At 37.2% G+C, this 57,671-nt stretch carries 51 protein-coding genes, 1 tRNA gene and 1 CRISPR repeat array (2 of these 53 running past the window's edge); of the genes, 16 read left to right on the top strand and 36 right to left on the bottom strand.

What is annotated here, in order from left to right; translation table 11 throughout:
* A protein-coding gene (locus FJR04_RS08870; RefSeq protein ID WP_371418126.1) for a type II toxin-antitoxin system PemK/MazF family toxin crosses the window boundary here: on the top strand, nt 1–92 show its 3' portion. The gene continues 277 nt to the left of window position 1, outside the view; the window shows 92 of its 369 coding nt (coding positions 278–369); its start codon lies off the left edge, out of view; its stop codon occupies nt 90–92.
* Here FJR04_RS08870 and cas6 read toward each other — a convergent pair.
* From cas6 to csx18, 21 genes are all read right to left on the bottom strand, one after another.
* The gene (gene cas6, locus FJR04_RS08865) at nt 87–1,214 is read right to left on the bottom strand and encodes a CRISPR-associated endoribonuclease Cas6 (RefSeq protein WP_168493734.1); all 1,128 of its coding nucleotides are present in this window, start codon (nt 1,212–1,214) and stop codon (nt 87–89) included. The two genes, FJR04_RS08870 and cas6, sit on opposite strands and share 6 nt — an antisense overlap.
* A 94-nt stretch (nt 1,215–1,308) precedes the next feature.
* Nucleotides 1,309–1,911 carry a Uma2 family endonuclease gene (locus FJR04_RS08860; RefSeq protein WP_168493732.1) on the bottom strand — a complete coding sequence of 201 codons (603 nt, stop codon included), beginning with the start codon at nt 1,909–1,911 and terminating at the stop codon, nt 1,309–1,311.
* A gap of 22 nt (nt 1,912–1,933) precedes the next feature.
* Complete coding sequence (locus FJR04_RS08855) at nt 1,934–2,251, bottom strand: transcriptional regulator (protein ID WP_168493730.1); 318 nt, start codon at nt 2,249–2,251, stop codon at nt 1,934–1,936.
* Between the two features lie 226 nt (nt 2,252–2,477).
* Nucleotides 2,478–2,882 (bottom strand): hypothetical protein, encoded by a 405-nt coding sequence (locus tag FJR04_RS08850; protein WP_168493728.1) that lies wholly within the window; start codon nt 2,880–2,882, stop codon nt 2,478–2,480.
* A gap of 15 nt (nt 2,883–2,897) precedes the next feature.
* Nucleotides 2,898–3,398: a hypothetical protein gene (locus tag FJR04_RS08845; RefSeq protein ID WP_168493726.1), complete on the bottom strand. Its 501-nt coding sequence runs from the start codon at nt 3,396–3,398 to the stop codon at nt 2,898–2,900.
* Nucleotides 3,395–3,616, bottom strand: coding sequence for a hypothetical protein (locus FJR04_RS08840; protein WP_168493724.1), 222 nt, complete (start codon nt 3,614–3,616; stop codon nt 3,395–3,397). Before FJR04_RS08840 ends, FJR04_RS08845 begins: the two co-directional genes overlap by 4 nt.
* A gap of 134 nt (nt 3,617–3,750) precedes the next feature.
* A complete protein-coding gene (locus FJR04_RS08835) occupies nt 3,751–3,930 on the bottom strand; it encodes a hypothetical protein (protein WP_168493722.1) in 180 nt (59 codons plus the stop codon).
* An 86-nt stretch (nt 3,931–4,016) separates the two neighbouring features.
* Nucleotides 4,017–4,634: a hypothetical protein gene (locus tag FJR04_RS08830; protein ID WP_168493720.1), complete on the bottom strand. Its 618-nt coding sequence runs from the start codon at nt 4,632–4,634 to the stop codon at nt 4,017–4,019.
* Between the two features lie 3 nt (nt 4,635–4,637).
* Nucleotides 4,638–5,672, bottom strand: coding sequence for an RAMP superfamily CRISPR-associated protein (locus FJR04_RS08825; RefSeq protein ID WP_168493718.1), 1,035 nt, complete (start codon nt 5,670–5,672; stop codon nt 4,638–4,640).
* A 2-nt stretch (nt 5,673–5,674) separates the two neighbouring features.
* On the bottom strand, nt 5,675–6,121 hold the full coding sequence (locus FJR04_RS08820) for a hypothetical protein (RefSeq protein WP_168493716.1): 447 nt from the start codon (nt 6,119–6,121) through the stop codon (nt 5,675–5,677).
* Nucleotides 6,118–7,071: an RAMP superfamily CRISPR-associated protein gene (locus tag FJR04_RS08815; RefSeq protein ID WP_168493714.1), complete on the bottom strand. Its 954-nt coding sequence runs from the start codon at nt 7,069–7,071 to the stop codon at nt 6,118–6,120. The genes FJR04_RS08820 and FJR04_RS08815 overlap by 4 nt, the downstream gene beginning before the upstream one ends.
* Nucleotides 7,072–7,094: 23 nt before the next feature.
* Entirely contained in the window at nt 7,095–7,721 is a 627-nt protein-coding gene (locus FJR04_RS08810) for a hypothetical protein (RefSeq protein ID WP_168493711.1), read from the bottom strand.
* Between the two features lies 1 nt (nt 7,722).
* Nucleotides 7,723–8,646, bottom strand: coding sequence for a CRISPR-associated RAMP protein Csx7 (csx7, locus tag FJR04_RS08805; protein ID WP_168493710.1), 924 nt, complete (start codon nt 8,644–8,646; stop codon nt 7,723–7,725).
* Nucleotides 8,647–8,670: 24 nt separating this feature from the next.
* Nucleotides 8,671–9,237 carry a Uma2 family endonuclease gene (locus FJR04_RS08800; protein WP_168493708.1) on the bottom strand — a complete coding sequence of 189 codons (567 nt, stop codon included), beginning with the start codon at nt 9,235–9,237 and terminating at the stop codon, nt 8,671–8,673.
* A 48-nt stretch (nt 9,238–9,285) separates the two neighbouring features.
* Nucleotides 9,286–10,443, bottom strand: a complete 1,158-nt coding sequence (locus FJR04_RS26120) for a CRISPR-associated protein (RefSeq protein WP_168493706.1) — start codon at nt 10,441–10,443, stop codon at nt 9,286–9,288.
* Between the two features lie 28 nt (nt 10,444–10,471).
* Nucleotides 10,472–10,993: a hypothetical protein gene (locus FJR04_RS08790; protein ID WP_168493705.1), complete on the bottom strand. Its 522-nt coding sequence runs from the start codon at nt 10,991–10,993 to the stop codon at nt 10,472–10,474.
* 1 nt (nt 10,994) lies between these two features.
* Nucleotides 10,995–12,260, bottom strand: a complete 1,266-nt coding sequence (csx10, locus tag FJR04_RS08785) for a CRISPR-associated RAMP protein Csx10 (protein WP_168493703.1) — start codon at nt 12,258–12,260, stop codon at nt 10,995–10,997.
* A complete protein-coding gene (locus tag FJR04_RS08780; protein ID WP_168493701.1) occupies nt 12,257–13,012 on the bottom strand; it encodes an RAMP superfamily CRISPR-associated protein in 756 nt (251 codons plus the stop codon). The genes csx10 and FJR04_RS08780 overlap by 4 nt, the downstream gene beginning before the upstream one ends.
* On the bottom strand, nt 13,009–15,327 hold the full coding sequence (gene cas10, locus FJR04_RS08775; protein WP_168493699.1) for a type III-B CRISPR-associated protein Cas10/Cmr2: 2,319 nt from the start codon (nt 15,325–15,327) through the stop codon (nt 13,009–13,011). Before cas10 ends, FJR04_RS08780 begins: the two co-directional genes overlap by 4 nt.
* A 43-nt stretch (nt 15,328–15,370) precedes the next feature.
* On the bottom strand, nt 15,371–16,315 hold the full coding sequence (gene crn3 / locus FJR04_RS08770) for a CRISPR-associated ring nuclease Crn3/Csx3 (protein WP_168493698.1): 945 nt from the start codon (nt 16,313–16,315) through the stop codon (nt 15,371–15,373).
* Nucleotides 16,312–16,611 carry a CRISPR-associated protein Csx18 gene (gene csx18, locus FJR04_RS08765; protein WP_168493695.1) on the bottom strand — a complete coding sequence of 100 codons (300 nt, stop codon included), beginning with the start codon at nt 16,609–16,611 and terminating at the stop codon, nt 16,312–16,314. The genes crn3 and csx18 overlap by 4 nt, the downstream gene beginning before the upstream one ends.
* 127 nt (nt 16,612–16,738) lie before the next feature.
* Between csx18 and cas1 the strand changes: the two genes are divergently transcribed.
* Nucleotides 16,739–17,749, top strand: a complete 1,011-nt coding sequence (gene cas1, locus FJR04_RS08760; RefSeq protein WP_168493693.1) for a CRISPR-associated endonuclease Cas1 — start codon at nt 16,739–16,741, stop codon at nt 17,747–17,749.
* A 158-nt stretch (nt 17,750–17,907) separates the two neighbouring features.
* Here the strand turns inward: cas1 and FJR04_RS08755 are convergent, their stop codons facing one another.
* Nucleotides 17,908–18,258, bottom strand: a complete 351-nt coding sequence (locus FJR04_RS08755; protein ID WP_168493691.1) for a four helix bundle protein — start codon at nt 18,256–18,258, stop codon at nt 17,908–17,910.
* Between the two features lie 132 nt (nt 18,259–18,390).
* On the opposite strand from FJR04_RS08755, the gene cas2 reads away from it, so the two are divergent.
* Nucleotides 18,391–18,675: a CRISPR-associated endonuclease Cas2 gene (cas2, locus tag FJR04_RS08750; protein WP_168493689.1), complete on the top strand. Its 285-nt coding sequence runs from the start codon at nt 18,391–18,393 to the stop codon at nt 18,673–18,675.
* Between the two features lie 333 nt (nt 18,676–19,008).
* Nucleotides 19,009–20,526: direct repeats of the CRISPR family, unit length 37 nt; unit sequence GTTTTTCATGACCTTTTCCCCGCAAGGGGACGGAAAC.
* A gap of 334 nt (nt 20,527–20,860) precedes the next feature.
* On the opposite strand, the gene FJR04_RS08745 is transcribed toward cas2, so the two are convergent.
* Nucleotides 20,861–21,118: a hypothetical protein gene (locus tag FJR04_RS08745; protein ID WP_168493680.1), complete on the bottom strand. Its 258-nt coding sequence runs from the start codon at nt 21,116–21,118 to the stop codon at nt 20,861–20,863.
* A gap of 406 nt (nt 21,119–21,524) precedes the next feature.
* Between FJR04_RS08745 and FJR04_RS26625 the strand changes: the two genes are divergently transcribed.
* Both FJR04_RS26625 and FJR04_RS08730 read left to right on the top strand, forming a co-directional pair.
* Entirely contained in the window at nt 21,525–22,964 is a 1,440-nt protein-coding gene (locus FJR04_RS26625) for a TIGR03985 family CRISPR-associated protein (protein ID WP_168493676.1), read from the top strand.
* Nucleotides 22,965–23,260: 296 nt separating this feature from the next.
* Nucleotides 23,261–25,798 (top strand): substrate-binding domain-containing protein, encoded by a 2,538-nt coding sequence (locus FJR04_RS08730; protein ID WP_168493674.1) that lies wholly within the window; start codon nt 23,261–23,263, stop codon nt 25,796–25,798.
* Nucleotides 25,799–25,938: 140 nt separating this feature from the next.
* On the opposite strand, the gene FJR04_RS08725 is transcribed toward FJR04_RS08730, so the two are convergent.
* Nucleotides 25,939–27,594 (bottom strand): sodium:solute symporter family protein, encoded by a 1,656-nt coding sequence (locus FJR04_RS08725; RefSeq protein WP_168493672.1) that lies wholly within the window; start codon nt 27,592–27,594, stop codon nt 25,939–25,941.
* A gap of 9 nt (nt 27,595–27,603) precedes the next feature.
* Nucleotides 27,604–27,858, bottom strand: coding sequence for a DUF4212 domain-containing protein (locus tag FJR04_RS08720; RefSeq protein ID WP_016949821.1), 255 nt, complete (start codon nt 27,856–27,858; stop codon nt 27,604–27,606).
* 268 nt (nt 27,859–28,126) lie between these two features.
* Between FJR04_RS08720 and FJR04_RS08715 the strand changes: the two genes are divergently transcribed.
* From FJR04_RS08715 to FJR04_RS08705, 3 genes are all read left to right on the top strand, one after another.
* Nucleotides 28,127–28,804 carry a C40 family peptidase gene (locus FJR04_RS08715; protein ID WP_168493670.1) on the top strand — a complete coding sequence of 226 codons (678 nt, stop codon included), beginning with the start codon at nt 28,127–28,129 and terminating at the stop codon, nt 28,802–28,804.
* A 183-nt stretch (nt 28,805–28,987) separates the two neighbouring features.
* Nucleotides 28,988–30,022 (top strand): glycosyltransferase family 2 protein, encoded by a 1,035-nt coding sequence (locus tag FJR04_RS08710; RefSeq protein ID WP_217359268.1) that lies wholly within the window; start codon nt 28,988–28,990, stop codon nt 30,020–30,022.
* 44 nt (nt 30,023–30,066) lie between these two features.
* Nucleotides 30,067–31,290: an MFS transporter gene (locus FJR04_RS08705; protein ID WP_168493667.1), complete on the top strand. Its 1,224-nt coding sequence runs from the start codon at nt 30,067–30,069 to the stop codon at nt 31,288–31,290.
* Between the two features lie 87 nt (nt 31,291–31,377).
* Here FJR04_RS08705 and FJR04_RS08700 read toward each other — a convergent pair whose 3' ends face one another.
* Nucleotides 31,378–32,925, bottom strand: a complete 1,548-nt coding sequence (locus FJR04_RS08700) for a hypothetical protein (RefSeq protein WP_168493666.1) — start codon at nt 32,923–32,925, stop codon at nt 31,378–31,380.
* 217 nt (nt 32,926–33,142) lie between these two features.
* Nucleotides 33,143–33,216: transfer RNA gene (locus tag FJR04_RS08695), tRNA-Arg, on the bottom strand.
* 37 nt (nt 33,217–33,253) lie between these two features.
* Here FJR04_RS08695 and moaC point away from each other — a divergent pair.
* The 3 genes from moaC (at nt 33,254) to FJR04_RS26620 (ending at nt 34,672) form a co-directional block, all read left to right on the top strand.
* The gene (moaC, locus tag FJR04_RS08690; RefSeq protein WP_168493664.1) at nt 33,254–33,748 is read left to right on the top strand and encodes a cyclic pyranopterin monophosphate synthase MoaC; all 495 of its coding nucleotides are present in this window, start codon (nt 33,254–33,256) and stop codon (nt 33,746–33,748) included.
* A gap of 72 nt (nt 33,749–33,820) precedes the next feature.
* On the top strand, nt 33,821–34,132 hold the full coding sequence (locus FJR04_RS08685; protein ID WP_168493662.1) for a DUF1778 domain-containing protein: 312 nt from the start codon (nt 33,821–33,823) through the stop codon (nt 34,130–34,132).
* The gene (locus FJR04_RS26620; RefSeq protein WP_168493660.1) at nt 34,133–34,672 is read left to right on the top strand and encodes a GNAT family N-acetyltransferase; all 540 of its coding nucleotides are present in this window, start codon (nt 34,133–34,135) and stop codon (nt 34,670–34,672) included.
* 6 nt (nt 34,673–34,678) lie between these two features.
* On the opposite strand, the gene purU is transcribed toward FJR04_RS26620, so the two are convergent.
* From purU to FJR04_RS08650, 6 genes are all read right to left on the bottom strand, one after another.
* Nucleotides 34,679–35,533, bottom strand: a complete 855-nt coding sequence (gene purU, locus FJR04_RS08675) for a formyltetrahydrofolate deformylase (RefSeq protein ID WP_168493658.1) — start codon at nt 35,531–35,533, stop codon at nt 34,679–34,681.
* Between the two features lie 51 nt (nt 35,534–35,584).
* A complete protein-coding gene (locus tag FJR04_RS08670; RefSeq protein WP_168493655.1) occupies nt 35,585–36,193 on the bottom strand; it encodes a DUF4340 domain-containing protein in 609 nt (202 codons plus the stop codon).
* A gap of 29 nt (nt 36,194–36,222) precedes the next feature.
* Entirely contained in the window at nt 36,223–37,959 is a 1,737-nt protein-coding gene (gene pabB, locus FJR04_RS08665) for an aminodeoxychorismate synthase component I (protein WP_168493653.1), read from the bottom strand.
* Nucleotides 37,956–39,635 carry a Gldg family protein gene (locus FJR04_RS08660; RefSeq protein ID WP_168493651.1) on the bottom strand — a complete coding sequence of 560 codons (1,680 nt, stop codon included), beginning with the start codon at nt 39,633–39,635 and terminating at the stop codon, nt 37,956–37,958. Before FJR04_RS08660 ends, pabB begins: the two co-directional genes overlap by 4 nt.
* An 88-nt stretch (nt 39,636–39,723) precedes the next feature.
* Nucleotides 39,724–40,536 carry an ABC transporter permease gene (locus FJR04_RS08655; protein ID WP_168493649.1) on the bottom strand — a complete coding sequence of 271 codons (813 nt, stop codon included), beginning with the start codon at nt 40,534–40,536 and terminating at the stop codon, nt 39,724–39,726.
* On the bottom strand, nt 40,537–41,571 hold the full coding sequence (locus FJR04_RS08650; protein WP_168493818.1) for an ABC transporter ATP-binding protein: 1,035 nt from the start codon (nt 41,569–41,571) through the stop codon (nt 40,537–40,539).
* 443 nt (nt 41,572–42,014) lie between these two features.
* Here FJR04_RS08650 and FJR04_RS08645 point away from each other — a divergent pair, with 443 nt between their 5' ends.
* From FJR04_RS08645 to FJR04_RS08630, 4 genes are all read left to right on the top strand, one after another.
* Nucleotides 42,015–44,648 (top strand): EAL domain-containing protein, encoded by a 2,634-nt coding sequence (locus FJR04_RS08645; protein WP_168493647.1) that lies wholly within the window; start codon nt 42,015–42,017, stop codon nt 44,646–44,648.
* Between the two features lie 18 nt (nt 44,649–44,666).
* Nucleotides 44,667–45,743, top strand: coding sequence for a RuBisCO accumulation factor 1 (locus FJR04_RS08640; RefSeq protein ID WP_168493645.1), 1,077 nt, complete (start codon nt 44,667–44,669; stop codon nt 45,741–45,743).
* Between the two features lie 389 nt (nt 45,744–46,132).
* Entirely contained in the window at nt 46,133–52,354 is a 6,222-nt protein-coding gene (locus FJR04_RS08635; RefSeq protein ID WP_168493643.1) for a PAS domain S-box protein, read from the top strand.
* 104 nt (nt 52,355–52,458) lie between these two features.
* Nucleotides 52,459–54,783, top strand: coding sequence for an ATP-dependent helicase (locus FJR04_RS08630; protein WP_168493641.1), 2,325 nt, complete (start codon nt 52,459–52,461; stop codon nt 54,781–54,783).
* A 235-nt stretch (nt 54,784–55,018) separates the two neighbouring features.
* Here FJR04_RS08630 and FJR04_RS08625 read toward each other — a convergent pair whose 3' ends face one another.
* The 3 genes from FJR04_RS08625 to FJR04_RS08615 all read right to left on the bottom strand — a co-directional run bounded on the left by FJR04_RS08625 (nt 55,019) and on the right by FJR04_RS08615 (nt 57,086).
* The gene (locus FJR04_RS08625) at nt 55,019–56,458 is read right to left on the bottom strand and encodes an LCP family protein (RefSeq protein WP_168493639.1); all 1,440 of its coding nucleotides are present in this window, start codon (nt 56,456–56,458) and stop codon (nt 55,019–55,021) included.
* A gap of 69 nt (nt 56,459–56,527) precedes the next feature.
* Nucleotides 56,528–56,707 (bottom strand): hypothetical protein, encoded by a 180-nt coding sequence (locus tag FJR04_RS08620; RefSeq protein ID WP_168493637.1) that lies wholly within the window; start codon nt 56,705–56,707, stop codon nt 56,528–56,530.
* Nucleotides 56,708–56,723: 16 nt separating this feature from the next.
* Nucleotides 56,724–57,086: a hypothetical protein gene (locus FJR04_RS08615; protein WP_174763520.1), complete on the bottom strand. Its 363-nt coding sequence runs from the start codon at nt 57,084–57,086 to the stop codon at nt 56,724–56,726.
* A 109-nt stretch (nt 57,087–57,195) separates the two neighbouring features.
* Here FJR04_RS08615 and FJR04_RS08610 point away from each other — a divergent pair, with 109 nt between their 5' ends.
* A protein-coding gene (locus tag FJR04_RS08610; RefSeq protein ID WP_168493633.1) for an AI-2E family transporter crosses the window boundary here: on the top strand, nt 57,196–57,671 show its beginning. Its footprint extends 685 nt past the window's final position; 476 of the gene's 1,161 nt are visible here — the first part of the coding sequence; it begins with the start codon at nt 57,196–57,198; its stop codon lies off the right edge, out of view.

Raw genomic sequence — 57,671 nt, 5'->3', positions numbered from 1 at the left:
GGTTAATTAAACGCCTGGGAATATTAACATCAATAATTATGGAAGATGTAGATAAAGCAATGCAAATTAGTCTTGGTTTAATAAAATTATAAACCACTATTTTCATCTTGTTTCCAGGCTCGTCTAGCTAATTTGACGTAGGTTTTTACTGTATCATAGGGCATTTCTATATCTGTGGCGATCGCTTGCAAAGATTCTCCCATTTCTCGACGTGCTAAAATTGTCGCCCATGTTGAAGCGGTTTTCTCTGCTCGTTCTCCTCCGGTGCGTTGACGTTGTGCTTTAAATAATCTAGTTAATTCTTCAATACGCTCTGCTAACAAATTCGTTAAAACTTGTGAAGATATATTTTGTTCAGGTACTACCTGGTTTAAACAAGTTTGTCCTAATCCAAAGGTGGTTTTATGTCCAGTTCCACAGTAGCAAGCCAGTCTGATTAAGGCATAAAATAATTTGCTAAACTCAATATTAGTTAAAGCTTGTTTATCTAAACCGCAGGACATTGCACCTATAAACCCTGTCACCGAACCCCGTTTACCTGCGGCTACTTTCACAGATTCCAAGCGGTGTTGGTGAATAATCACATTTTCATCTATCCATGCTAAAAAAGCATCTTGTTCGACAGTCATTCCTGAAAAGTCATTCCAGCGACGCAGATAACTATGGAAAAGGTTGACAGGAACGGGTAAGGGGAAATGATGACCTTTGCGACGAAAGCTAGTTGGGGAAATAAAGCTGAGATTAACATCTCGGTATTTATCTGGTAATGGTTGCAATAGTTGGGCGTAAGTAGTTGGGGTATGGGCAATACTTACCTTTTTTATCTGCAAAGGTGCATCTTTTAAGTTTAAAATGGGTGGGAGTTTGGTTATCCATTGACTGAGAAATGCTGCTACTGGTTGGGAAAGGGCGTTGACGTGCCAAGTTAAATTTTGGTTCGCCTGTAGTTGCAGTTGTTTACCGCTGGGAACAAATTGACCAGCTAACGCAGATATGTTAAATGGTTTTTCTGATTCTCCATCATGCAGATATGCCGAAAGTTCGGGATTATATTGACGCACTTGGTCGAGAAACCACGCATGAAGTCCTATCGTATATTGAGAATATAGGGATGTAGTGCTAGTGGCTTCTAGGTCAAAGACTAACCCTACCAGTTGGGTTTCATCTGGCCATGTGTCGGTTTCGCGCTTTCTGGTTCTAGCGAATCTGGGCATTTTTGGGTGTTACATTATGTGATGGTGAGTATTTTACTCTATTTCCGTCCCCTTGGGGGGATTAATTATTATGTTCAGTCATGTCTGATTGTATTTATGCTACAAAAACTTGATCAACTGTCAGGGTTAATTCTGGGAAAGTTGGAGATATAATTCTCTCTGTATTCCGGTAAGCATTTGCTTGATAAATACCTTGTTCATTGAGAATATATACAAAAATTGTTGGTTCTTTAGGATTACCTAAATAATTACGACTACCAATAGCTAAATAATCAACTATCCAGTATTCAGAAATACCCAAACGTTGATATTCTTCTAATTTATCAATATAATCATCTTCCCAATTTGTGGAAACTATTTCTACTGCTAATTGTAATGGTTCAATAAAAGCAGTATAAGCAGATAAATTAGCATCCCACAGATTTTTATCTACTACGCTCACATCAGGAACACGACCTTGTTCTTTACCATTTGCTGTTAAGGTTCTAATGGAAATTCTTCCAGATACTCTGTAATTGAGATTAAGACGTTCAACTTCCCGATCTAATTTTTTAGTGAGAAAATCTGCTAAGTTATCATGTTTTCTGGTTGCTTGTATCCGCATAATTTCTCCATTTACAAGTTCATAACGACCTTCTTCGGAAAAGTCGTAGTTGAGGAATTGATCAAAGGTGAGTCGGTTTTTAGTTAGAGTCATGGTTAGTAAAAGGGGATAGTTATTAATCAAATTGAGCAAGAGTAATTTCCTTATTTGGGAAATGAGCTACTATTTTGAGATTTCCTCCTAATGCTTTGATATAACGAGAAAGAGTGGAAATTTGAATGTCTTCTTGGTTTTCTAATTGGTTTTCTAACTCACAAGCAATTGATGAAAAATCCTTAAATTGTGCTTCTATTTCAGCTTCCGTTAAATCCAAAGACTGCTGTAGTTCTAGAAGATTAATATGAAGCAACATAATTTGAGCAATAGTTTTACTTTTTGCTATGCGCTCTGGTGTCATCTTCTTGCGTAATTCGCTGAATGGTTTTGTTTTCATAGTAAATTAATACTCCATTTTCTTTGACACTAATTTAACCAATTATTTTTTAATTTTAATCCCCTTGCGGGGAAGAGAGATGGGATAGAAATTAATCTAATTGATTATCCAGCATCTCACGGACTTTCGTCTTTACATGGAATCAATCTATTAAATAGATTGGACTCCAATTCAGCATAGGACGATGGTTTGTTTCCGTCCCCTTGCGAGGAATTATAAATACAGATTATTTGATATTCTCTAAGATATCTTTTATCTGCTGTAACTTATCAAAAGACTTACTTACTTCTGATTTGTGTCCTTGAAAATAATCTATTGCACTACTATATTTTACACTTTCTAAGTATCTAGCTTTTCGACTTGCGCTTTCTAAATCTTGATAAAGTTTCTCCAATCTTCTGTTATCCAGTTTCTTCGCAACTTGACGAACATATCCCCGACGAGAATCATGAGGAGATGGTGCTGGACATTGACTTGATATATCATCTCCTCTTTTACAAGCATAATATTCTACCCAGTGCAATGCTGCATAAAAACACATAGTTACTGTCCAATCAGGATAAACAGTTTCAATATCACGTGCTGCATTTTCGTTGCTTTTAGCTTGCAGAAGGTAGCGTTCACAAGTCATGATTTATTGCCAAAGCTAAACTACAGTGAAGCTACGAGGATTACATAACCACATTTTTGATTTACTTGCCTCATTAGGTTGTTTTTTATCAGAATCGGCTATTACCTCATCTCTAAGTAAATAAAATCTATCTACTATTTGAGGACGAAAATACCATTCTTCAGTAGAATCATCTATTAATTTCCATTCACAGTCAATAACCATATCCTGAATTTTCTCCCAGGTTTCATCTGATAATTCGCTGTTGTCTTTCAGCTTGATCTTAAAATCAATCCAATGAATATCAGGGAAACTTGTAGCTATTCCGATAACTTTTTCTACCTCTTCTATTTTTTCAACCAGTTCTTCAACTAATTTTTGTATTTCAGCAGGAATTAAACCCGAACTTTTCACTTTATCGGAAGTAATTAAGCGTAAAGGAGACGAATCACGTTTAATCCAGGTAGTTTTAGGCTCACCTTTTCTGTCAAACGTTGGTAATAAATTTTCTGGTGCTGAACTTTTACTATAATTCATACTTCTCCGTTTAAAAATTCATCTAGTCTATCTCTTAAAAATGCTGCGTGTTGTCGAGTAAATGCGAAATTTATCGGATGTATGGTTGATGATTCTTGGCTATCTTCCACAAATGGACTGTTTGAAAGCATTCCTGCTATCAATATCCTATGTTCTTCATCAATTGCTACTTGCACACCAGTAACAAATAAAACTTTGTTTTGTTCCTGTTTACTCATAATTTACTTTTAACCTCTACTTTATCTAAAAACTAGAGAGCTAAATACTGTCGTTAAAACTAGATTTGCTCTCCCTCACATTTTATGATAGCTCTACAAGAAGTAGAGCTAAACATAATCAAGCAGGCTTGTTCTTAGGCTACTTTAATGATGAAAGTAGGATTTAAAGCCAGGAAAACAGGAGAGTCAGTAACAATTTGGAGTGTTACTTGAGACTGAGTAACAGTTTTGTACTGTTGTTGAAAAGATTCACAATGCGTCCATGCAGAATACGAGTCAAATCCTATTTTGAAGCTTGACCTTGATTTAGTCATAATCTAACCTCTAAAAACTACATTTTGATTATAAGCAATTTTCCGTCAATATCATCAAATTGTACAATATTTTGGAAAAACTCTCGCTAAATACACTTAACACTTTTAATACTTCCATCATCCTTAAGAGATACGATTTTCACCTTTACTGTCTGTCCTTCCTGAAGAACATTTGCCTTTTTCGGTTCTTTTTGAGTCAGTTTAATGACTTCCAATATTTCATAAGTGACCTTGTTTCCATTGATTTTAGTAACTTTTGCATCTATAATATCTCCTTCTTTAAACTCTTGAGATTCCGTAACTTTCGCAATTTCTGCTTGACGAGCTGATTCTATAACTGTTGCTGTGGGTGTGGTAATTTCCCCAATAGGAATACCAGAATTTTTATAATATTTCATCAAACGTGATACCCAACCTAAGATTTGCAAAATAGTTACAGCATCACTGTTACTTTTAAAATATTGACTACAGGTAGCCTCTATATTGCGATAATATCTAGGAGTATCTTTACTATGGCTAATTTGTCTTCCATCTTTAACTAATATTTTAAGATAAGTTAAAAATCTGGATGTAGCATCATTTTTATCAATGACTGTGCGTAAATATGCAACAGCTTTACTTACTTCGTTGACATCTGTATGTTCTTGGACTAAAGTTTGGGCGATCGCATGAGCAATTTCCCACTGTTTATCTGTTAAACTCATAATTTAATACATTCCTGTTGGTGCTGGTCTGTCATTGGGATAACGTAAAATCGCTGCTAGTTCTTTTAGCTGGTCTTCTTGAATTAAATTCGTTGAATGTGCAGCTTGAATTTGCTTTTGGATAAATTGCTGTAATTTATCTCCTGTTAAATCATCATTTTCACTCACTTGATAGGATGAATAACGCTGTTTTAAGTTTTGTGGTTGATTGATTTTATCAACATTTACCGTCATTGTTCCCATTCCAATTGGTTTACCACCACCTACTTTTAAAGCTATGGGATATTGTTTATCTTGTCCCAAAACAATTAATAATGTTCCTAATTCTTCGGGAAGTAAGTTTTTAAAAGTAATTTGTGTTTTAAAAGTATATTCCTTTCCTGCTTGTTGGACAGAAATCCCGTCTTTTTGTCCTTTTTCAATGGCTTTGGACATATTATAATAAAACTTACGTCCAGCTAATTTACCTCGCTGATAATATGCGTCACAATTAGGACGAGGAGCATATAAAGAAGGCATAAATCCTGTAGAAAAGCCGATTCTTTCGCAGTTAGCATCATTAAAATCTAACAAACCTTGCCAATCTAATGCACCAAATACTTGACTAGCTGGACAAAGTTTTTCTTTATTTTTACAAGGTAAACGTTCAGCAGGAATTTTTTCTTTGTATTTAGAAGTAACTGCCCCTAATGTACTATTAGTAATTGCTTCATAAACGGAACGAATACAGCCTTTTAAAGAACTTCCTTGAATTGATAATTTAGCATCAACTCCCTGAATCATGGTTTTCAGTAGGGAAATTTTACTACCTATATCGCTTCCTAAAACTACTGCACCTGTAGAAATATGCAATGATGTTTGTACTTTTAGTGTGAGGTGAATTGTCCCATGTAAACGATTTTGATCATATTTATGATGTCCAAAAGGACGTTGTAAATTAGGTTTTTCTCTAGGAAATGAAACAAAATCATAAGGTTTGGGATTTTCTGACTGAGATGTACTTTTAGGGGTAGGTTTATTTGGTTGCGAATAAGTCATATTTATTTCTCAACTGTGAGTGCTACAAAATGTACAGTTGCGGTTGTTTTATCCTGAAAATAGCGTTGTTTAATATTTAAATCTTTAGGATAATCAAAACCTTTAGGAAAGCGAGTTTCTGTTTTTTGATAAAAATGTGCCTTACGTTCTTCTATTTGCCAATTTTCACCTAATGGTTGAAATTCTGAATTTTGATCATTAATACTTAAAAACAAGACTTCATACGTATTTTGTCTTTTATGCTTCCATCTTAATTCAAATTCATGATTAAATATTTGCCCTTCTAACATAGGAAATTGATCATCTGTAAGTTTTTCCTTGATAATTCCACTTATTCTATGAGTCCAACGAAGAAAATAATAGGTATTTTCTGTTTTTAATTCATTGATTATTTTCAATAAATCAGACACGGATACAGGCTTTTCTTGATAACCAACGAAAGGCTTCATTTAGCAACTCCTAATAATTGACTCCAAGACTTAACAGTTTGATTAAATAAATCAATTACACTGTTTTTATCATCATTTATCCAAGTTAATTTAACACCAAAGTTTAAATCCATAGATTCAGTAATAGCAGATTCAGAATATTGTTTATCTGAATTAGGAAAATTGTATTTTTCTGCTTCTTTAGGTTCTAAGAATTCTCCTACACCTAATATAGAATTAACAGCCCAAGGATCTTTTTTTCTACCAAAAATGTGAATACTACCATTTTTCAATTCACAACCAGGATATTGGACAACTGCTTGATTTAACTTGACTTCTACAGTTCCCAAACCGCGAGATTTAGCAAAACCTAAACCAAACCAACCATCATTTAAGTCGCGTAGCACTAAACCTATTAAACCTAACTGTGCAAGGGTGAAGTTTTTTAAATGTAATTTAGTCTTAAATTCTCCCGCAGTGCAAACTTGATAATTAAATGGTCCAACAGCAACAGAACCAAATACTCTATCTATAGCTACACCATTTCTTTCTTCGGTTTTTACTGGTTTAGAATTATCAGGATAAGCATCTTCTATTCTGATTCTACTAGCAATAGAAGTATTACCAAACATTTGATCTGTAAAAGAAGAAAGTTTGTAAATATCGCTAGATGATTGATTTTTCAAATATTCATATTTATCATTTAATGGATCATTAGCCCAAGGTAAGTTTTTAGTATTAGCTTTTTCTTCTCCTACTGTTCTGACAATCCGTTCAGCATGAGCGCGAATTGCACCTTTTAAACTGCTTCCGGGTAAGTATATTGTCCTTCCACCAGCGTGATAGGTTTCGACAAATTCCATATCTGGTTTTGTTGGATCTGCTCCTTCTTTTCCAGATTTGATGAGAATTGGTCCATCAGGAATGATGCTTAAATCTATGGTGCAGTGATTTACAAATTTTTTGTGCATAATCTTAGTTTAATTAGGTAAATTTAAGCAGCAGCTAAAACTAAATTATTTAACTGTAATTCAGATTGTTGAAATACGAAATTAACAGCAGCAAATAATTTATCTAGTTCTTGAATTGTGTAATAAGTGCTATTTCTGGTAAAAACCTCATTTTCTAATTTACCAATTTGCCACGTTATTCCATTAGAAACAATACCAAAAATAATTATTTGATATTCTCCATTTAATCTTTGCGCTGCGATCATTTCGGCTAAACACTGCGCCCAACCTGTTTCAAAGTTGTCTTGTTTTGCTTCCACTAAAATAAAGTATGGTTTATCAAAAACAAATTTACCTAATGGCGAACGTTTAGCTAAAATATATTCAGGAAATCCTGATAATTTTTCATCATAATTTAATGATTGATGACTCCATAAAACAAAGTGTTGGCGGTATGTTTTCCAAATTTCTTTGATAACTGGGTAAATGAGATTTTCACAAATAGCAAATTCTGAGTTATCAACAACAGCATCCCGCATCATTAGTTCTAAATCTTCCCGGAAATAGTCGGGGATATTAAAAGCAAGTTCGCTGATGAAATTGGCTTCCGTATAGGTAACTTGAAATGCTTTGAGGACTTCACCGATGGTTTTGAAATTACTGAAAGCCATATTATTCTCCTGCAAGAATTGACCTGGTGGAATGACTATTAATTTTCTGCTCTAAATGGTTAATTAGAGCTTGTGTCCATTTTGTTTTTAAAGGCTTTGCATCAGTATATCCTGACTCATTATTTACCAGCTTTTTAAGATATTCTAGTAATTTATTTGGGTCAGTTTTTGTGGGGTCTTCTTCGTTAGTTGCGTCTACCCAGTGCATATCCTTGATATCTAGTTTAACAACTCCTAACCCGCGAGAACGTCCACCACCAAGGGGAATTTGTTCTGTTTCAAATTGGTGTAACCCAATCATTAATAATCCTAGTTCCCATTCTGCTGCGTTTTCTACTACTGCGCGAAATTCAAATTCTGTATTAGCTGGTACTACTTGGAAATCATAAAGTTTCCCGTCGGCTGCTGTTTCAGTGTCTCTATCAATTGCTACTCCGTCTCTTTCTTGATATTGTCCAAACCATGTATCAGTTACTACGGTTAAGTCGTGGACTTGGAATTTACTTGCTATCCAGGGAGAACCGAAAAGTTGAGATATTAAATCTGTTTCATTGATAATTTTATCTGTGAGTAAGTGATCTTTTATTGCAGCACGTTCTTTTTCTGGATATTGTTCAAGTTCTTTTTCAATCTCTTTCTTAATACCATTTTTTCCATTCATGCGGTCGTTGGTAATTGACCATTCTGCTTCTATTGCTGGGTTAGCTGCAAAACTAGAATCAATTCCTCTGAGGAAACTTTCTAATCTTGATCTTAATGCACCTTTAAAGCTAGAACCTGGTATTAATGGTTGTCCTAATGCGTCTTTGATGACGGGTAAATCTGTTCCGATAGGTTCGGTGGATCGTCCTTGACTAATGCGTAATGCGGTAATTGTTGTGAGTTTACCTGTGATTTCTAGGCGGTTTTTGAATGTGTCGAACATATAAATTTACCACTTAATTATTAATTAATTTAGCCGGAGACAACTAAATATATCCTCAACAGATATTTCCCAGTTTGCTAAAGCATTTAACACAGGTAAAATATCTTGATTCTGCTTAATTTCTGGTAGTTGATTAGGTAAAAAAGTCATGATTAAGCGTTCTTGAGGGTCAATAAGCCAGCCTAACTCTGTACCATGTTTTAAGCAAAATAAAATATTGTTAATTACACGGGTTGAACTTTGTTCCGGTGATAAAATTTCAATTGTCCAGTTTGGAGGATTTGTAAATTCATTCTGAATTTCACCATTATCATCAAGAGGAATTAATTCCCACTTAAAAATACTGATATCTGGAACAATAGAACGACCTCCAAAGGTGCAACGCAGTTCTGTAAATGCACGAGCTATTTTTTTAGGTGTACTGACTTGATTAATAGCAGGTGCTAAAAATGTTTGTACTGCGCTGTGTTTACCTTTAGGCATGGGTTTTTGGTAGATGTTACCATCAATATATTCACTAGCTGGTTTTGTTTCGGGTAGTTTCAGGAAGCCTGTTAAGGAGATTAAGGTTGAGACGGGAGTGGAGGTCATATTTTTATGGGCTGGTGGTAGTTTTTGAATGTGTCAAACATAGTTTAATTATCTACCTTTAATTTTTTCACTTCTTTCAACATGATCATGAGTTCCGTAGAAGTGAAGTTGTAAAGTATCTCCCGATGCTTGGCAAGTTACCCTGAGACTATCATTAACTCGAAAATGATCTATAGTAGTGTTTTTATATCTATTAAAATCTAATCCTCCACCAAAAAGAATTTCTGTGCTACCTTTTGATAAAGTGAGTTTTTGAGATACTTTAGCTATAGTTTCCTGTAATTTTATCTTTTCTTGGTTGCTCTTGATTTTTTTATAGTCCTCAGTAAAGCTATCTGCATAATTAATTCTTGGGAAAGTCAATAAATTCTGAGATAATAGCTTATCTTTACATCTATCCCAAATTAGCTGACCCCATGTAGAGAGAATCATTTCTGCCTCAACAATTACACGCCATTCTTGTGGAACTTTCTTAGCCTCTTCCCAAAATGAAGGTATTGCACCAAACTCCATCATAGCTAATTGCACTTTGTATTCTTCTACCTTTTCTATATCAATAGTGATAGGTAGTTTGGGAATTTTTACTACTTCATGAGAACCCTCAAATACATAAATAATTTCATCTGCATAAAACATACCTATAGTATTAAAGTATCCCTGTAAAGCTTTAAATCCACCAACCAAATTAAAACAAATTTCATATTTGTCATCTTTGTATTTCTTGAGAGTTTCTAGCATATTAGGTATTAATTTGGCCATAGTTTCTGTAAAAACAGCAGTGCTAGAAATTGATAGTTCCGGCTGAATTAAGGGGAATGTAGCTTCAATACCTTTGCTTTTTAAAAACGCTCCTAGTATTTGAGATGTAGCTTTACCTTGAGCCGTATCTGTTGTAATTAGTATATGAGTGTCATATCTACCATCTTCTATTTTCTCATCATATAAACCATAAATACCATTTAACTCCGCACTCATTTCTCTTATTTCTAAGATATTACTATCATCTAACTTTTCCTCTATTCTCATTTGTAAAGGTACAATTATTTTAGAAAATACATGATAATAATCTGAACTGGTTTCAATTTTTTCTTGAGTCCAGTTAGCTGTTTTAGTCAAATCGAAAATCCATTTTTTAGGATCTTTATCTTCATTAACTGCATTAGTTAGTAAACTTGTCCCTACAGTAGAAATTACAAGACGATGCATATTGACTCCTTCGTTTTATTTAAGTTAATTAATTTCGAGAATGGGAATTTAACTTTGCTTCTCCAACTAAAGCTGTATGTTTTCTGGCAAGATACCCTAAGTATAGTTGTATGAGTTTAAGATGAATTTGCTTTGTAAGTTCTGTCTGATTGCTTGGATCGTCAACATATTGATTTAAGGGGTTATTTTTAGGGATAGATTTCCTAATACAGCGAACAATATCATGAGCATATTCTATCAATGTATCAAGATCATTAACCAGTTCTATAGCAAAAATATCTTTGCCAATTTTCTTACTCCAAATAGGACTTGCTCCGCTTTTACCAATGTAACATTTGATAAAATTTTTAATAACTGCAATGGAAGCACTAGGACTAACTGCATTAGCTACAACGTTTCTAAAAGGCGATTTCTTATCTTCAATACCAATAGAAAATCTATCAGCTATTGTATTTATTTTATCAATCACATCATCCATTTTATCTGCTATTGCTTTTTGAATTCTAAACTCTAATTGCTGCTGCAAAAAGCCATCTAAATTATCTAGCATATTAAACTGCATCCTTTCTCATTACTAAATGAAATTCATTGCAAACTTCCACTTGTCCAAAACCTTCATAAGTTTTGTCCCCAACTCCTGTTAACTCTAAATTGGCTAAAGCTGTATACCATTTTTCCGGGTGTGCTGTACTAAATAAGTAAACAGCACCTTTATTAGTTACTAATTCTACATCTTTCATTAATCCCCAAGCAGCATTCCAACCAGAACGATAGTCATAACTACTGTAAGCAGCATGAATTTCTAAAGATGAATCATCCACCCCTACAAAGTGTTGTAACATTGCTGGAGAAATTACCGTTGTCCGTTGCCATTTTTCAGTTAAAATTGCATCTGCTTGCAAATTTAATGTGAAATATGTTTGTTTGGGTAAGTATTCAATTGAATTACCAAAGACTGACCATTTTTTCCAGCGTTCCCATAACTTAGCATTAAATAATTCTATTTTCGATTGAATATTATTGGTGATTTTTGCTAAATTAGCATGAATTTCTATTTTACCTAAACCGCGTGAAGTTGAACCTCCTAAACGAAAATTCAATGAATTTTTATCAATAAATTGCCAGAGTGTATCTGATAAGTTATCTGGAACAATAATAGAGGATATATAACTGACAGGTTTAGGCTTTTTCCCTTTTGATTCTGACTCATTCAAAACTTCAATGCTATACAAAATTTCTTCTTCTGACGTTGCACGTCTTCTATTTATTCCTACCTTAGTTAATAAACGTTTTTGTGATGAAAGCTTATAGTATTTATCGTTAAACACACTATAAAAAGTGATTCCTGATGAATCTACTCTTCCACCATCAACAGGACAATTTGGTTCGTATGCGTAACCATAGCAATCTGCACACAAACGGTCAAAAAGAGTGTCAAAAACACCATTACAGTTATAACCATTACAGTTCTTACCTGTTTTGAAACCTGGGTTTGTCTTTGAACTTAAAGCAGTAGTTGGTAATATTTTTACTTCTTCTTCTTGTTTAAAATCATCTTTTTCAATTTTGCGAATATTAGGATAAGCATTTTTAAAAATAGCAGGTTCATCACCTAAAAACAAAGCCTGAAAATCACCACCATTTTCACTTAAATCACTAAACTGTTGACCAGATTGTTTTAAGATTTCACCGGCAATTGCCCCACGAATGACACTACCAGGAATATAATCTTCACATTCACTAATAGAACCACCAGGTTTTTGTCGAGAAATTGCTAAAGGAGATAAAGCTTTAATTTGTAATTCTATCTTCTTCATTGTATCTCACCTTTTCCTAAAAATTCCCAAATCTCTGTTAAATTTATATTTCTGACTTCATTTTCTAATTCATCTAATTGCCAATGCAACCAACCTAAACCAGCAGATTTACTACCACCTAAAGCATAAATTTGTTTTAAACCTATCAAAATTAAGACTTTTGCATAATCTGGTCTTTCTGGTGTTAAACTTGGTTGAATATGTATCTTGCCTTGAAATTTAAGTTTTGCATTTGCTGGTGATGTTTCTAAAAAATAAAGTTTATTTTCTTCCCCAGTCCGACGACGACGGTTTATAGTTACACCAGGACGGATAATTTCTGGTAAATTTTCTGGATCTTCTGTATAAATCAAATCATCAAAAATTACCCGCGAAGGTAAAACCGGATCACCAAAAATCTGACTAATTAAACAGTGATATGTGTTCTCATATCCTGGTATTTCATATTGCGAACGTTTAAATTTATCTGGTGCGTTATCTCTCCTAATTAACATTCTTGCCGCATTGGGAGATTCAGAAATTGCCCAGTTTAAACCTCTTAGTATTTTTTCGCATTCATGACGCACTCTTCCCTTAATTTGTGAACCAGGAATTAATAAATTACCTTCTGGGTTGCGGACGATTGGTTTATCTGCTAAAGAACCTGATGAACCTCCCGCACCTACACATAAAGCTGAATCAATTATGGCGGTAATTGTGTAAGGTTTAACTTGCCTATTCTTATTTTCTATTAATGATTGAAGTTGTATCATGGTGTAGTTTCCTGTTCTACTTTCTCTGAATATTTAGTATCTGCAAATTCTATTAAACCAAATAAATCTACCATTTCTCTCCAGATAGTTTCATATTTAGTTTCTTCCTTGGAATTTTCTTTGATATCGCACATCCAAGGTGCAATGTTACCTTTGTTAGTTTTTGCTGGACACCATATATGTTCAAAGTTTTCTTTCAGTCTATGTCCTTTATTCAAGCGATAACGAAAATAATAATAATTTAAACTTGCAGTTCTTCTACCTTTTTCTAAAAAACTACGAATTTGATATAGTTGGGATTTGGGAAATTCGGCTTTTTGCAATGCTTGAATAGATTTAAAAAATTTCTCCAACTCAGGTAATGTATAAGGTGCAGCATACAATTTAAGTTTATCAAAAGTTAAAGCTTTATTGCGAAATTCTTCTATGCTTGCAGAAATCATAGTTACTGATTTCATGGTAAAGAAATCAACTGTACCACCATAATAAGTGATTTTTTTGTTTGTTTTTTCATCCGTATAATTTAAAGTCTTAGCATATTTTTTTGCAGATTTTAATAGCTGTGTTACTAAATTTTCTGCATAATAAATTGGTGTGTTATAAGCTGTAATCAATACACCACTTGACATACTTAATTTACATTGATTATGTTCTGATATAGTTTCATGAAAACGATGAAATTTGTTAGGATTGGTTAGTTTCTCTTCTATTTTGTAGTCGCCTTTTATGTGTAAATTCGATATTTCAACTTCACCTAAAAGTATTTTTTCAAATTGCTCACCAATAATTTTTGCAATTTGTAAAGCTTTATCAGCAGGTACGATTAATAAAATATCATCACCGCCAATAGTGAGAATTTCAAAAGGATGAATGAAATCACCATTTTTTAATCTTGATTGAGATTCGTCAATTCCTTGTAATTTACGAGGTTTTAAATTCTCAGCTAATGCGATAAAAACTGCATATCTGGTTGCATTATCTACGTCTTGGCTAAAGTCTTGATATTCTTGAGGAGTGCGTATTTTTTGAATTGCACCACCCATGTTATTACCATCTGCATAAATATAAGCAATATATCCATTACTTACTTTACCCAAATGTGTCAGAGATTCAGCTATTTCAATGTTATCAAAATTAGAATTTTCAGCATATTGATATTTTTGTTGATGATTATTCGCTAAAAACGACTCAAATCTTTTTATCCAACCATCATCTATTGGATGTTTACCTTCTGGATACCAATCAGTTTCTTTATATTCTCCAGTTTTCACTCTATCACTAAACTTGCGTTTGATAGCAGAGGATTCAGAATAATATGGTTTTCCAGGAAGATCATTGGCTTGAGTAATTGCAGAACGTTTTTCAGTTTCATCTCTCCTTAAATATGGATGAGTTTCAAACATTGGTGGATAACGACGAGTAGGACGATTTTCAAAGTCATTACCGCTACGACGTTGATTAAAGCTAATTGCTAGTTTTGTAGTTAGTTCGTTAAAACTCTTGCGGTTTTTAAAATTGTCTTCTGGAATAGAGGAATTTTCGGTGATTTTACCAAAATATGATTCTATGATTTCATGATTATAATTTTCTTGATACTTCTCTAACCAAAAAGTATCTTCTATATTATCTCTTAATAAGCCCAATTTAATTTCTAGTAATTTAAATGTTTCACCAACTGCACAGGAATTAGCGGTTAATGTTCTATATGTATAACGCTTTTCAATTGCATTAGCTAAGTCATCAACAAAAGCAGGGGGACAAAAAGCCAGAATATTTCCACCTGTCGAATAGATGATTAATTCGGGAATGAGAACTTCTGATAATTCGCAATCTTGATTAAAATTCTCATTTAACCATGTCCTCACATCATTACATTGAATAGAATATAAGTTTTTATCTCTTTCATTAGAAGATTCTGGCTGATAATTATGGTTAAAAAATGCACGTAAATCAACTACGTTAATTTGATCTAAAAGTCCAGAAGCACCTCGAATATCAGGAAGTTTCTCAGATTCAAATACATAACCTTTAACTTTAGTTACACCACCATAAACTAAACCAATTTTAGATTCCCACAAAATAGGGTGTTTTTCAGTTAATTGCTTTAAATCATTTAAGGTTTCGGGAAATGGTAAATTATCTAATTCTTTAACTGCATCAACTAAAGCCTGAACTTCATCTGGTACATCTCCCTTACTTCTCAAAGCCTTCTGCATTTCTCGCAAAACAGTAATATCAAACTGCGGTTTTCTGTCATTTCCCCAAGCCAAACACCAGCTAATTGCTGTGATAATTTCCTGCTGATAACTATTCATAACCAATTTCCAACGGTGATATTAACTGCTTTAAATTACTTTTTTACTTACTGATTAGACTTTTAACCTGCTGTAACAACACATCCGGTAAAGGATTGGTCTTACCAAGTATCAAAGTACCATAAGTCATCTCTAAATAGGGTTGAGTTTTGTGAACAATTGCTACATCTGCTAAACTACTAATTATTGTTGCAACAGGACTTAAATTCCCCCTGTCGTGACAAAATTCATGCCAAGGTGCAATAGACTCCAGTTGAGAACTGATAATTAAATAATGGCTACAAGCCTCTAAAATCGGTAACTTCTCCGGTTGTACCATCCCCCCAACATCAACAATTACCAAAGATTTTTGTCGCCGTAATTGTAAAATAGACTGGGCATGATAGGGATAAAATCTATCTGTTAGCTTACCCCGATCGCGTGCCTTAAATTCCTCAAGTTCCGCATCTGTAGCATTTTCACCTAATTCTAATAAGTAATTACCCTCACCATCCCAATGGGCGCGTTGTAAGTAAATATGCGGATTGTCGGCTAATAAAGCTTGAAACAAAGCATGGGAAAGGACACTTTTGCCACTATTGGGAGGACCAACAATCATCAAAGCTGGACAAAGGCTTCTGATTTGAGAGGTTGTAGTTTCTCCTGCCGATTTCCTGCCATTTTCGGGATGAATAGGAATTACTTCACCGCTATGCACCAATTTTGAATGAGTAGCAACTACTACCGCACCCAACCGAGGATCATAACAAGCTACCCAAGCGGTAGGATGTAACTTATGAACAAGACACCCAAATAACCATATTGGCGCACGACCAGAAATAATTATTCCCCCAGTAGCATCAATTCCCTGGGGTAGAGATAGATCCATTAAATCATCCGGTGTGATTAAACGGTCTTTTGCCACTAACTCAATTAACAAAAATTGATAATGGAGATTTTCATAAATTTGGGTTTCCCCTATAGACAGAAATAATGGCGATAAATTCATTTTCGTTCTTCCTGAGTTGGTAAATCTTGATACTCTCTAGCCATAACCTCTATATTGTCTGATTCCCACCGTGCAGAAATTACATCAGGTTGAAGATCACCGATAAGTCGGTATAAAGTTCTGTCACATAACCAGCCTATTACTAAGCTACTCACAAAAACAGAGAAAGTACAAATAATTACCGCCCATAATCCCAAAGGGGCAATAATCAGGATTATCCATGTCACACCTGCATTACCCAGCGCCACACCGTAATTGCGGTATTTAACTAACTTTTTGGCTACAGACTTAGACATCAGAATATCTGCCTTTTTTGGTTGAACAAGTTCATTATGTCACCCCGATAGAAAAGGGGTATTCCAACGACATTGCACAATTATCACAGCGGGGTTTTCTCACCCCATCACCAATTACTGACTAAAAATGACAACTTTATATTTAACGGAAGCCGGAACAGTTGTTCGCTATCAAAACGAATCTCTATTAATAGTCAAACAAAACAAATCCCAGAATTTCCGGTTAGCGGAAGTTACCCTAGTCGTTATTTTACCAGGAGTCCAGTTAACTGATGTGGTAATTTCCCAATTACTAGATAAAGGAATTGAAACAATTTTTCTGCGTCAAGATGGGCAATTTCGCGGACGACTGCAAGGGCAATTTCCCAGTAATCCTACGGTTAGGTTAGCTCAATATCGAACAGTGGAAACTACTTTTGGTATGGCGTTGGCGCAAAAATTAATTATGGGTAAAATCCGCAATCAACGGGTATTATTACAACGACGCAATCGGGCGACAGAGGGGAAAATTACGGAATTGAGTGAAGCTATTGATTTAATCAGCGCCTATTCATCTCGTTTAAATAATACCACTACACCATTTAACCGTGATGAATTGATGGGAATTGAGGGGATTTGCGCCCGCACATATTACCAGGCTTTACGTCATTGTTTCCCGTCTCAATGGAATTTCACAGGCCGCAACCGTCGCCCACCTCTTGATCCCATTAATGCGTTATTAAGTTGGGGTTATGGTGTTTTGTTAGCGCGGGTATTTGCGGCGACTGTACAAGCGGGCTTAGATCCCTATTTGGGTTTTTTCCATGCGACTGAACCCTATCGTCCGAATTTGGTTTTAGATTTAATGGAGGAATTTCGTCCGGTGGTGGTGGACCACGGGGTACTGGCGATAATTCAATCGGATATTTTAGGAACTGAGGATTTTTTACCGTCTCCGAATGGGGAGGGAATTTGGTTAGGAATTATGGCGAAAAAGTTGTTTTTGGGGGAGTTGGAAAGAAGGTTAAGAACTTCTGTTTTATATCCTCCACAAAATCGCCGTTTAACGTTAAGTCAAATATTAGTAGAACAAGCCCGGTGTGTGGGACGGTGTTTAATACATTCTGAGTTGAGTTATGAAGCATTTGTGATTAAATAATTGACAATGGACAATGGACAATTGACAATTGACAATGGACAATTGACAATTATAAGAGAATGCAGAACAATTTACAATTACAGGAAATTGCAGGTAAATTAAGCATAAAGCAAATTTTATTCCTAAATTATTCATTGTCAATTATCAATTGTCAATTGTCAATTATTTCTACTTGTTTTTATGATTGAGGTTAAAAGTCTAATTAATTCTCTGTTATCATTATTGATACTTTTGTATTCTTTTTCTGTGAGGTAATCTGTTTTATATAATAGTTCTATCCAATAATCGGATTCATTTGCTTCTTTCAAGGAAATTGCTAACTTATGAATGAAATCTGCTTTACTTTCTGCTTGTTCAGCTTCTCTTACTAATGCTCCAATTGCAGTACCAGATCGTAGTAGTTGTTTTGATAAAACAAATTCTCGTTTTTGGTCACTTAAATATTTATATAAATTGACAATACGAACGGCAAAATAAAAGCTTTTATCCTTAATAATGTTTTCTTTCATAATACTTAATAATTGACAATTGACAATGGATAATTGACAATGAATAATTTAGGAACAAAATTTGCTTTATACTTAATTTACCTGCAATTTCCTGTAATTGTAAATTGTCAATTGTCAATTGTAAATTATTTTATGCCCAAATTATGGTTAGTTTGTTATGACGTGAAGGATGATAAACGCCGCACTAAATTGGCTAAGTTGATTGAACAGCGTTGTCAACGGGTGCAATATTCGGTGTTTGAATGTCCTTTGGATGATAAGGAGTTGAATTACCAGTTGGAAAAAAGATGGTTGAAGGTTCTTAAGTTGAGTGAGGATAATTTACGGGTATATCCTCTTGATGAAACTGCTAAACAGAATACACGAGTTTTTGGTAGTGATCCTCCTTATCAACCACCTGATTATTTAATTTTGTAAAGTTGAATGTTGGATGTGAAGGGGGTTAAGGTTGCTTGAAATACCCGTGTGGTAAGGTTTTGGGCTATTGTAACGAGATGTAAGGAATTGTCTCTAGTTAGTCGTATGAAGCTACACAGATTAATTGTTAGTAATGTTTTGTAATATTGAGGAAATGTTGGTTTTTAGGGTTGACATCTTGGGGTTTTCGTTTTATTATGACTGTATTGGCTGATTTCGGCTTTCTGAACCTAGAAAAAAGAATACTAGCATTTTAAGTTACACGGCTGTTTCTGTATCCGTGTGCGATCGCTTCCTGAAATCCGTATGTCGTCAAGTTTCCAATGGTATAGGGTTTTTCATGACCTTTTCCCCGCAAGGGGACGGAAACAAAGTAGAAGTAAGATTAGGAAACTTTTCTTTTAGTTCAGGTTTTTCATGACCTTTTCCCCGCAAGGGGACGGAAACTCTAGTTTATATAAGGTGTCTACAATGCCAGAGTTTTGTAGTTTTTCATGACCTTTTCCCCGCAAGGGGACGGAAACTCTAAACCATTGCTGGTGAAGAAGGTAATAGCTTGGTTGGCAGCTTGGTTTTTCATGACCTTTTCCCCGCAAGGGGACGGAAACAACACAGTTATCTCCTACTTTTAGGTGCCAGAACTTAAGTTTTTCATGACCTTTTCCCCGCAAGGGGACGGAAACCTAGTGCTACCTGTAACAGATGTTCATTTTTTCTACCTTCTTGATACATCGTTTTTCATGACCTTTTCCCCGCAAGGGGACGGAAACGATAGCGGATAGTCAATGTCATTCAAGTGCATAGCAGTCAGGTTTGTTTTTCATGACCTTTTCCCCGCAAGGGGACGGAAACAGTCTCTACTCTAACTACCTGCAATGATATCAGATAACGTTTTTCATGACCTTTTCCCCGCAAGGGGACGGAAACTTTATTGTCTTGTAAATAACATACTTCTTTGTCCCTACTTGTAGCTCTCTGTTTTTCATGACCTTTTCCCCGCAAGGGGACGGAAACGCGGCTCTCCATATCAGAGAGTTAAATATTCCCATGTGTTTTTCATGACCTTTTCCCCGCAAGGGGACGGAAACCGCTTTTCAAGTGCATCTCGTAATGTTGCTATTAACTCAGTTTTTCATGACCTTTTCCCCGCAAGGGGACGGAAACGAAGCTAAAGTTAGAGGTGAAGTTTACGGTAGAGAGTTGTTTTTCATGACCTTTTCCCCGCAAGGGGACGGAAACATTCTTACATAACCTCTACATGGGTTTTCATAGCAACCGTTTTTCATGACCTTTTCCCCGCAAGGGGACGGAAACAAAGTAGCCAGCCATGTAAAGGTTCATATCTTCTTTACGTTTTTCATGACCTTTTCCCCGCAAGGGGACGGAAACATGATTCATCATGAATTTCTCTATTAGTCATAGTCATGAAAGTTTTTCATGACCTTTTCCCCGCAAGGGGACGGAAACTGAATCAGTAAGACATGCTTCAAATGTTTGTATTTCACACCAGTTTTTCATGACCTTTTCCCCGCAAGGGGACGGAAACCGTTCAAAACGTCTCTAGCTCCTATTTCCTTATTACGGTTTTTCATGACCTTTTCCCCGCAAGGGGACGGAAACGTTATCTAGGCTTGTTAGGCTAAACACACTATTCTTGCAAGTTTTTCATGACCTTTTCCCCGCAAGGGGACGGAAACTCTTGTAGCCTACAGGTAGTTGCCCTGGTTTCTCAACGTTTTTCATGACCTTTTCCCCGCAAGGGGACGGAAACTCTCTCACGTCCAACCCTGTTTTTACGTTAGAGTTGAAAACAAGTTTTTCATGACCTTTTCCCCGCAAGGGGATGGAAACCTGTTACTATTTCAATAATAAAATGGGTGTCCTCTCGTGTCACATATAGCAGTTATTGGTCGGATGAAATACAATGGAGGGCGGGGAAACCCCACCCCTACAGGTTTTGCGATTTAATGACTGTATCTCACAAAGAGTGAATACCGCTTTGTTATTGACAAACCGCAGATGGTAGAAAGATAGATTTGGGTAGAATATTGTGTAGTATCAAGCCTGGGGACAAAAACCAAAATCAAAACATTGCCCAAACTACATATAATTAATGTATTATCTCAAAAAGAGATAGGCGATCGCACTAAATAACAGAAATTGCTAATTAGAGAAAATGTCAGAATCAGGTGGTTATCGAGTTTCGACTCCGCTCAACTACCGCGTAGTCGAGATAATATCCAGAATTTAAGGAGGTAGAGACGTTCCATGGAAAGTCTCTACAAAGGTCTTGAACGTATGCAAAATTATTTTCATCCCTAAAATCAGCAATGCCATTATCAGTCAAACCATTAAGTTTACCTGTTAAACCATTGAGATTGTTAGTAGTAACTTCTAGTATCGCTTCAATTCTGTCTAATCTATCTACTGGTTGAGTGTTCATTGGTTTTGTTTTCGGGTTGGAAATCACTCAAATTTACTTGGGAACTGTGCGCTTGTGTTTCTGATAGGTTCTTTTCAATCAATGCCTTTTTGATTATGACACTCACTAATTGAGGGACAGATCGAAATTCAGATTTAGCCCATTTTTCTAATGCAACATATTCATCAGAATCAAAGCTGATAGTCGTTCTAGGTCTTTTAGTAGCCATATATAACATCACTCGTCTATATAACTGCCATTATTACCTATTAACAGTAATATGTTTCTGGTACATCACTTACTAATTTAAGTAAAAAGTGATGTACTTGATGAGGATATCACCATAACCAGGAATTGAACAAAGATTTTGCAAAAGAGAAAAAAGCAAAATCCGCTACAATAGATACAACCAGAAAAAAATGTTACTGTGAACTTCCCCTATCCACCCACACCGCAAATATTACATTGGTTAGCAGCAGGACAACTTGGCAATCGCTTACACCGTTCAATACGCCTATGGGTGATTTTGAATAAACTCTATGGGGAAGAAAACTGGATACAAGAATTACCGAAAAACTTTACTTATTCTCAACTGCGCGATCGCCTATTCCGATATAATCATCCTAAAAGCGAAACAATTAGCACTTCTCAAATTTCCGCAAACTGTGGAGACAACACTTGTATTTGTCATCAAAACTGTGGGAATATTCTGCAAACATCAAATTGTTACCTATCGGAATTAGAATGGCAACAAGAAATCATCCAACTCACAGGAATTACACCAGAATATTTAGCCGTACAAATCCAACAATCACCTTTTGCAACGGTACATCGTTCTTTAAGAGATGATTTAAAACAACTTGTTCGCTTAGGATGGTTACAATCACCCCATAAAGGACAATATCAAAGTCTTCCCACTCCAGAATTACCCACACCTGTAACTCCAACAAATTCCCCAGCTACCTTTACCCAACTTTCTCTTCCCCAAACCTGGGAATTACTCCACGCATTAGAATCAATATCTTTTGTTCAACCCAATTTAGAAATTATCAGTCAAAGTTTGTGGGAACAGATTCTCCATACTTCTCCCACACCCGAAAAGCGGATATTTCTGCATTTAGATTATATCCTCTCTCCAGAAATGCAAGACAAGGTGGATAACTATCAAGAACAATTAGAACAACTTTGGCGAAAACAAACTGGTGGAGTTATTCGCTTCAAAACTTTGATACCAGCTACAGCCAAGAAAGTTGCAGTTACGGTTTATCCTGTTTGTCTGCACTATTCCCGCCGCGCTAAATATCTCAGTGCTTATGGTATTGATCCTCATGGTAACACAGGATGGCATAATTACCGACTGGACAGGATTGCTTCCGCAAAATTACAGATTCTCGCTTGGGGAGATCCAGAAATTCCTCCAGAATTACAATTAATGTGGGAGAGTGGAACATTACCCACACCGCAGCAAGTGGAACAGGAATTAGCAGCAGCTTGGGGGTTTAATTTTTACCTAAAACGGGAATTTTTAATTATGCGTTTTCCTCCAGATTTTGCCCGTTGGTATGTAGATAACACCGTTAGACATCAATCATTCAAACCTGTTATTTACGCAGAAATACGGGATTTGGTTAAAATAAATATTCCTGAAAGTCAACAAATACAAGTATTAGAGATTCTTGAACAAAAATCCAGTGATGATGCTTATTATACGGCATGGATACGCGATACAGATATTAACGTTTTGATGCGTTTACGAGATTGGCGGCCAAAAGGAGAGGTAATTGCACCATTATCTGTTAGGGAAGGTCTAAAGGCTGAAGCTATGCAAGAGTTGGAGAATTATCAATTAAGTAAGATTTGGATTTGATGTAGGGGTAGCGCCCCCGTGCCTACCCCGGTATTTGGGCAACCATGGGGGGATTGCCCCTACCTTTATGCCTACCCCGGTATTTGGGCAACCACGGGGGGATTGCCCCTACCTTTATGCCTACCCCGGTATTTGGGCAACCACGGGGGGATTGCCCCTACTCCTCGTTTTATTTAAACACTTGTGTTATTACAGATAAAAATAACTAAGGTTGTATAATTAACCAGTCTCCACAATTAAAAGACTATTTTTGGTATCGGCGTGTAGTCCATTTATTTTAGCTTGATCAGGGATATATGTGGCAAAAACAAAAAAAAGATAGTGTAATTACCAATCTAGCCTTATTATTGGCAGTACCAGGTGTAGGTGTAGCGATCGCTGTCAATTCTATGGTAGCAAATTTATTGATTTCTGCACCTGTCCACGCAGAACCTGAGAAGACGACTCCGGTTTTTTCTCTACCGTCAACAGTAGAAAGTGGTACTGTTGTTAAAATTGACGGTTCGATTAATTTCATAATTGTTAACCAAAGTCTCAAGGAAAACTTTGAAAAACAGTTTTCGGGAACTCAGGTAGAAATTGGCATCAATGGCAATGAAGATGCGGTAAAATCAGTCTTAGATGGTAGAATTGATATAGCTGCTCTTGGTCGCCAACTCACAGCCGCAGAAAAAGCCCAAGGTTTAGAACAGGTGCTGGTACGACGAGAAAAAATCGCCGTTGTTGTTGGTATGGATAATCCCTTCCAAGGTAGTTTGACAACAGAACAATTTGCGAAAATTTTCCGAGGAGAAATTACAGACTGGTCAGAAGTAGGCAACGCTAAAGGTAAAATTAGATTTATAGATCGTCCTTCCATTAGTGATACTCGCAATTCCTTTACCGAATATCCAGCTTTTAAGTCTGGTGAATTGCTGACAGGGGCTAATTCAGTGCAGATGATAGAAGATAGTACAACCGATATCATTAAAGAATTAGGTAAAGATGGTATCAGCTACGTTTTAGCAAATCAGGTTTCTCGACTCCAAGATGTACGAGTATTAAAAGTTCAGAATTACTTACCAGATAATCCTAAATATCCCTTTTCCCAGTCGTTTGTTTACGTTTATAAACAAAATCCCAGTCCTAAAGTAGCAGGTTTTCTCGGTTTTGTGGTCGCCAAACCAGGACAAGAATCCATAAAAGCTGCAAGAGACGCGGAATCACTGGCTATTGCGGCTAGTGCTTTGCAAACCTTTACCTCAGAGGTTATTACCCCAACAACAACCCCAACAACAACTCCAATAGTAACCCCAACAGCAGTTACTCAAAATCCATCTTTACCACCTATACCAGCAAACCTAGTCACACCGGCTGTAACCGAGACTGGAGGGGAAACACAGTTGATAAATCCTTTGGATAATCCCTCAATGATTACCAAAAATCTGCGATTTTTCCTGTTATTACCTTTATTACTCATTGCTGGTTTAAGCAGCTTTTTACCTTTGTGGTTGAGAAGAAAAAAACGACTGCTAAATCAAACCAACGATTCTATCCCAGAAGAGATTCCTACTACTACTGTATCAGATGCAGAGGCGATCGCATCAATTACCAATAATCATCATAATGGCCACAACGGTACAAATCACTATCAAGAAGACATCTCCCTAGAAGTAACCGCAATCAACAACGTAGCCACAATAGATATACCACAAACATCTACCCCCAGTCATCAAACACCGGCAATCAATGACATTGAATTAGACTATGGTGAAGTAGTTTGGGATACAGAAGATCCGGTAATTGTTGTTAATAATCACTATCCCCAAATCCCCAATAGACAGCAACCCCAAATTGATGCAGACATATCCACCGACGAATTTACCAACTCCCTATTAGAACCACCAGCCCCAGCACTTACTAAAAATATTACATCCTTATCAGAGTTACTCGGTATAACTCCGTCCCCAATTCAGGAAGATCATAGTATATCTCTCTCAGAACTCCTGGATACACCTCCAGCCCCAATTCAGGAGGATCATACCTTATCAGAAATCCTGGATACACCACCTACAGTAGTCAACCAACCACCCGAAGAAGAAAATTTATTAGATGACCTACCATCAGAATTAGGAGAGGCTTTAAACGCCATAGATAGTGAGACTCAGCATAACACATCCGCACAGGCGATCGCAGAAGAAATATTACCTACGCCATTGCCACCCACAGCTACAGATGAAGATATAGCCATAGAATTAGATGCAGAGATAGAAGCCTGGACTAATATTAATCAAATCAATGTAGATGGAAATACCAGAATTATCTTCACTCCCCGCACTCCCAAATGGGCTTATGTCTCTTGGTACATTTCTGCAAATCATCTCCAAACATTACAAAATCAAGGTTTTACCATTTTAGTAGTGCGTCTTTATGATGTTACTAATTTGGATATCAGCTATCAACGTCCTCAGTTAGTGCAAGAATATGAATGCGAAACCGCAATCTATGATCGTTATATACCTATTCCCCAAGGTGAACGGGACTACATGACAGAAATCGGTTATCTAACTCCAGAAAATCGGTGGTTATGTCTAGCACGTTCTGGTACAGTGCGTATTTTCAGTCGTCCCTGTGCAGACTTCTGGTTTGTCGTTGACGCAGAATTAGTGATTCACGGTGCAACAGAACAAGGTGCAACTGTCACTATTGACGGACAAAAAGTTAACATCAAACCTGATGGTACATTTAAACTAACTATTCCTTTTGTTGATAACTTAGTTGATTATCAAATGACAGCTATTTCCGCCAATAAAGAAGATACTAAAACTATTCAGAAGAAGTTTTCCCAAGAATGAAAAAGTAGGTAATAGGTGACAGGTGACAGGTGACAGGTGACAGGGAGGAGAAATTCTTCTTTCTTCTTTCTAAACTCCTGACTCCTGACTCCTGATTCCTGATTCCTGATTCCTGACTGGGCGCAGGCCCTGCGCCCCTACTATTCTTCTATAATTGGGGTGCGTAAATCTTCTACCAACGCCTGAATTTCGGCGGGTGGGGGTGGTGTTAATCGAGAAACTATGAGGGTGACAATAAAATTAATAATCATCCCTAAAGTCCCGATTCCTTCAGCAGAAACACCAAAAAACCATGGGGTCATACCACCAAATTTTACGCCGACAATGTAGATAATTGTAAATATCAAACCTGTTAACATTCCCGCAATCGCACCTTCTGAATTAGTGCGTTTATCGAAAATTCCCAGGAATATGACCGGGAAGAAACTTGCAGCCGCTAAACCAAAAGCAAAAGCGACAACTTCACTCACAAATCCCGGTGGATTTACTCCAAAATATCCAGCTAAAACAAGGGCAAAACCAACGACAACCCGCCCCACAAATACCCGTTTTTCTTCTGAAGCGTTGGAATCAAAAATGCGATAATAAACATCATGGGCGACAGAACTAGAAATTACTAATAATAACCCAGAGGCTGTAGATAAAGCAGCAGCTAAACCACCAGCGGCAACTAAAGCAATTACCCAAGGGGCAAGATTAGCAACTTCTGGAGTAGAAAGCACAATGATATCTTTATCAATTGTAATTTCGTTGGTTTCGCTATTAGGTGTTAACTGCAAACGTCCATCTTTGTTCTTATCTTCAAAAGCTAGGAGTTTGGTTTTTTCCCACTTATTTGCCCAATCTAATTGCTGTACTTCCACAAGTGTTTTATTATGCAAAGAAGTAATTAGATTATAACGAGAAAACATCCCAACTGCGGGGGCTGTGGTGTAGAGAATGGCGATAAATAATAATGCCCAACCAGCAGAAAAACGGGCTGCACGAACACTTTTAACTGTGTAAAATCGGACAATAATATGGGGTAAACCAGCAGTTCCTACCATCAAAGCAATAGTGATGAAAAGAACATCCAACATTGACTTATTGGCAAAAGGTTGGGTATATTCTTTAAAGCCTAAATCAAGTTGAATGAGGTTGAGTTTATCGGCGATATCACTAGTAGTAAAAGCTAATTGGGGAATAGGATTACCTGTGAGTTTGTAGGCGATCGCGATCGCGGGAATCAAATATGCGAAAATCAATACAAAATACTGGGCTACTTGTGTCCAAGTAATGCCTTTCATACCTCCCAAAACCGCAAAAAAGCCGACAATGATCATGCCAATGATCACACCAGTATTCACGTCTACTTGTAAAAAGCGGCTAAAGACAATTCCCACCCCCCGCATTTGTCCAGCAACGTAGGTGAGAGACACAAAAATGGCGGCAATGACTGCCACCAAACGGGCTATATTGGAATAATAGCGATCGCCGACAAAATCAGGTACAGTATATTTACCAAATTTCCGCAAATAAGGCGCTAATAATAATGCTAGTAAAACATAGCCACCAGTCCAACCCATCAAATAAATCGAACCGTCATATCCCAAAAACGAAATTAACCCCGCCATGGAAATAAACGAAGCCGCAGACATCCAATCAGCAGCCGTAGCCGCACCATTGGCAATTGAAGGTATTCCCTGACCGGCAATAAAAAAGTCTTTAGTATTTTCTACACGCGATCGCCAACCAATGTAAATGTAAACTAGAAAAGAAAGTCCAACTAAGATAATCGTCCAAATTTCAACTGACACAGTTTCTCCTCACTTTTTGGTATTATATTTGCGGTCTAATTTGTCCATTTGGAAAGCGTAAGTAAAAATCAATACAACAAAAACCAAAATTGATCCTTGTTGCGCCATCCAAAAACCAAAGGGAACACCAAAAAACCGAATTGCATTTAATGGTTGAACCAACAAAATACTAAAAACCAGGGAGACTAAAGCCCAAACAATTAAAAGATTCCGAATTAATGTTGTATTAGCACGCCAATAAGCGCGACGCTGATCTTCGTCCATTTTTCTTTTATCATCATTGCCTCACAGATAATATCAGTAAGCCGATATAATATCGTCTGATTTTGGCGATTTCTTTGTTAAGTTTTCTATACTGAGAATATCATCTCTCACATCCAGAAAATCCCGATTCAGACAATAAGAATTAAAAGATTAACCGAATAATTAGTTATATAATCCTGTTAATCTTTAAATCCTGTACTTCGACTATGGCTTCGCCACGCAGGCTATCGCTCAGTAACCAAAAATCCTAATTCAGAAAATATTAATCATGTCTTTAAACTTACCGACAAAAGCATATTTCTGTAAAACTAACCTAAATATCTATGATTCTCCTGAATGTATCCGTTTAGCAACCCAAGCCGCAACAGGACGACATTTACGAATAACATCAAATCATCAAGATACCGCCATTGCAGTTTGTTTATGTGAAGATGACTATCCAGGATGGTTATCTGTTCAAGATTGGCAATTTCTCCAACCAGCAGAAACAGAATATCAACCCCAAGATATATCAGCAATAGACATTCAACAACAAATACCCGCAGTTATCGCTTTTACTCAAACCGCAAAACAACAAGATAATTATTACCTTTGGGGTGGGACAGTTGCACCTAATTATGATTGTTCAGGTTTAATGCAAGCAGCGTTTAAATCTGTAGGTGTTTGGCTACCTAGAGACGCTTATCAACAAGAAGCTTTTACTCAACCAGTTGATATGACTGAATTACAACCCGGAGATCTCATCTTTTTTGGCACTCCCCAAAAAGCAACTCATGTGGGCTTATATTTAGGTAATGGTTGCTATATCCACAGTTCGGGAAAAGAACAAGGACGCAACGGTATTGGTATTGACCAACTTTCGGAACAAGGTGACACCGTTAGTCAGTCTTATTATCAACAATTACGCGGTGCTGGTAGAGTTGTGAAAAGTTATGTTGGTAATTGACAATTGACAATTGACAATTAACTTCTTTGGCGTTGCTGAATTAGGGTATGAAATTCAAAAATCAATGATTTCAAACTCTTACTCTCTGTAGACTCTGCGCCTCTGCGTGAAACAAAATCATACTCTTAATCAGCAACGCCACTTCTTTTAATTCTTCCTTCCTGACTCCTAACATAATATCCTATGCCCAATTACCAATTACCAATTATTAACCCTTCGACTACGCTCAGGGCAAATCACCAATCACCCATTACCAATCACCAATTACCAGATGTATCAGTAGTTGTACCCATAAAAGATGAGGTAGAAAGTTTACCTTTATTACTAGAAGCAATTTCTTCTACTCTCACAGCTAATGAGTTGAGTTATGAAATTATCTGTGTAGATGATGGTTCTAGTGATGGTTCGGCGGAATTTCTCAAAGAACAAGCCCAAATTCGCACTGATTTAAAAGCGGTAATTTTGCGGCGTAACTATGGACAAACTGCGGCTATGTCTGCTGGCTTTAATTATGCTACAGCCAAAGTAATTGTAACTTTAGATGCTGATTTGCAAAATGATCCTGCGGATATTCCCATGTTATTAGCAAAGCTAGAAGAAGGTTATGATTTAGTCAGTGGTTGGCGGCAAAATCGCCAAGATGGGGCAGTGAATCGGTTGCTTCCTTCTAAAATCGCCAATTGGTTAATTCGTGGGGCTACAAGCGTTTATATCCATGATTATGGTTGTTCTCTCAAAGCTTATCGGGCGGAATTGGTTGCAGATATGAATCTTTACGGGGAATTACACCGCTTTTTACCTGCATTGGCATATATTGAAGGAGCGAGAATTACAGAAATCCCTGTCAGTCATCATGCGCGGCGTTTTGGCCAAAGTAAATATGGCATATCACGGACATTCCGAGTATTGATGGATTTATTAACTATTCTGTTTATGAAAAAGTTCCTCACCCGTCCTATGCACGTTTTTGGGTTGTTGGGATTAATTTCTATGGTTTCTGGGCTGGGGATAGCCATTTATTTGACTTTCCTGAAATTGGTGTGGGCGGAAATGATTGGCAATCGCCCTTTGTTGATTTTAGCGGTGTTGTTGCTAGTAACAGGGGTTCAGTTGTTTTGCTTCGGTCTTTTGGCAGAATTACTAATGCGGACTTATCATGAATCTCAAGGACGGCCAATATATCGGGTGCGGGAAGTTGTGGCAAAAAATGTTAAGTAACGTAACAATAGAGAAATAATACTTTTAGCATTATTGCATCTGCCGTGAAAGCTTTTGATACTTTTGACGCTGATCTGCGGAAAAACCTACTGATGTTATTTGCAGCGGGTTTGTTTTTTTGGTCAGGTTTGGCTTCATTATTGCCTACCTTACCTTTATATATTGAACATATTGGAGCTACCAAGCAAGAAATTGGCATTGTTATGGGTAGCTTTGCCATTGGGATGTTACTATTTCGACCACAAATGGGCGCTTTAGCAGATAGGCGGGGTCGAAAAATCGTATTATTGATTGGAATGTCCGTGGCAGCGATCGCCCCTTTTGGATATTTATTTGTAAAATCAATTATACCCCTGATGGTGATTCGTTCTTTTCATGGTATTAGTATCGCTGCTTTTGCCACAGCTTATATTTCCCTAGTGGGAGATTTAGCACCAGAAAACCGTCGAGGTGAAGTTGTTGGTTACATGAGTTTAGTTAATCCTCTCGGTGTAGCAATTGGTCCAGCCATAGGTGGATTCTTACAAGAACTCGCAGGTTATACGCCATTATTTCTTTCATCTGCGACTTTAGGTTTTCTGGGTTTATTATGTATCATCCCCATTGTCAATCCACCAGTTGTCATCAAACCAATTAACAGCAAAAATGATAACTTTTGGCAACTACTCACTAGTCCTCGTGTGCGGATTCCTGCCATTGTCTTATTACTAAGTGGTTTAACTTTAGGTAGTTTGCATACTTTCATCTCCCTATTCATTAAATCAACGGGAGTAGACTTAAATGCAGGTTTCTTTTTTACCGCTGCGGCTATATCCAGTTTTAGTTGTAGATTAGTAACTGGTAAAGCTTCAGATCGATATGGACGTGGTTTATTTGTCACCATGAGTCTGATAGCTTACACCCTTTCTATGATCTGCATTTGGCAAGCAAATACTCCTTTTATGTTCTTATTAGGAGCATTGATGGAAGGTGCAGCTTCTGGTACACTAATTCCCATGATTTCTGTATTGATGACAGATAGGGCTTTACCCCATGAACGAGGCCGGATATTTGGTGCTTCTTTGATGGGATTTGATATTGGTTTAGCGATCGCCAGTCCGATTTTTGGTACATTTGCCGAAACACTCGGTTATCGCAGTATGTTTGGTTTTACCACAGGTTTAACAATCCTCGCAATGATAATTTTTCTGACCCAATCTAGCCGTAATATCCCCCAATCTGTGCGTTTTGCCTTTGGTCGTGCCGAAGATATCTATGCTGTGAAATAATATCGAACAAATTTAAATATCCATAATCCAGAACCTTTGTAGAGACGCTTCATGGAACGTCTCTACAATTTTTTCAGCCAGCCCTATTTACTTTCTCTGTACCCGATATAGATAATATCTTTCACTGTCCACCCATGATCTTTCAAAATTTTTAATGGGAACAATCTTTAAATCATTGTCAGTTGCTTTCAGTTCTTGATGTAAAATAAGCAAAATTTTGTTTTCATATTTTTGATTCTTTAAAAGCAAACTAACTTGTTTTAATATCTCACTTTGATCAACATCTTTACGTCCTTTTTTAAATAAAGTAAAACTTCCCATATTTTGCAATTCAGGATAATAAAACTTACGATTGAGATACCCTGACAACGCCGCCATATTTGCATCTCGACTAGCAACAATAAATTCATCTTCTAGTTGAGATTGGCGAATGTATTGGATTGTTTCACGACTAGCAGAATAGGGAATAACTAAATCTCTAGTAAATCCATAAATCCCTCCCAAAAATTGCATATAAAGAATAGCCATAAAGATTCTATAATGCCAGTTTTTGCCAAATTCAAGTGTTTTATTGGGAATAATAAATTTATTGTCTAAAAAGCTAGATTCTTGATAGTAACTTCCTAGCCATAACGCAGCCACAAAAACTAAATAAAAATGCCCAAAATGCCGAGGACTTGAACCCGAAAATCTCAAATATGCAAATGTAAGAATTTCTAAAGTCCCTAAGATGTAAAAAAAGAGAGGAACAGGCTTTTTAGATAATTTAAATACAGTTATAATAGCTACAAAGAGGGCAATTACGGCACAAACAATTAAATCTAACCATCTTTTATGTGTAGGGATTATTAAAAAATAACCACCAAATAATCTGCCTATACTTCTCAATAAATGGCGGATATCTAGTTTAACAGACCATCCACCATTTAATCCTCCATGCAGATAACTATCAGTTGGCGGAATAATAATATTTATTGCTAAAATAAAACAAAATACAATAATAGCGGCACTTATCAGCAAATCGTATTTTTTATCTTTGTTAAGATATTCTTGACGATGTTCACGATCAAAACAAAATTCAAATCCTAATGTTAATAACAAAGCAAATGATATAAATAAGGCATAAGCATTACTATTTGCCATTAACCCTAATAAAATTGCTAGGATAATATAAGTTTTTTTTCTAGATGAAAAAACTGCACAAAACGCAAAAATAAACAACATCCCAAAGGCATAGTTACGAGAAATTAAGAGATATTCATAAAATGGGAGATAGCCAAATGAAAAAAGGAATTTTTGTCTATAATCAAATGGACTTTTTAAGCAAAAAATAGCAACAGAAGAAATTGCTAAACCTAAATGAAATAGTTGCATGATTATAGGATTATCAGCAATACTTCTTAATAATGCTAGAGAGAAATACCACAGAACTGGATGACCTTCATAACGAATATTTCCGATTAAATTTTGCCAAGATTCACTGTCTCTGATAATCAACCAGGGATTGAGTTCATCTCTCCACATTGAATGGTTGAGAATACCGATAAAACCAAGAATAGAAAATACAATTATAATTAACCAAGGAGAACCCAAGATTAATCTCGAAGTAGGATTAATTATTTTTTTGGCGAACATTGTTTATAAAATTAAGGTGTTGAACTCAGAATCAACACTTTTGAAATCTAGAGTTCTTAAAGAGAGTATATTATTAAAGTGTAAGTTAAGTTCGAGTTATTACCTTAATGTTCAAAGTCAATGGGGTTTATTATTCAAAAATTGTCAGTTATTCACTCCATATTACTAAAAATGCACAAACTCCAAAAAAGGAACTTGTGCATTTAAAATAATAAAACGGGCGAGGAGGGATTCGAACCCCCGACACCGTGGTCCGTAGCCACGTGCTCTAGTCCACTGAGCTACACACCCTTGACCCACGAGTTTTATAATAGCACACACTTTCCCAATGACGCAAGATAATTTTTCAAATTCTTCTCAACTAACTCATCTGGATGCCCAGGGAGAAGCTCAAATGGTTGATGTATCAGGCAAAGTAGCCACTATTCGCCAAGCTGTAGCCACTGGCAAGGTGCGGATGTTACCTGAGACATTTGCCGCTATTCAAGCCGGTAACACTCCCAAAGGTGACGTTTTAGCAACTGCGAGGTTAGCAGGAATCATGGCTGCTAAACAGACAGCTAATTTAATTCCTCTCTGTCACCCCTTACCCTTGCAGAAAATCACCGTTGAGATTATCCCCGATGCCAAACTACCTGGTTATCAAATTGATGCTACTGTGAAAACTAAAGCGGAAACAGGTGTAGAAATGGAAGCTTTAACAGCGGTATCTATTGCTGCTTTAACTTTATACGATATGGCTAAAGCCTTAGAAAAAACGATTCAAATAGAAGCGATTCATTTAGTTAGTAAAACAGGTGGAAAGTCTGGGAATTGGGGATAGTTGACATTTGTTGAATAAATCAGTACACTGTTATTTGTTAGGATATTTGCCGTACATTGTGTAGAGGCTATCATGACTCATACAGAGGCTAAAAACAGCCAAGAAAAATCCTTGCGTTCTAAATCAGAAAGACTAGAAGCCCGTGTCAGTCAAGAAAATAAGGAATTGTTTCAACGTGCGGCCGATATTCAGGGAAGAACGCTCACAGATTTTGTAGTTAGCAGTCTTGTCAGTGCTGCAAACCAGATTATTCAGGAAAATGAAATCATGGTTTTAAGCAGAAAAGACCAAGAAGTTTTTGTAGAAGCACTGCTTAATCCACCAAAACCCAGTGCAAAATTACGGCTTGCGGCTCAACGTTATAAAAACAATATGGGTGTATAAGTGCAGTTAACAGATAATTTTGATGCTTTTGAGAATTATTTAATAGAGCCGCTAGGAAAAAAGCATAACCGGGCGGCTTTTTGTTGTGGTGTTGATCAACTAGATAAATATTTTCAAGAACAAGCTGGACAAGATGCACGTAAGTATATAGCAGCCCCATTCGTTTTAGTCGAAAAAAATTCTGGTTTTATCGCAGGTTATTATACATTATCATCAACAAGTATTAAACTAGGAGAATTGCCTATAGAAATAATTAAAAAACTGAAACTGCCAAAATATCCTCAACTTCCAGCAACACTTTTAGGTAGATTAGCTGTTGATAAAAATCATCGTCAAAAAGGTTTAGGGGAAATGTTATTAATGGATGCCTTATATCGTAGTTTCCACAATGAAATTGCGACAATTGCAGTAGTTGTTGATGCTAAAGATGATAAAGCCCGTTCTTTTTATGAACATTATCAATTTATTGGCTTTCCTGATTATTCTCATCGGCTGTTTTTGATGATGGAAACGATCGCTAAGATGAGCAATTCAGATTAAATAAATTTACTCAAAAACTACGGTTCTATTTCCATAAACTAAAACGCGATTTCGTAAATGCAATCTTACCGCCCTAGCTAATACAATTCTTTCTAAATCTTTACCTTTTCTAATTAAATCATTTACCTCATCTCGATGACTTACCCGCACTACATCTTGTTCAATAATTGGTCCTGCATCTAAGTCAGCCGTAGCATAATGGGCTGTTGCACCAATAATTTTTACCCCTCTTTCAAAAGCCCGATGATAGGGATTAGCACCAATAAATGCTGGTAAAAATGAGTGATGAATATTAATAATTTGTGGGAATTTTTCAATAAAATCGGCGCTAACTATTTGCATATATTTTGCTAAAACTACTAAATCAATTTTGTATTGATGTAGTAATTCTAATTGTTTAGCTTCCTGTTCTTGTTTATTATCTTTAGTAATAGGTATATAATGGTAATCAATGCCAAATTGTTCAACTACTGGTTGTAAATGGGGATGATTACTAATAATTAAGGGAATTTCTGCATTAAATTCTTTAGCGCGATATCTCCAGATTAAATCATAGAAACAATGATCTTGACGACTTACCCAAATAGCAATTCGGGGAAGAGTATCAGAAAAGTGTAATTCCCATTTTGCATTTAAAGGTTGGGCGATCGCATTAAAAGCAGGTGCAATTAAATCTTTGGGTAAATTAAATCCTTTTAATTGCCATTCTATGCGAGTTAGAAATAGTCCAGCCTCAAAATCTGTATGCTGATCTGCATGATTAATATTACCACCATTAGCATAGATGAAATTGGCAATTTTTGCTACTAATCCTCTTTGATCTGGACAAGAAATTAATAAGGTTGCTGTTTGTTTTGTCATAAAATTTTTCAAGGTTAGATATTAGATTTAGCTTTTATTCTCATTTCTGCATTAATTATTTGTGGGAGTTGGAGAAGGAAGACTAGGTAATGATTGTATATCAGTTTTTTCTTCTATTTGTTGCCATTCTGATATGTCTCGATTAACTGCATTAACAAAATCCTTAGAAACTAATAATAAGTTCATATTTTGATTAGGATCAGCTTGAGCATATAAAAATTGATTATTAAAATCACCTTTACCTAAAATCAATTGATGACTTTGTTGATTTTTCAGTTTAACATCTATAGTCGCCACAGGTTTATCTAAACCAAATTCTGATAATTCAGTAGGTAAAACTGATACTGTTCTTTCGCTTTTTCCCTTAACTAATAAATCCATTAAATAAGAAACAATTGCATCATTCGCTAGTGTTGATATGGGAGATTTGATTTCCCATTGGGGTTTTTCAGAGGTATTCCTCTTTTCTAGTTGCAATATTGTATCTTTAATGTTAATAGTTAAAGATTGGACATCTTCAGCGGTAAAATCAAAGATCTTCTGCTTTTGGGCGTTGATTTCTGTTTGCTGAATTTTGCCTTTGATCTCATAAAAGTAGACAAAACCACCTAAACCAAGGGCTAGAAGTATTAAAATTACAGTTGTTTTTGGCAATTTCATATTGATAGTTAATTAATAAAATCATCTAATTATTGAGAAATTAAAACCGCTTCCCGCCATTTTTGCACTGAATTAATTATATAGATGCGATCGCTATATTTTAACATTTCCTTGGTAATAATTTCTTCTTTTATTTTACCTTTTTCAAGTAAATCAGCGCGAAAAGTCCCAGCTAACAATCCACAAATGACAGGAGGTGTCAATAATTCCCCATTGAAATCTACCACAACATTACCAATACAAGTTTCTGTAATTTCACCTCTTTCATTCCATAATAAAACATCATCACAATCAGGAAAAGCAGCTTTTGCTATTTCATAAACTTGACGATTAGTTGTTTTATGATACAAAAATACATTATTAGAGTCAACAGGTGTGCAACACATACCTAATTTGACAAAGGTTTGATTATTCACAGGAGATAAGGGCGTAGTCTGATATGTAATTTCACCACCAGAATTTAACAATAATCGTATTTTATAAGGTTGATTTAAAAATGATTCTGTTAATTTATCAAGTTGAATTTTTAGTTTATTTAGTTCCAAATTAAAATCAAAGTAAATTGCTGAATTTTGCAGACGTTGTAAATGATAATCTAAAATAGAATAACCATCATCAGGCTGCCATAATATTGTTTCTAAAACTGAAAAATCTGGTTGATTTAGGGTAAGAACTTGGGCTTTAATCTGACATTCTTGATATTCATCATTACTTACAGAATCCCAAACAATTCCTCCCCCTACTCCATATTCAGCTTGACTATTTTCTTTATCAATTAACACAGTCCGAATAGCAACATTAAATTGTGCTTGACGTTGGGGACTAATAAAGCCAATGCACCCAGTATAAATCCGTCGCGGTGTATTTTCTAAATCATGAATAATTTCCATAGTCTTAGTTTTAGGTGCGCCGGTAATAGAAGCACAGGGAAAAAGCGCCCCCATAATCTCACTTATAGAAGCTGTAGTTGTGGCTGTGACAGTAGATGTCATTTGCCAAACTGTGGGGTATTTTTCAACATTAAATAAACTGGGAACTTTGACTGTACTAATATTAGCCACTTTTCCCATATCATTGCGAATCATATCCACAATCATCACATTTTCAGCACGGTTTTTTTCTGAAAAATGGAGCTTATTCGCAATATCATGATCTGTTACTAATGTTAAACCTCTAGCTGCTGTTCCCTTCATGGGAAGAGAGGTTAACTGATTACCGTCAAGACGAAAAAAGAGTTCAGGAGAAGCAGAACAAATAGCAAAATTATCAATATCAACATAAGCCCCATAATCGGCTTTTTGGGCTTGTACTAATTTGAGAAATAATTGCCAAGAATCGCCACTAAAAGCCGTATTTAGGCGGAATGTGTAATTAACTTGATAAGTTTCCCCCAAAGCAATATATTTTTTAATCTCGCTAATGGCTTGATGATATTCTATTTCACTTACTGAAGGTTTCCAATTAAGTTGATATTCAGCAGGTAAAGTAGGTTTTGGTAAATCAATAATTTCTGGTTTTTTATATAATCCAAACCAAAGTAAGGGAAATGAAGAAGAATGAGTTTTTAGTGCCGAATCAAAAGCTGTTGAGGCTTCATAACTAATGAAACCTGCCCCATACATTTGATGTTTAGCAATCAAATCATTCACAAGTTGCAATTTAGGAACAACTTGATCAATACTATCTGCAATGATAATTTGATCAGGGTTTTGAAAACAAAGCCAATGCTTTAGTTTAGCATCATGAATTACTAATTTATTTTTCATCGGCGTTTCCACCAAACAATAAAGCCCATTAATAAACCAATTAAAGGTAATAAAAATACAGCAGATATTGTTAACAAGTTTGCTTGCAGAGTTGAGATCACAATCCGGCGATTTTTTGGTTCTTTAGGACGAATGGAGAGAAGTTGGTCATCCTGTTGACTTAACCAACTAACTGAGTTTAAAAATACATCTCCATTTAACTGTTGTTCAAATAAACCATCAACTGCAAAATTAGAGTTTCCGAATACTACTAACCGCGATTCTTTAGTAAGATTTGGTGAAGTTGTGGGAGTTGGAATTGGTGAAGTTGTGGGAATTGGAGTTGGGGAATTTGTGGGAACTGGATTTGGTGAAGTTGTGGGAACTGGAATTGGTGAAGTTGTGGGAATTGGAGTTGGTGAAGTTGTGGGAATTGGAGTTGGTGAAGTTGATAACTTTCTAGTTAACGCTACTCCTAAAGTTAATGGACCTTTTAAATCTTGGCCTTCATTAAACTCTAATTTTTCACTTTTTTGATCACTTTCAGCCCAACTGCTAGGATAAGGTTTAGTTTTCAATAAAACCATAGACTCGATATCAGGAACAGGATCAATTTGTAGAGGACGAGTCAAAGGATATACAGAAATATTGTTACCAAAATCCTTAGTAATAGGATGTTGCCCATATTCTGTTACCAGAATAGCAGCAGGACCAAGTTGCATACTTTCCCCAGAAGTATCAATTACTAGACGATTATCTAAACGCACACCCCAATCTTTTAAAATAGGATCTATTTTCGGGTCAGTGTTGGGATTAATCATTAATAACAAGTTACCACCACGATTTAGATAAGCTTGTAAAGCTGTAACTTCCCCAGTTAATAATTCTTTTTGGGGACCGGCAATAACTATAACAGCAGCATCATCAGGAACTTGTGGTTGTTCTGCTAAATTTAAAGGTGAGGTAGTAAAGTTTTTATCAGTTAATCCCTGAATTGCTTGAGAAATTGCCCCTTTAATAGCCGTAAGTGGGTGTTCACCATGACCTTGCAGAAAGTAAACTTTAGCAGTTTTAGAACTAGTGATTTGTTGTAAACGAGTGGTTAATTGTATTTCTGACAACCGTTGATTTTCACTAATTACTTGGACTAATTGCCGCTTTTCCTGAAATTCTAAATAAACTTCACCATAATCCTTTACTCCAAATTTTTCTGCTAATCCTGGTCTTAATTGAGGATCAATATACTCAAATTTAAACTGTTTACTTTGACGCTGATAGTTATCTAATAATTCCCGATCGCCAGAATTTTGTTCTCTACTAAATAACCAAACTTTCATTGGTTGGGGCAAATTACTGACTAATTCCTTTGATTGAGGAGATAGGGTAAATAGTTGAGTATCTGTTAAGTCTAGACGCAAATGGTAACGACTTCCTAAAAAATTAATAAATCCCAATATTACTAATACTGACAAAGTTGCGATGACGGCATTAGTACCACTTTGGGTAGAACGTTTTTGCCACCATTTACTTTTCTGACTTTTTCCTAGCACCCACAAACAACAAATTACTAAACCTGTTATTAATAATAATAAAGGGATTGTTCCCCATTTTTCTGATATCAAACCAACCGTTAGACCAGCAACTAGAAAGAATGGTCCTAGCCAAAATACAAATTTCCAAAGTTTATTTTTATTCATTTGGTAACAGGGAATAGATTAAAATTCTTTAACAATTGACAATTGACAATTGACAACTAACTACTAACTACTGACAACTGACAACTAACTACTGACGTTGAAAGCGAAGTGCATCAATTGATTGGGCTGTGAGAAAAATACCTAAGATAATGTAACTAGCAAATAAAATCAAGGCGCTAGTATCAAAAATTCCTTGAATTAGGGTATTGTAATGTTTCAGAAGGGATAGATGACTCACAGCTTCACCAATGGGACCAGGAATGCTTTTTGCGATTAAATCAATGAATAACAGCAAAATGACTACGCCAAAAGTGAGGACAGCCGATAAAATTGTACTGTCTGTTAATGAAGAAATAAACATTCCTAGAGATAAAATTGCTGCTGCGAATAAGAGTAATCCTAAATGACCAAGTAAGGGAATTGTGGGAGATATAGGAGGATTAGAACTAGATAAAGCGATCGCTTCAAATCCTAGCAAAGGTAAAATCATTGTCACAAAAAATGTTAATACCCCTAATAGTTTCCCTACGGCTACAGCCCAGTTAGTAACTGGTGATGTGGCTAAAAGTTCTAAAGTTCCTCGCTTGCGTTCTTCGGCATAAAGTCCCATGGACAGAATAGGTAATATAAATAGCATCAACCATCCCATCCGATCTAAAAATGCCCGTACAAATTCATAAGGAACATCTATGATCGGTGGTTGGACTCCAAATTGTTGCCCTTGTAAATCATAGCTAGAAACTGTGACTAAAATTCCTTCGGGTCCCAATAAAATCATCACAAAAAATAAACCTGCCAAAAACCAAAATACACTAGCTATTCCATAGGCTAAGGGCGATATAAAATAACTCTGTAGTTCTCGACGATAAATGGCAATAATATTGGCGATTACTATACCCATTTATGCAACTTCTCCTGCTTCAATTTCTGAGTTAATATCTGTGGTGGCTTCTGATTCTTCAATTTCTGAATTTATCCCTGTAGAGAAATTCTTTTCTGATGTAGTTAATTTTAAGAAGACATCTTCTAGTGTGGCACTAACACGACGCATTTCATATAAACCAAATCCAGCCCGAACTAAAGCCGCAGCAATTTCTTTTCCTGGTTCTTTTCCCGGCTGTAAGATTACCCGTAAGTAAGTATGATGTTCTGGCAAGTTGTGATGGTTAGGAACTGATTCTACTAAAGTTACACCGGATATTTTTTGTAACATTTGTTTAGCTAAAGGTGCTTCTCCTGTAATTTCTAATTCATATCCTGCCCCACCTGTTAATTGTGTCACTAAATTTTCTGGGGTATTAGTTGTGACTATTTGCCCACGATTAATAATGGCCACGCGGCTACAGGTCATGCTCACTTCTGGGAGAATATGAGTAGAGAGAATAATGGTATGTGTTCCTGCTAAACTTTTAATTAAGTTCCGCACTTCCATAATTTGCCGGGGATCAAGACCAACTGTAGGTTCATCTAAAATAATTGCTGGTGGATCATGAACGATCGCTTGGGCAATTCCCACTCTTTGCCGATAGCCTTTAGACAGTTTACGAATAATGACTTGGCGCTTATCTTGTAAATTGCAGCGGTTAATGGCTGCTGTTACCTTGCTAGGGCGATCGCCTGAAGCAATTCCTTTAATCCTGGCGACAAAATGCAAAAACCCTTCTACCGTCATCTCTGGATACAAGGGTGGTGTTTCCGGTAAATAGCCAATTCGCTGCCGCACAGCTAAAGAATGATCATGGACATCATAACCTGCAATCTTCGCTGTGCCACTGGTCGCAGGTAAATAACCGGCTAAAATTCGCATGGTCGTAGTTTTACCAGCACCGTTAGGACCCAAAAATCCCAAGATTTCCCCAGGTTCAACCCTAAAGGTGACATCAGTAATTGCTGTTGTCGAACCATAAATTTTACTGAGATGCTCAACTTCAATCATCTGTTCAATAATGAGAATATCCAAACAATCTTAACTAAAGAATTGTTAATTGGTAATTGGTAATTCTGAAGATGCCTTTCTTGAAGTTTGTTCCTTTACACAACTGGGCGCAGGACTTACGACTCCTGACTCCTGCTGTATGAACTTGTATTAAACGCGCATAATTTTATAATATATAGTATTATATACTTTCAGTGTCTAACTGTATTTTCAGTGCATATGTAAAAAAGAATACAAAAAGGTAAATATATAATTAAAATTAACTAATATTTCATGAAGTTAATACAATAGTGTCAAATTTTTTAGGTAACACTAGTTGTATGATCTATAAAATGAATAGTTAACCTTGCCATCCCAAATAATAGTTGAAAATACTAATAATTCAGAATATAGTAAAAATTTTACATAAAGTACCCAAATACATAAAATTTTAAGGAAGAGGCATGGCAGGAAATGAAAGTGAAAAAATTCGTCATTTATTAGTTGTCCAAGATCCACAAGGGCAGCGGACTCTTCCATTGCTAGAAGCAACTTACTCTCTAGGAAGGGATTTAAGAAACGCTATCGTTCTCCATTCTCGGTCTGTATCTAGACAACACGCAATTTTATTAAGAGTCACAGTTCCGAATACTGACCAATATAGTTTTCGGATTATTGATGGTAACTTCCAAGGAAAAAGAAGTACCAATGGTTTATTTGTCAATGGCAATAAATGTCTTTCTCATAATCTTCAAAATGGAGACGTTGTTGCTTTTGGGAATAATAATACTCAAGCTAAATATTATGTTATTAGCAACCTTTCTGAGCAAGCATTTTCGGCATCTTGTGAAGCCGATGACTTGTCTGATTTCTTGTCAGGCAAAGTAAATTCTGGTTCTCCCTTTGAGACATCTATTATACGCGATAGTAATTTTGAAGCTGCTAGTGATGCAGCCTTAGCCCGTCTAGCCTCCTTTCCAGAACTTATTCCTAATCCCATTATTGAAATGGATTTAGAGGGAATAGTTACTTATCTAAATCCGGCAGCAGCAGCAAAATTTCCTAATCTGAGGCAGTTAGGTCAGAAACACCCAATTTTGACACAATTATTAAAAGCAGTTGAAAATCAAACCCAAACTTCCTTTGTGCGAGAAATCACAGTTGGAGAGGAAATTTTTGAGCAATCTGTTCACTACTTACCCCAAAGTGATTTAATTAGAACTTTTATTATTAGAGAAATTACAGAACAAAAACAAGCTGAACTAGAACTAAAACAACGCGATCGCCTATTACAAGCAGTAGCTGAAGCAGCTAATTATTTATTAGCAGAAATGAACTATGAGATAGCTATCGAAAAAGCACTAGCAGCATTAGGAGAAGCTACCAATGTCGAACGAGTCTATCTATTCCAAAACCATCCCCATCCAATTACCGGGGAAATGTCTGTTAGTAAAAGATTTGAATGGATTAAATCTGGTGCAGAAACTTCTCTTTACCATTGGCAAAATCAGTCCTATCAAAACTCTGGACTAGAACGCTGGTATCACACACTTTCTCAAGGTGAAACTATTAGTGGCTTTACCCAAACATTTCCCCTCACCGAAAAAGAACTATTGATGGGCGATAATATTAAATCGCTCCTGCTTGTACCACTCAGATTAGAAACAGAGTTTTGGGGTTGTTTGGGATTAATTGAATGTACATCAAATCGTCATTGGTCAAAACATGAAGAATCTAGCCTTTTAACCATGGCCGCGAGTATCAGTGGCGCTCGTCAACGTCAGCAAGTAGAAGAAAAAATGCGCTATCAAGCCATGCACGATTTACTGACTGGACTGCCAAATCGGTTATTATTCAACGATATCCTCAACCGCTGCATACAAGAAAGAGTGCAGACAGAGGAAAGTATTGCGGTGATGTTCCTGGATCTGGATCGGTTTAAAATTATTAATGATACTTTGGGGCATACAGTCGGAGACAACTTATTGAAAATAGTCGCCCAAAGACTCCAAGATGCAATCAGACCTAACGATATTGTGGCTCGTTGGGGCGGTGATGAATTTACAATTTTATTACCACAAATCACGGAAATTCAACCCATTATCCAAATAGCTCAAAATATTCTCCAGACTTTAGAAAGTGCCTTTCATGTCCATGGACATGAACTTTATATTAGTTCTAGTATTGGCATCGCCCTCTTAGGTAAACATAGTTATGATGCCGAAACTCTCATTCAGCACGCAGATGCAGCTTTGTACTATGCTAAAGATGAGGGGCGAAATAACTACCAATTTTATAAAGAGTCTCTCAGTAAAAAGAATCCAGAACTATTGAGTTTAGAAAAAAGTTTACGCCATGCCTTAGAAAGAGACGAATTTATCATCAATTATCAACCGCGTGTCAATATTGCCACCAATAAAATTACAGGGATGGAGGCATTACTGCGTTGGTATCATCCAGAAATGGGGATAGTTTCTCCGACTGTGTTTATACCTTTAGCCGAAGAAAGTGGCTTAATTATCTCTATTGGTGAATGGGTATTACGCCAAGCTTGTAGTCAAAATAAAATGTGGCAAGAAGCGGGATATCCACCCATCACTATTGCTGTCAACCTTTCTCCTAAGCAATTTCGCCAACCTAAATTATTAGAAGTATTAACTAATATTTTAACAGCGACCCGACTAGAACCAGAATTTTTAGAATTAGAGATTACGGAAACTACAGCGATCGCCGATCTTGATTTCACGACAACTGTACTCCATAATTTAGCACAAATGGGTTTACTTCTGGCCATTGATGACTTTGGTACAGGTTATTCTTCGCTGTCGCGGTTACAGGTGTTACCATTTCATAACTTGAAAATTGATCGCTCATTTATTAAAGAACTGACCAAAGATGAAAAAGTTGCTCATATTATTCAAGCTATAGTTACCTTGGGACGCTCTTTAGGATTGAGACTAATTGCCGAAGGAGTAGAACAACCAGCAGAGTTAGAATTTTTGCGGTCAATTAATTGTGATGATGTCCAAGGATATCTTTTATACCGACCACTAACTATTGAGCAAGCTACAGAAGTTTTGAAAAACGAAAAAGATTAAATTACCACAATTGTCATTATGAATGAACTACAGTCTAACGCCCAAAATCCTGAACAGGATATAGCCACAGAATTATTAGTCAAGCTCAGACAAAAAAAAGGTAGCTGGGTAGAATGGGGACAAGCGATCGCTTACCTGCAAAAAAACGGTTATAATCCCCAAGATATCTTTGAAGCCACAGGATTTGAGCCAATTCAGCAAAATCAAGTCATCGTGGGTTCTCAGGTTTACAATTCCATGGAAAAATGTGGATCATCACCAGAAACACTAGCATATTACAGCACCAAAAGCAGTGATGTGTTATATGAATTACGGGGATTGACACAAGAAGACCGTGCTACCACTGCCGACTTAACCTTTCAGTACAAACTTGATGCAGACGTAGTTAGGGATATAGCCAAAGCAGTCAAAGATTATTCTTGGTTTCCTAATTTACCAGAAAATTTTAGCAAACATCCAGGAGATGCGATCGCCTATCAATCTTGGAAATACGCCAAACAAAAATCCGACTTATCAGAGCGATCGCGCTTAATAGCCAAAGGTTTACGCTTCGTCCACTCCGAAACAGCTAGAAAACAACTAGAACAACTGTTAATGGACTTTAGCGTTACACCTAAACTTGCACCACCAATCCTCCCCTTTTACCGACTTGAATCTGATGAAGACTTACCCCGGATTTTGCCAGTGGTAGGGGAGTTACCATTAACAGCACAAACCTTAAAAGCCGTACCCTTAATTACAGAAATTCAACCATTTCGCATTGTCAAATTTGCGGGAGAACAAGCTTGGGTATCCTTACCAGGATGGAAAGTGCTACTAAATGCAGAAGATCCTGTAGTCGTCATTGGTAATAGCGACATTTTCCCCAACCCCCATCAAAACAAAATTGAACCAATCATGATCGTCATAGATCGCGCTCAAAGAGAATGGGATGTTTCCAACTACTTTGTGTTTGAAAATGGCGAAAGTATTGACTTTCAATGGTTTGAAACTGCACCAGGAATTCCCCTACTAGGAAAAATGATTGTCCTAGTTCGTCCTAAGAAAATCCTGGATGAAGAATATACCAAAGACGCTTGGCAGATTGACGAATAATTAGGAAGTAGGGGCGTATCCCTGACGGGACTGGAAGCGTCAGCATTTGGTGTAAGGGCGAAGCATTCGGACGATTAATTATCGGTTGTTTCCCATGTTTATTTGCCGAATGCTTCGCCCCTACTGACACATTGGTAGGGGGAGTCAGATATCAACAATCTGTTTATTTACAGGATTTATGCAGTCTGATGTACCCTAAAACTGGGCGCAGACCCTGCGCCCCTACCTCTCTTATCCTAAATAAGATTGCTATATTTTAATGGCTAGAATAGGCAATACTTCTGTATCCAGAACCCCTAATATATGTTAAATCTAAGGCGGGATATATTGCGTTTTTAACCATAAAAACACATTATTCCTGATTGAGCTTTACCAGGTCTAATCCAGCCATGGCTAACATCCTTAGTCTGATTGCTAGTCAGTCACGGAAATCATCTACAACTATTTTAATTGTGGATAATTCCGAGACTGATCGTGCAGCCTATTCTAGTTATCTTCAATCTGACCTAATTAATAATTATGACATTTTAGAAGCAGAGACTCTCAAAGCAGGTTTAGAGCTTTGGCAATCCCAGCATCTGGATGTGGTACTGATAGATTGTAATTTGCCTGATGGCAATGGTTTGGAATTACTAGAGGCTATGGGCAAAGACTGTCCAGAAGCAAAGCTACCTGTAATTATACTAACAGACCAAGAGGATGAAAAAATAGCTGTATGTGCCATAAAAAAAGGGGCAATAGACTATTTGGTCAAGCAAAACATTACTCAATTTTCCTTATCCCATAGTATTCATAACTTACTTAATTTCACCACACTTAACCAAAAAATAGCCCAATTACAAAAGCAGGAAAACCTCATTGCGGGGATGGCTTTAAATATTCAGCAGTCTCTAAACTTAGAAGATATTTATCAGGGAATTGTGGAGAGTGTTCTCACCTTTCTTCAGGTTGATCGGACAGTTATTTATAAATTTAATTCTGACATGAGTGCAGAGATTGTTGGGCAAGCAGTCATTCCCCCTTGGAGTCCTTGTCTTCACACTCAAATTGTGGATATCTGTTTTCCAGAAAATATGAGTGAGGAATACAAACAGGGCAAAATCTTTGTAGCATCGGATATCTATGCAGCCAATCTGACAAAATGCCATCTCCAACTTTTAGAAAGCTGGCAGGTACGTGCCAATCTCGTTGTCCCGATCTTGTTACCCCAGACTAATTTCCATTCGACAAACGATAAATCTGCGATCAATGCACCATCATTGTGGGGTTTGCTAATTGTTCATCAATGTTCTGTACCTCGTGTTTGGGAAAATACCGAAATTAGCTTGATGCAACAATTATCGGTTCAATTAGCGATCGCTATTCAACAGGCCGAACTCCAGAAAAATCTCAACATTCTCAATGCTTCTTTACAACAAAAAGTAGAAGAACGCACACAAGAAATACAAATTCATGAGCATAAATTTCGAGCTATTTTCGATAACACCTTTCAATTTACAGGACTGTTGACAACTACAGGAATTTTACGAGAAGCCAACCAGACAGCTTTAAACTTTGGTGGCATCAAACTCGAAGATATCGTCAATCAGCCTTTTTGGGAAGCTGACTGGTGGTCAATTTCCCCAGTAACTCAAGAGAATTTAAAGCAAGCGATCGCTAGTGCTGCCCAAGGTGAATTTATCCGCTACGAGGTAGATGTTCTCGGTGCTGGAAGTAACATAGCCACCATAGATTTTTCTCTGCGTCCCCTTAAAAATGAATCAGAAGAGGTAATAATGCTGATTGCCGAGGGGCGTGATATTACTGACAAAAAGCGCATTGAACGGGAACACCAAGAAACACTCAAAGCCCTCAAAGCCTCAGAAGCTGAACTGAGAGGATTGTTCAATGCTATGGTTGATGTGATTTTGGTAATAGATAGACAGGGACGTTATCTCAAAATTGCTCCTACCAATGCAGATATACTTTACCGACCGATTGAAGACTCCCTTGGGAAAACAGTCCATGAAGTTTTACCCACTCATCTAGCAGACAAGTTTGTCAGGATAATTGGACAAACTCTTACTACACAAAAGCCCTCAGAATGCGAATATAGCTTACAGATTAGAAATCAAAAAATTTGGTTTCATGCCCAAGTTTCACCGCTTTCCCCAGAAACAGTCATTTGGACCGCGCGAGACATCACCGAAGCCAAGCGCAACGCCATCATTTATGAACAAGTAAAACAGGCATTTCAGGAAAGTCAAGAACGCTATGCAGCTCTAGCAGCATCAGTTCCAGTTGGTATCTATCGGACAAATACAGTAGGTAATTGTTGGTATGTTAACGATCGCTGGTGTGAGGAAACTGGTTTGACTTTTCAAGAAGCAGTCGGAAAGGGTTGGAAAAAAGCCTTACACCCAGAAGATCGCCACATGGTTGAGTCTCAATGGCAGCATTTGGTGCAAACAGGTGAAACTTTGAGTTTGGAATATCGGTTTGTGCGACCAGATGGGATGGTAACTTGGGTATTTGGACAAGCCATTCCCGAAAAAAGCCTAGAAAAAAAGGTGACGGGTTATGTGGGGACAATTACTAATATCACCGATCGCAAACAAGCAGTAGAAGCTTTGCATCGCAGTGAAAAGCTGTATCGCACCCTAGTAGATAACTTTCCTAACGGTGCAGTTGTACTATTTGACCATGACCTGCGTTACCTACTAGTAGGAGGCTTAGGACTAGCTAATGCAGGTTTAGCTAAAGCAGAAATGGAAGGAAAAACGATTTGGGAAATTTATCCCCCAGCAGTATGTGAGACGATTGCACCAAGTTATCAGCAAGCACTAGCTGGAGAATCAGTAACTACGGAAATTCTATATGGCGATCGCCTCTACTTAGATCATCATATCCCTATCCGCAATGATCTAGGTGAGGTGATCGGCGGAATGTCCATGTCCCAAGACATCACCGAGCGCAAACAGTCCGAAGTGGCACTGAGGGATAGTGAGGAGAAATTTCGGCAATTTGCAGAAAACAGTCGGCAAGTCATGTTAATCCGTCAAATTGACACTGGAGAATTACTTTATGTCAACCCTACCTATGAAGAAATTTGGGGACAAACCACAGAGAGTTTATATCAAGATCCTGACTCCTGGATGGCTGTTCTGCACCCAGATGATCGTCAACGCATTGATGCCGCTTATAAAAATACTGGTAGACAGGGGTTTTTAAATGAGGAGTATCGCATTATTCGCCCTGATGAAGCGATTCGGTGGATCTGGGGAAGATGTTTCCCCATTAGGGATACTTCTGGAGAAATTTACCGGATTGGTGCAATAGCCGAGGATATTACAGAGCGCAAACAAGCAGGATATGAACGGGATCAGCTTCTGCTTGTTTTGGAGGCACAAAATCAAACTTTAGAAACCCAAGTTGAGCAAAGAACAGCAGAACTACAACAAAGCAAAGAACGCTTTCGTAATCTTGTCGAAACCTGTAGTGATTGGATTTGGGAAGTTAATGAATCTGGAGCTTACACCTACGCTAGTCCGCAAATCATTAACGTTTTGGGATATTCCCCCACAGAAATTTTAGGTAAAACTCCCTTTGATTTTATGCCACCAGCCGAAGCGGAACGAGTATTGCCAGAGTTTATGCAATTCCTTTCCGTGCAAGCGCCTTTTCAATGCTTGGAAAATACTAACCGCCATAAAGATGGACGACTGATTATTTTAGAGACCAGCGCAGTTCCCATTTTTGACGAGGATAGAAAATTTTGCGGTTATCGGGGTATAGATCGGGATATCACGATCCGTAAACTTTCAGAAGCCGCCTTACGCCAAAATGAGGCTCGATTTCAGAGAATTGCTGCCAATCTTCCTGGGGTAATGTATCAATATATTCTTCGTGCTGATGGCTCTTATGAATTTATATATATTAGCGATCGCTGTCAAGAAGTGTATGAACTAGAATCAGCTACCATTCTCAACAATGCCGATGCTGTATTTCAACTAGCCCATCCAGAAGATTTACCATCTTTACAGGAATCTATTCTCCATTCCGCTTTGTCCTTACAACAATGGTTATGGGAGGGCAGAATCATTACCTCATCTGGACAAATTAAATGGATACAAGGTATTTCTCAACCCGAACGGCAAGCCAACGGGGATATTTTATGGGATGGATTAATTCTCGATATTAGCGAACAGCAAGCCGCACTTCATGAACGTCAACAGATTGAAATTGCCCTGCATAAACTATCGGACAGATTGAATCTAGCCATCAAATCTGCTCAAATTGGCATTTGGGACTGGGATATCATTAACAATCATCTCGTCTGGGATGACAGGATGTACGAACTCTATGGAGTTAAACCCTCCGACTTTACAGGTGCTTATCAAGCATGGGAAGCAGGTTTACATCCCGATGATCTTATATCTGGACGCATAGCTATCCAGCAAGCCATCGCTGGAGAAAGGGATTTTGAGCCAGAATTTAGGGTAGTGTGGCCTAATGGCACAATCAAATTTATCAAAGCCTATGCCCTTGTACAGCGTGACTCCCAAGGAAAAGCGCTCCGGATGATCGGTATTAACTTTGATATTACCGATCGCAAACAATCAGAAACCAAGTTACAAGCCGCAGAAATCCAACTCCGCAACGTATCAACTCGCCTCAAGTTGGCAGTAAGATCCGCCAAAATTGGGATTTGGGACTTAGATTTGGTTAACGATGCCCTGCTTTGGGATGATCGGATGTATCAACTCTTTGGTATCTCCCGCGAGACTTTGAACTTAAGTGAGGAAGCTTTAGCAAAATTTGAAACCCTCCTGCATCCTGATGATAGAGTTACCATCCGTCAAGCAGTCAAACAAGCTATTGCTGAGGAGAAAGAACTAGATATTGAGTTTAGAATTGTATTACCCAATAGCAAAATTCGCATTCTCAAAGGCTATGGACTCGTTCAGCGTAATTCCCAAGGGCAACCCCAACGCATGATCGGCATTAACTACGACATTAGCGATCGCAAACAAGCGGAAGCTGAGATTATCCGTAGTCGGGATTTACGAGAAGCTATTTTTAATGAATCGGCTGATGCCCTCTTTCTAGTTGATGCAGAAACAGTCCGAACCATAGATTGCAACCAACGGGCTGTTGAGATGTTTGCAGTCACTAATAAAACCGACTTAATTGGGATTGAAGGACATCAATTACAAAAGCAGCAATTCACTATTGAAGAGTTACAAGCAATTAAAGATGATATGGAGCAACAAGGCTTTTGGAGTCGGGAAATTGAATACAAAACCTTCACAGGTAAAATATTTTGGGGCAACCTGGCCGCCAAACAAATTACTGTCGCAGGTCAAAAAATGAACCTGGTGCGAGTCACAGATATTAGCGATCGCAAACAAGCAGAAACTCAACTTCACGATACTAATAAACAACTTGCTCGCGCTACTCGCCTCAAAGATGAATTTCTCGCCAGTATGAGTCACGAACTCCGCACTCCCCTTAACGCCATTCTTGGCATCACGGAAGGATTGCAAGATCAGGTATTTGGGGTAATCAATGAGAAACAACGTCAGGGTTTACAAACCATTGAACGCAGTGGTACTCATCTATTGGAATTAATTAACGACATCCTCGACTTATCCAAAATTGAAGCGGGACAAATGGAATTAGACTGTACCCCAGTAGTCATCCGTCAACTTTGTAAATCCAGTCTGTCTTTTATCAAACACCAAGCTTTCCAAAAACGCATTCATCTAGACATCAAGATTCAACCTAATTTACCAGAACTGTTAGTAGATGAACGGCGAATGCGACAAGTTTTAATTAATTTACTCAATAATGCTGTCAAATTCACTCCAGAAGGAGGATCTATTACCTTATCTGTGCTTCGAGAACAACATTCTCCGGAAACAAAGATTACACATTTTTGTGATTTTATTAGGATAGCAATCATTGATACAGGTATCGGCATCGCTCCGGAAAATCTCCATAAACTATTTCAACCCTTCGTACAAATTGATAGTTCCTTAAACCGCCAATATACTGGGACTGGTTTAGGACTTTCTCTCGTGAAGCGAATTGTAGAAATGCACGGTGGACAAGTGGGAGTAAGCAGTACAATCGGTGTGGGGAGTTGTTTTATGGTTGATTTACCATCTGCTAATATCTCTGGGAATTGGACTGAATCTGTAAATCCAGACGCATCTGAATTAGTTGCTATGACTCCAGGAAAATTATTGAAATCTCCCCTGATTTTGCTAGCAGAAGATAATGAAGTGAATATCCTCACTGTCTCTAGTTATTTAGAGGCTAAAGGCTACCGTATCGTTTTAGCAAAAAATGGTCAAGAAGCGATCGCCCTTACTAAATCCCATCTCCCTGATTTAATTTTGATGGATATTCAAATGCCAGGAATGAATGGTTTGGAAGCTATGGAACAAATTCGATTTATCCCCAATTTAGCCAATTTACCTATTATCGCTCTGACAGCTTTAGCTATGCCTGGTGATCGGGAAAAATGTTTAACAGCCGGTGCAAATGACTATCTCACAAAGCCTCTAAAACTCAAGCATTTAGCAAATACAATTCAACGCCTATTGGAGGAGATAATTGACAATTGACAACTAAAAACTCTTAATAACCAAGATTCGAGACTATTAGGACACTATTCTGATCTCCTCCTCATTCTTCCTTCTTTCCTGTCACCTGTCACCTATTTTTAACTATGTCAAATTCTCAAATTACTGCTGAAGTATTACCACTATCACCTAGTTCTCAATTAAAAGAAAATATTGCCGAAATTCGTGCCAAACTTCGTCCAGGACAAACACAAATGGCTGATTGGCAAGGGGGGTCATTAGCTGTTTCTGCTGTGCCTGGAGCGGGAAAATCTACGGGAATGGCTGCGGCTGCGGCGATCGCTATAGCCCGGCAATATCAGGATTATCTTAATACAGGCAACAAAGAATATAAACAGTTAATAGTGGTTACTTTCACCCGTTCTGCTACTGCCAATATTAAATTTAAAATTCGAGAAAATTTAAAAAAATTATCTTTACCACAAACAGGATTTGCGGTTTATACACTACATGGTTTAGCCTTAATTATTGCTACTCGTTATCCTGATTTATCTGGGTTACAGTTAGAAAATACAACATTAATTACACCGAATCAAAGTCATAAATTTATCCGCACAGCCGTAGAACAATGGATTACTCATCATCCAGAAATCTATCTGCAATTACTTGCAGGACAACAATTTGATGGGGAAGAAACAGAAAAACTTCGTCGTCAGTCTGTGTTACGAACAGAAGTATTACCAGATTTAGCTTATACCGTTATTCATGAAGCTAAAAGTTCAGGAATATCACCACAAGATTTATTCAATTGGAGTGAACAAACTCAAGATAAATATGAAATTTTAAAAGTAGCAGCAGGGTTATATGAACAATATCAAAAAATCATGCAGTTACAGGATTTTATTGATTATGATGATATGATTTTAGGGGCTTTAAAAGTTCTCCAAAATCCTAGCTCTCGTCGTCTTGAACAAAATAAAGTTTTTGCTGTTTTTGAAGATGAAGCTCAAGATTCTAGTCCTTTACAGACGGATTTATTAGAAATATTAGCTAGTGGCTTAGATGGCAATAAATTAGATAAATCAACATTAAATTTAATCAGAGTTGGTGATCCTAATCAAGCCATTAATTCTACTTTTACTCCCGCAGATCCTATTTATTTTCGGGAATTTTGCGAAGATTGCCAAAAGAAAAATAGACTAGCTCAAATGTATCAAGCTGGTCGCAGTACACACATAATTATTGATGCTGCTAATTTTGCTTTAGAATGGGTAAATAATCATGGTTCAGCTAAAACAAAAAATGGACAAACACCATTTTTAAATCAGAAAATTCACTCTCTTGATATTGGTGATAACCAACAAAATCCTCAACCAGTGGGACAGGGATTAGAACTTTATACTCCTCTAGATATTCATCACACAGTTGGATTACTTTCCCAAAGAGTAATTGAGTTATTTACAGAAAATCCTCAAGCCTGTGCGGCAATATTAGTTAGAGAAAATCGTCAGGGAAGGTGGTTAGCGGCTAATTTAGCAGAGATATGTAAAGAGCATAAAATTCAACTTTATGATGTGGGAGAAAAAGAACGACGTTCTCATGTACCTCAAGAAATTTTATCATTATTACAATTTTGCGATCGCCCTCATTCTCCAGATTATCTTAAAGCTACTTTAGATGTCCTTGTGGAACGTCAATTAATTCCTACCCAAGATATTAATACTCTCGCTAGTCTTCCTGAAGAATTTTTATATCCAAGTCCTTTAGCTCCAGCCCAAACAGAAATAGTGCAAAAAGCGGCTCATCTTTGTCGGAGTTTACTCCGCGCCTATTTAGAATTACCATATTATCAAATCATTTCTTTTTTAGCTTTAACTTTAAAATATGATCAATCAGAATTAGCCACTGCTGACAAACTTGCAGAACGGGTAAATCAGCAAATTTTTGGTAATAGTTCTATTAGGGAAATGATCTCAGTTTTAGGTGAAATTGTCAGTTCGGAAAGATTTGAATCTGTAGAACCAGAAAATGTTGAAGAACAATATACAAAAAAAGGGCAATTAACAATTATCACCATGCACAAAGCCAAAGGGTTAGACTGGGATTATGTATTTTTGCCTTTTCTCCATGAAAATTTAATTCCTGGGAAATTTTGGATTCCACCCCAAGGAAAATTTTTAGGCGATTTTACTTTATCAGAAGTAGCACGCGCTCAAATTCGCGCCGGACTTCATAAACAACCTCTACCTGATATTAAACAAGCTTGGGAAGAATCGAAATATTTAAAAATGGCTGAAGAATATCGGTTACTATATGTCGCTATGACTAGAGCTAAACAACTTTTATGGATGTCTGCGGCGCAAAAAGCACCCTTTACATGGAGTAAACCAGAGAATGTACAAACCTCTGTTCCTTGTCCTGTGTTTGCAGCTTTAAAACGCCAATTTCCCCAAAATTTCCTAAGTTCATAGAGATGCTAGAAAGTCTCTACAGGAGGTAGGGGCGCAGTCCCTGCGCCCAGTCAGGAGTCAGGAGAAAGAAAGAAACAGGACTTACGCAAAATATCTCTGAAACCTTCTTTCTTTTCTTCGTGTCCTTCGTTCCTTCGTGGTTCGTTCCTTCGTAGTTCGTTCTTTCGTGACTTGTGCGTAAGTCCTAAGAAAGAAGAAAGAAAGAAAAATTACCCAGTCCCCAATACCCAATCCCCTACTGACTGGTAGAATCCGAGAAAATAGCTTGGTTTTGAAACCAATCCTTACCCACCTGGATAGTAATATCTGAGCCGATATTACCAGTGCTTTCTACGCGCACTTCACCAAATCCCAAGATACTGCGTAGTGATTCGGCGCTGTCTCCATCTCCTTGTTGAGCAACAATATGAGTTACATCTAGAGGTTGTCCCCAAGGCTTAGAGATAAAGATATTGCTATATCCAGCTTTTTCCAATGTTTGAATTAGGGGACGCAACTGAGAGCGATTATAGCGATCGCTGTTTGTATTACCGCCTGTACTATCTTGAATAGCTATACGTAGCCGACTAGGCTCAATCATCTCTTGTTCTTGTGAAGTCCCTTCTAAACCAAAGTGTTGGGACATCAATTTAGCAATATTTTTTTTGTAAGGTATCCAATAACTAGCATCAAATTCGCCTGTTTCGCTAAAGCGTCCTGGTAGCATTAACATTTGCATATTCGAGCGATTAGTTCTTGAACCAAAACCAACTAGTGCGACTAATTCCTCAACAGATAGATTAGTATCAATATTTTCTTTAACAACATTGAGAATATCTGGTACTCGAGTCAGAGTTGTGGGATTAAGGGTCTGTTCAATCAAGGCACGCAATACCATTTGCTGGCGTTGAATCCGACCAATATCTCCTAGTTCATCATGCCGATAGCGCAGTAATTGTAACGTTTGTTCACCACTAAGATGTTGTTGCCCTGCTTTTAAATTAATGTATAAATGCTGGGAATCATCCTGATATTTCATATCTTTGGGGACGTAGACATTGACTCCACCCAAAGCCTCAATTAGCTTACTAACTCCTAAAACGTTAATACGAACATATCGATCAATTCCCACTCCGCCTAAAAGATTACTGACGGTTTTTGCTGTTAAAGCTGGTCCTCCGTCTACATTAGCGGCGTTAATTTTTTTGATTCCATAGCCTTCAATTCTTGTTCGAGTATCTCTAGGAACGGAAAGCATGACTATCTTTTGTGTCTCTGGATCAAATTTGATCAACAACATGACATCAGCAAGACCATCAAAAGAATTAATTTGCGGTAAATAACCAAGGTCTTTTGTTTCTTCTGGAGGGTTTTGTACATCTGGAGGAAGTATGCTCATGCCCATGACGAGGATATTCACTGGGCGCGTCAGTTGGGAAAATTGTAACCCATTTCCAGAGATGCTATCACTACCAAATACTGCTTCTTCTTGGGGACTCAGTTGAGCTTGTTGCAATGGCGTACTTTCCCAAGAAACTGCCAACAACGCCCCGGCAATTCCTGATACCATGGCAATTCCCCCCATCCCTACTGCAAACCATAGCCAGCGCCCCGATTTCGATGAGCGAGAACTTTTACCCTTATATTTAGCTTTCGCGGCTTTTTGTTGTGCTGCTGTTGTTTTTTGACTAGTCACAGACTTCCTCACACCTACGATTTTTAAGAAAACAAACTTGCCGACTTAATACATCTAAAACAAATCAGACTATGATAACCAACTCTCTATGAAATTTGCTATGAGAAACTTCCAAATATCATAAGTGATTGGTGATTGGTGATTGGTGATTGGTGATTGGTGATTGGTGATTGGTGATTGGGAAGTCCATTTTCCCCGGTCACTGAGCGTAGCCGATAGCGTAGCGTGGCGTAAGCCATAGTGCTGCATCCTACCTCTTCCCTATTCACAACTTACGCAATACTCGCTCTGCCAAATTACTAAATCCTGGTAAACGAGAAGATTTCCGTTGAATTATGCGAAAAATTAACCAAACACTCACTAAAAAATAACCAGAAGTTAAGAAACTATTGAGGATTAATAGGCGCAGTGTCAAAAAATCCGCAGCCGCCCCAGTAGTTAACAATAAATAACTTAACATCCAGATAAAAGCCAAGGTAATAGACAAACGGCTTGTAGCCAGTTGTTCCCGGCTACCCTGACGGTGGTAGAGAGTCCATAGGGATGGAAAAAAGCCGACAATGGGAATCAAATATAAAATAAGCTGTGTTTTTGATGTATCTGGATCTGGTGGTGGGAGGTTATTCATAGTGGTTGATGTGATCATAAACTAGAGATGGTGAATAACAGTGATTTAGTTAGAGATAATAGTCTGTAAAGAAGAAATCAATTTGGTTCTATAGTGTAATTATTTAAAAATGCAGACACGTAAGCTACTCAATTGGTGGCAAACACTGACACCTATAGCAAGATTTTTAGCGATCGCTCTTCTTGCTCCCTTATTAGTTCTCAATGGTTGGGCGATCGCTGCAATTTTCAATTACTTCCATTCCTTAATAGTGATTTTAGTCGGAGCTTCGGTACTAGCATTTCTACTCAACTACCCTGTTAGTTGGATGGAGACTCATGGTGCTAAACGCGAACAAGTAGCCATCCTGGTATTTCTATTAGCATTATCCATTTTATTAGCACTAGGTGTCACCCTGTTTCCTCTGGCGCTGAGTCAAGCACAGCAACTGGTGGCTCGTTTACCAGACTTAATTGATTCAGGGCGTTCTCAATTAATGATACTCAATGAAAAAGCGGAAGGTATGGGTTTACCCATCAACCTCGATGCTTTAGCGGCACAAATTAACGATCGCGTCAAAGGACAATTACAGGCGATCGCTGGACA

The organism is Anabaena sp. UHCC 0204 (genome assembly GCF_009711975.1).
Lineage (GTDB): Bacteria > Cyanobacteriota > Cyanobacteriia > Cyanobacteriales > Nostocaceae > Dolichospermum.
This window is presented reverse-complemented; position numbering and strand designations above follow the sequence as displayed.

Bases quoted from the DNA above. Each gene is read 5' to 3' on its own strand.
- FJR04_RS08655 (WP_168493649.1), bottom strand. From the start codon at position 40,536: ATGGGTATAGTAATCGCCAATATTATTGCCATTTATCGTCGAGAACTA.
- crn3 (WP_168493698.1), bottom strand. From the start codon at position 16,315: ATGAATTTATCGCCATTATTTCTGTCTATAGGGGAAACCCAAATTTAT.
- moaC (WP_168493664.1), top strand. From the start codon at position 33,254: ATGACGCAAGATAATTTTTCAAATTCTTCTCAACTAACTCATCTGGAT.
- FJR04_RS08640 (WP_168493645.1), top strand. From the start codon at position 44,667: ATGAATGAACTACAGTCTAACGCCCAAAATCCTGAACAGGATATAGCC.
- FJR04_RS08815 (WP_168493714.1), bottom strand. From the start codon at position 7,071: ATGCACAAAAAATTTGTAAATCACTGCACCATAGATTTAAGCATCATT.
- cas1 (WP_168493693.1), top strand. From the start codon at position 16,739: ATGACAACTTTATATTTAACGGAAGCCGGAACAGTTGTTCGCTATCAA.
- FJR04_RS08755 (WP_168493691.1), bottom strand. From the start codon at position 18,258: ATGAAAGAAAACATTATTAAGGATAAAAGCTTTTATTTTGCCGTTCGT.
- FJR04_RS08700 (WP_168493666.1), bottom strand. From the start codon at position 32,925: ATGTTCGCCAAAAAAATAATTAATCCTACTTCGAGATTAATCTTGGGT.
- FJR04_RS08715 (WP_168493670.1), top strand. From the start codon at position 28,127: ATGTCTTTAAACTTACCGACAAAAGCATATTTCTGTAAAACTAACCTA.
- FJR04_RS08800 (WP_168493708.1), bottom strand. From the start codon at position 9,237: ATGACCTCCACTCCCGTCTCAACCTTAATCTCCTTAACAGGCTTCCTG.
- FJR04_RS08660 (WP_168493651.1), bottom strand. From the start codon at position 39,635: ATGAATAAAAATAAACTTTGGAAATTTGTATTTTGGCTAGGACCATTC.
- FJR04_RS08670 (WP_168493655.1), bottom strand. From the start codon at position 36,193: ATGAAATTGCCAAAAACAACTGTAATTTTAATACTTCTAGCCCTTGGT.
- FJR04_RS08845 (WP_168493726.1), bottom strand. From the start codon at position 3,398: ATGAATTATAGTAAAAGTTCAGCACCAGAAAATTTATTACCAACGTTT.
- cas10 (WP_168493699.1), bottom strand. From the start codon at position 15,327: ATGAATAGTTATCAGCAGGAAATTATCACAGCAATTAGCTGGTGTTTG.
- cas6 (WP_168493734.1), bottom strand. From the start codon at position 1,214: ATGCCCAGATTCGCTAGAACCAGAAAGCGCGAAACCGACACATGGCCA.
- cas2 (WP_168493689.1), top strand. From the start codon at position 18,391: ATGCCCAAATTATGGTTAGTTTGTTATGACGTGAAGGATGATAAACGC.
- FJR04_RS08830 (WP_168493720.1), bottom strand. From the start codon at position 4,634: ATGAGTTTAACAGATAAACAGTGGGAAATTGCTCATGCGATCGCCCAA.
- FJR04_RS08710 (WP_217359268.1), top strand. From the start codon at position 28,988: ATGCCCAATTACCAATTACCAATTATTAACCCTTCGACTACGCTCAGG.
- FJR04_RS08635 (WP_168493643.1), top strand. From the start codon at position 46,133: ATGGCTAACATCCTTAGTCTGATTGCTAGTCAGTCACGGAAATCATCT.
- FJR04_RS08615 (WP_174763520.1), bottom strand. From the start codon at position 57,086: ATGAATAACCTCCCACCACCAGATCCAGATACATCAAAAACACAGCTT.
- FJR04_RS08745 (WP_168493680.1), bottom strand. From the start codon at position 21,118: ATGAACACTCAACCAGTAGATAGATTAGACAGAATTGAAGCGATACTA.
- FJR04_RS08630 (WP_168493641.1), top strand. From the start codon at position 52,459: ATGTCAAATTCTCAAATTACTGCTGAAGTATTACCACTATCACCTAGT.
- FJR04_RS08780 (WP_168493701.1), bottom strand. From the start codon at position 13,012: ATGATACAACTTCAATCATTAATAGAAAATAAGAATAGGCAAGTTAAA.
- FJR04_RS08840 (WP_168493724.1), bottom strand. From the start codon at position 3,616: ATGAGTAAACAGGAACAAAACAAAGTTTTATTTGTTACTGGTGTGCAA.
- FJR04_RS08685 (WP_168493662.1), top strand. From the start codon at position 33,821: ATGACTCATACAGAGGCTAAAAACAGCCAAGAAAAATCCTTGCGTTCT.
- FJR04_RS08810 (WP_168493711.1), bottom strand. From the start codon at position 7,721: ATGGCTTTCAGTAATTTCAAAACCATCGGTGAAGTCCTCAAAGCATTT.
- FJR04_RS26120 (WP_168493706.1), bottom strand. From the start codon at position 10,443: ATGCATCGTCTTGTAATTTCTACTGTAGGGACAAGTTTACTAACTAAT.
- FJR04_RS08720 (WP_016949821.1), bottom strand. From the start codon at position 27,858: ATGGACGAAGATCAGCGTCGCGCTTATTGGCGTGCTAATACAACATTA.
- csx10 (WP_168493703.1), bottom strand. From the start codon at position 12,260: ATGAAGAAGATAGAATTACAAATTAAAGCTTTATCTCCTTTAGCAATT.
- FJR04_RS08650 (WP_168493818.1), bottom strand. From the start codon at position 41,571: ATGATTGAAGTTGAGCATCTCAGTAAAATTTATGGTTCGACAACAGCA.
- FJR04_RS08645 (WP_168493647.1), top strand. From the start codon at position 42,015: ATGGCAGGAAATGAAAGTGAAAAAATTCGTCATTTATTAGTTGTCCAA.
- FJR04_RS08730 (WP_168493674.1), top strand. From the start codon at position 23,261: ATGTGGCAAAAACAAAAAAAAGATAGTGTAATTACCAATCTAGCCTTA.
- FJR04_RS08860 (WP_168493732.1), bottom strand. From the start codon at position 1,911: ATGACTCTAACTAAAAACCGACTCACCTTTGATCAATTCCTCAACTAC.
- FJR04_RS08855 (WP_168493730.1), bottom strand. From the start codon at position 2,251: ATGAAAACAAAACCATTCAGCGAATTACGCAAGAAGATGACACCAGAG.
- purU (WP_168493658.1), bottom strand. From the start codon at position 35,533: ATGACAAAACAAACAGCAACCTTATTAATTTCTTGTCCAGATCAAAGA.
- csx7 (WP_168493710.1), bottom strand. From the start codon at position 8,646: ATGTTCGACACATTCAAAAACCGCCTAGAAATCACAGGTAAACTCACA.
- FJR04_RS08835 (WP_168493722.1), bottom strand. From the start codon at position 3,930: ATGACTAAATCAAGGTCAAGCTTCAAAATAGGATTTGACTCGTATTCT.
- csx18 (WP_168493695.1), bottom strand. From the start codon at position 16,611: ATGTCTAAGTCTGTAGCCAAAAAGTTAGTTAAATACCGCAATTACGGT.
- pabB (WP_168493653.1), bottom strand. From the start codon at position 37,959: ATGAAAAATAAATTAGTAATTCATGATGCTAAACTAAAGCATTGGCTT.
- FJR04_RS08620 (WP_168493637.1), bottom strand. From the start codon at position 56,707: ATGCAGCACTATGGCTTACGCCACGCTACGCTATCGGCTACGCTCAGT.
- FJR04_RS08820 (WP_168493716.1), bottom strand. From the start codon at position 6,121: ATGAAGCCTTTCGTTGGTTATCAAGAAAAGCCTGTATCCGTGTCTGAT.
- FJR04_RS08825 (WP_168493718.1), bottom strand. From the start codon at position 5,672: ATGACTTATTCGCAACCAAATAAACCTACCCCTAAAAGTACATCTCAG.
- FJR04_RS08850 (WP_168493728.1), bottom strand. From the start codon at position 2,882: ATGACTTGTGAACGCTACCTTCTGCAAGCTAAAAGCAACGAAAATGCA.
- FJR04_RS08790 (WP_168493705.1), bottom strand. From the start codon at position 10,993: ATGCTAGATAATTTAGATGGCTTTTTGCAGCAGCAATTAGAGTTTAGA.